General features: G+C 67.1%; 45 protein-coding genes and 1 pseudogene (2 of these 46 running past the window's edge). 27 read left to right on the top strand and 19 right to left on the bottom strand.

Annotated features, from left to right (window positions below; genetic code table 11):
- The 3 genes from C5O79_RS26245 to C5O79_RS26235 all read left to right on the top strand — a co-directional run.
- Positions 1-9,269: the 3' portion of a YadA-like family protein gene (locus C5O79_RS26245; protein ID WP_236862356.1), read on the top strand. The gene continues 259 nt to the left of window position 1, outside the view; only the last 9,269 of its 9,528 coding nucleotides appear in the window; the start codon falls outside the window, past its left edge; it ends in the stop codon at positions 9,267-9,269.
- Between the two features lie 95 nt (positions 9,270-9,364).
- On the top strand, positions 9,365-10,087 hold the full coding sequence (locus C5O79_RS26240) for an OmpA family protein (protein WP_122474683.1): 723 nt from the start codon (positions 9,365-9,367) through the stop codon (positions 10,085-10,087).
- A gap of 273 nt (positions 10,088-10,360) precedes the next feature.
- Positions 10,361-11,086: a response regulator transcription factor gene (locus tag C5O79_RS26235; protein ID WP_122474684.1), complete on the top strand. Its 726-nt coding sequence runs from the start codon at positions 10,361-10,363 to the stop codon at positions 11,084-11,086.
- Positions 11,087-11,201: 115 nt separating this feature from the next.
- Here the strand turns inward: C5O79_RS26235 and C5O79_RS26230 are convergent, their stop codons facing one another.
- The 5 genes from C5O79_RS26230 to C5O79_RS26210 form a co-directional block, all read right to left on the bottom strand.
- Positions 11,202-11,891, bottom strand: coding sequence for a response regulator transcription factor (locus C5O79_RS26230; protein ID WP_039369657.1), 690 nt, complete (start codon positions 11,889-11,891; stop codon positions 11,202-11,204).
- A 233-nt stretch (positions 11,892-12,124) separates the two neighbouring features.
- Positions 12,125-15,763, bottom strand: coding sequence for an ESPR-type extended signal peptide-containing protein (locus tag C5O79_RS26225; RefSeq protein WP_236862357.1), 3,639 nt, complete (start codon positions 15,761-15,763; stop codon positions 12,125-12,127).
- Positions 15,764-16,140: 377 nt separating this feature from the next.
- Positions 16,141-18,243 (bottom strand): ESPR-type extended signal peptide-containing protein, encoded by a 2,103-nt coding sequence (locus C5O79_RS26220; RefSeq protein ID WP_122474686.1) that lies wholly within the window; start codon positions 18,241-18,243, stop codon positions 16,141-16,143.
- Between the two features lie 206 nt (positions 18,244-18,449).
- Positions 18,450-21,449, bottom strand: a complete 3,000-nt coding sequence (locus tag C5O79_RS26215) for a sensor histidine kinase (protein ID WP_122474687.1) — start codon at positions 21,447-21,449, stop codon at positions 18,450-18,452.
- A 107-nt stretch (positions 21,450-21,556) separates the two neighbouring features.
- Positions 21,557-22,348, bottom strand: coding sequence for a winged helix-turn-helix domain-containing protein (locus C5O79_RS26210; RefSeq protein WP_077020652.1), 792 nt, complete (start codon positions 22,346-22,348; stop codon positions 21,557-21,559).
- Positions 22,349-22,818: 470 nt separating this feature from the next.
- Here C5O79_RS26210 and C5O79_RS26205 point away from each other — a divergent pair, with 470 nt between their 5' ends.
- The 8 genes from C5O79_RS26205 to C5O79_RS26170 all read left to right on the top strand — a co-directional run bounded on the left by C5O79_RS26205 (position 22,819) and on the right by C5O79_RS26170 (position 29,290).
- Positions 22,819-24,252, top strand: coding sequence for an ATP-binding protein (locus tag C5O79_RS26205; RefSeq protein WP_122474689.1), 1,434 nt, complete (start codon positions 22,819-22,821; stop codon positions 24,250-24,252).
- Entirely contained in the window at positions 24,249-24,896 is a 648-nt protein-coding gene (locus tag C5O79_RS26200; RefSeq protein WP_122474690.1) for a response regulator, read from the top strand. Before C5O79_RS26205 ends, C5O79_RS26200 begins: the two co-directional genes overlap by 4 nt.
- A gap of 130 nt (positions 24,897-25,026) precedes the next feature.
- Complete coding sequence (locus tag C5O79_RS26195; RefSeq protein WP_039369668.1) at positions 25,027-25,743, top strand: outer membrane beta-barrel protein; 717 nt, start codon at positions 25,027-25,029, stop codon at positions 25,741-25,743.
- Positions 25,744-25,780: 37 nt separating this feature from the next.
- Positions 25,781-26,296 carry a hydroxyisourate hydrolase gene (locus C5O79_RS26190; protein ID WP_122474691.1) on the top strand — a complete coding sequence of 172 codons (516 nt, stop codon included), beginning with the start codon at positions 25,781-25,783 and terminating at the stop codon, positions 26,294-26,296.
- 32 nt (positions 26,297-26,328) lie between these two features.
- The gene (gene uraH / locus C5O79_RS26185; protein ID WP_089497934.1) at positions 26,329-26,667 is read left to right on the top strand and encodes a hydroxyisourate hydrolase; all 339 of its coding nucleotides are present in this window, start codon (positions 26,329-26,331) and stop codon (positions 26,665-26,667) included.
- 303 nt (positions 26,668-26,970) lie between these two features.
- On the top strand, positions 26,971-27,984 hold the full coding sequence (locus tag C5O79_RS26180) for a serine protease (RefSeq protein ID WP_236862358.1): 1,014 nt from the start codon (positions 26,971-26,973) through the stop codon (positions 27,982-27,984).
- Between the two features lie 413 nt (positions 27,985-28,397).
- Positions 28,398-29,066, top strand: coding sequence for a MarC family protein (locus C5O79_RS26175; protein ID WP_122474693.1), 669 nt, complete (start codon positions 28,398-28,400; stop codon positions 29,064-29,066).
- Positions 29,067-29,086: 20 nt separating this feature from the next.
- On the top strand, positions 29,087-29,290 hold the full coding sequence (locus C5O79_RS26170) for a type II toxin-antitoxin system VapB family antitoxin (protein ID WP_122477275.1): 204 nt from the start codon (positions 29,087-29,089) through the stop codon (positions 29,288-29,290).
- Between the two features lie 43 nt (positions 29,291-29,333).
- Here the strand turns inward: C5O79_RS26170 and C5O79_RS26165 are convergent, their stop codons facing one another.
- The 5 genes from C5O79_RS26165 to C5O79_RS26145 form a co-directional block, all read right to left on the bottom strand.
- The gene (locus C5O79_RS26165; RefSeq protein WP_122474694.1) at positions 29,334-29,819 is read right to left on the bottom strand and encodes a heme-binding protein; all 486 of its coding nucleotides are present in this window, start codon (positions 29,817-29,819) and stop codon (positions 29,334-29,336) included.
- Between the two features lie 144 nt (positions 29,820-29,963).
- On the bottom strand, positions 29,964-30,800 hold the full coding sequence (locus C5O79_RS26160; protein ID WP_122474695.1) for an ion transporter: 837 nt from the start codon (positions 30,798-30,800) through the stop codon (positions 29,964-29,966).
- Between the two features lie 193 nt (positions 30,801-30,993).
- Positions 30,994-31,803, bottom strand: a complete 810-nt coding sequence (locus tag C5O79_RS26155) for a TlpA disulfide reductase family protein (RefSeq protein WP_039369680.1) — start codon at positions 31,801-31,803, stop codon at positions 30,994-30,996.
- Positions 31,804-32,375: 572 nt separating this feature from the next.
- Positions 32,376-32,966, bottom strand: a complete 591-nt coding sequence (locus tag C5O79_RS26150; RefSeq protein ID WP_122474696.1) for a DUF4410 domain-containing protein — start codon at positions 32,964-32,966, stop codon at positions 32,376-32,378.
- 223 nt (positions 32,967-33,189) lie between these two features.
- Complete coding sequence (locus C5O79_RS26145) at positions 33,190-34,197, bottom strand: hypothetical protein (RefSeq protein ID WP_122474697.1); 1,008 nt, start codon at positions 34,195-34,197, stop codon at positions 33,190-33,192.
- Between the two features lie 193 nt (positions 34,198-34,390).
- On the opposite strand from C5O79_RS26145, the gene C5O79_RS26140 reads away from it, so the two are divergent.
- A complete protein-coding gene (locus tag C5O79_RS26140) occupies positions 34,391-35,116 on the top strand; it encodes a class I SAM-dependent methyltransferase (protein WP_047851951.1) in 726 nt (241 codons plus the stop codon).
- Between the two features lie 158 nt (positions 35,117-35,274).
- Here the strand turns inward: C5O79_RS26140 and C5O79_RS26135 are convergent, their stop codons facing one another.
- The gene (locus C5O79_RS26135; protein ID WP_122474698.1) at positions 35,275-35,751 is read right to left on the bottom strand and encodes a GNAT family N-acetyltransferase; all 477 of its coding nucleotides are present in this window, start codon (positions 35,749-35,751) and stop codon (positions 35,275-35,277) included.
- A gap of 354 nt (positions 35,752-36,105) precedes the next feature.
- Between C5O79_RS26135 and C5O79_RS26130 the strand changes: the two genes are divergently transcribed.
- A complete protein-coding gene (locus tag C5O79_RS26130; protein ID WP_122474699.1) occupies positions 36,106-37,770 on the top strand; it encodes an ABC transporter ATP-binding protein in 1,665 nt (554 codons plus the stop codon).
- 33 nt (positions 37,771-37,803) lie between these two features.
- Here the strand turns inward: C5O79_RS26130 and C5O79_RS26125 are convergent, their stop codons facing one another.
- Positions 37,804-38,841 carry an aldo/keto reductase gene (locus C5O79_RS26125; RefSeq protein ID WP_122474700.1) on the bottom strand — a complete coding sequence of 346 codons (1,038 nt, stop codon included), beginning with the start codon at positions 38,839-38,841 and terminating at the stop codon, positions 37,804-37,806.
- Positions 38,842-38,971: 130 nt separating this feature from the next.
- On the opposite strand from C5O79_RS26125, the gene C5O79_RS26120 reads away from it, so the two are divergent.
- The 11 genes and pseudogenes from C5O79_RS26120 to C5O79_RS26070 all read left to right on the top strand — a co-directional run bounded on the left by C5O79_RS26120 (position 38,972) and on the right by C5O79_RS26070 (position 50,924).
- A complete protein-coding gene (locus tag C5O79_RS26120) occupies positions 38,972-39,856 on the top strand; it encodes a LysR family transcriptional regulator (protein WP_122474701.1) in 885 nt (294 codons plus the stop codon).
- Positions 39,857-40,191: 335 nt separating this feature from the next.
- Positions 40,192-40,443 (top strand): type II toxin-antitoxin system Phd/YefM family antitoxin, encoded by a 252-nt coding sequence (locus C5O79_RS26115; protein ID WP_046549518.1) that lies wholly within the window; start codon positions 40,192-40,194, stop codon positions 40,441-40,443.
- Positions 40,443-40,862, top strand: a complete 420-nt coding sequence (locus tag C5O79_RS26110; RefSeq protein WP_174242128.1) for a type II toxin-antitoxin system VapC family toxin — start codon at positions 40,443-40,445, stop codon at positions 40,860-40,862. Before C5O79_RS26115 ends, C5O79_RS26110 begins: the two co-directional genes overlap by 1 nt.
- Positions 40,863-40,992: 130 nt before the next feature.
- Positions 40,993-41,158: pseudogene (locus C5O79_RS38655) on the top strand (LysR family transcriptional regulator); the annotation flags it as partial.
- A 192-nt stretch (positions 41,159-41,350) separates the two neighbouring features.
- On the top strand, positions 41,351-41,650 hold the full coding sequence (locus C5O79_RS26100; RefSeq protein WP_034181860.1) for a metalloregulator ArsR/SmtB family transcription factor: 300 nt from the start codon (positions 41,351-41,353) through the stop codon (positions 41,648-41,650).
- A gap of 20 nt (positions 41,651-41,670) precedes the next feature.
- Entirely contained in the window at positions 41,671-43,023 is a 1,353-nt protein-coding gene (locus tag C5O79_RS26095) for a pyridoxal-dependent decarboxylase (RefSeq protein ID WP_122474702.1), read from the top strand.
- An 81-nt stretch (positions 43,024-43,104) separates the two neighbouring features.
- Positions 43,105-43,533 (top strand): hypothetical protein, encoded by a 429-nt coding sequence (locus C5O79_RS26090; RefSeq protein ID WP_122474703.1) that lies wholly within the window; start codon positions 43,105-43,107, stop codon positions 43,531-43,533.
- A 194-nt stretch (positions 43,534-43,727) separates the two neighbouring features.
- Positions 43,728-44,195: a cupin domain-containing protein gene (locus tag C5O79_RS26085; protein WP_122474704.1), complete on the top strand. Its 468-nt coding sequence runs from the start codon at positions 43,728-43,730 to the stop codon at positions 44,193-44,195.
- A gap of 327 nt (positions 44,196-44,522) precedes the next feature.
- A complete protein-coding gene (locus C5O79_RS26080) occupies positions 44,523-46,994 on the top strand; it encodes a GH92 family glycosyl hydrolase (protein WP_131931850.1) in 2,472 nt (823 codons plus the stop codon).
- A gap of 67 nt (positions 46,995-47,061) precedes the next feature.
- Complete coding sequence (locus tag C5O79_RS26075; RefSeq protein ID WP_122474706.1) at positions 47,062-49,728, top strand: GH92 family glycosyl hydrolase; 2,667 nt, start codon at positions 47,062-47,064, stop codon at positions 49,726-49,728.
- A gap of 374 nt (positions 49,729-50,102) precedes the next feature.
- On the top strand, positions 50,103-50,924 hold the full coding sequence (locus C5O79_RS26070; protein ID WP_071333336.1) for an SDR family oxidoreductase: 822 nt from the start codon (positions 50,103-50,105) through the stop codon (positions 50,922-50,924).
- 152 nt (positions 50,925-51,076) lie between these two features.
- Here C5O79_RS26070 and surE read toward each other — a convergent pair whose 3' ends face one another.
- The 3 genes from surE to C5O79_RS26055 form a co-directional block, all read right to left on the bottom strand.
- Positions 51,077-51,856, bottom strand: coding sequence for a 5'/3'-nucleotidase SurE (surE, locus tag C5O79_RS26065; RefSeq protein ID WP_071333335.1), 780 nt, complete (start codon positions 51,854-51,856; stop codon positions 51,077-51,079).
- Between the two features lie 180 nt (positions 51,857-52,036).
- Positions 52,037-52,345: an AzlD family protein gene (locus C5O79_RS26060; RefSeq protein ID WP_011356491.1), complete on the bottom strand. Its 309-nt coding sequence runs from the start codon at positions 52,343-52,345 to the stop codon at positions 52,037-52,039.
- Entirely contained in the window at positions 52,338-53,072 is a 735-nt protein-coding gene (locus C5O79_RS26055) for an AzlC family ABC transporter permease (RefSeq protein WP_011356490.1), read from the bottom strand. The genes C5O79_RS26060 and C5O79_RS26055 overlap by 8 nt, the downstream gene beginning before the upstream one ends.
- A 124-nt stretch (positions 53,073-53,196) precedes the next feature.
- On the opposite strand from C5O79_RS26055, the gene C5O79_RS26050 reads away from it, so the two are divergent.
- From C5O79_RS26050 to C5O79_RS26040, 3 genes are all read left to right on the top strand, one after another.
- Positions 53,197-53,655 carry an Lrp/AsnC family transcriptional regulator gene (locus tag C5O79_RS26050; RefSeq protein WP_006486309.1) on the top strand — a complete coding sequence of 153 codons (459 nt, stop codon included), beginning with the start codon at positions 53,197-53,199 and terminating at the stop codon, positions 53,653-53,655.
- Between the two features lie 231 nt (positions 53,656-53,886).
- Positions 53,887-54,456 (top strand): hypothetical protein, encoded by a 570-nt coding sequence (locus tag C5O79_RS26045; protein WP_089443768.1) that lies wholly within the window; start codon positions 53,887-53,889, stop codon positions 54,454-54,456.
- A gap of 136 nt (positions 54,457-54,592) precedes the next feature.
- Positions 54,593-55,294 (top strand): YebB family permuted papain-like enzyme, encoded by a 702-nt coding sequence (locus tag C5O79_RS26040; protein WP_122474707.1) that lies wholly within the window; start codon positions 54,593-54,595, stop codon positions 55,292-55,294.
- 103 nt (positions 55,295-55,397) lie between these two features.
- Here the strand turns inward: C5O79_RS26040 and C5O79_RS26035 are convergent, their stop codons facing one another.
- The 4 genes from C5O79_RS26035 to C5O79_RS26020 form a co-directional block, all read right to left on the bottom strand.
- Positions 55,398-55,595, bottom strand: coding sequence for a hypothetical protein (locus C5O79_RS26035; RefSeq protein WP_236862359.1), 198 nt, complete (start codon positions 55,593-55,595; stop codon positions 55,398-55,400).
- A gap of 41 nt (positions 55,596-55,636) precedes the next feature.
- A complete protein-coding gene (locus C5O79_RS26030) occupies positions 55,637-56,269 on the bottom strand; it encodes a LysE family translocator (RefSeq protein ID WP_039369732.1) in 633 nt (210 codons plus the stop codon).
- Between the two features lie 211 nt (positions 56,270-56,480).
- The gene (locus C5O79_RS26025) at positions 56,481-57,350 is read right to left on the bottom strand and encodes a hypothetical protein (RefSeq protein WP_122474708.1); all 870 of its coding nucleotides are present in this window, start codon (positions 57,348-57,350) and stop codon (positions 56,481-56,483) included.
- Positions 57,351-57,458: 108 nt separating this feature from the next.
- Positions 57,459-57,671 carry the 3' portion of a DUF2322 family protein gene (locus C5O79_RS26020; RefSeq protein WP_089463345.1) on the bottom strand. 120 nt of this gene lie beyond the right edge of the window, so 213 of the gene's 333 nt are visible here — the last part of the coding sequence; its start codon lies off the right edge, out of view; its stop codon occupies positions 57,459-57,461.

The following is a 57,671-nucleotide window of genomic DNA, read 5'->3' as shown; positions in this document are numbered from 1 at the left end:
ATACCGTCGGCACACGGACAACGGCGGCATGCGGCACCGCGATCCCGAACTTCAGGCTCAGTGAAGGTCACGAGAGGTCGTTCCAGCTGTACAACAACAGTAACGTCAACGGCAGCGGCATCGGTCAGGCAAGCGCTGCGACCGAGGCAGGCATCAGCGGCACCGTTGATGGGCACCTCTTCTTGCTGGGCGGATCCGGCGTGCACCTCCGTGGGCCGGTGGATTTCGACAGCAACGCGAGCATGACGAACCACCGCATCACGAACCTGGCAGCGGGTAGCGCCGGGACGGATGCGGTTAACGTGAATCAGTTGAATGCGGCGGTTGCGGCTAGCAACAACCCATATGTGGCGATCAGCACCGGGGCATATGCTTCGGCGACGCCCGCTGTTGCGACTGCTGCCAACAGCGCGACTGCGGTGGGCGGGAATGCGCGCGCGACCGGCATTTCGGCGGTGGCGCTCGGCGGCAACACGGTAGCGAGCAACCAGAATGCGACCGCTATCGGCACGCTGTCGCAAGCAACAGGGTCGGAAAGCGTTGCGGTCGGCACGAGCGCACGGGCAACAGGCGCCAATTCATCTGCATTCGGGCAAGGTACCGTCGCGCAGGCGGCCGGTGCGACGGCAATCGGTTCGGGGGCCAACTCAGGCACGGCCAACTCCATTGCGATGGGACGCAACGCCGTGGTCAATGCCGGTGGGGTGACTGGCGCCAACTCGTCGATCGCGATCGGCAATGGCGCCGTGGCGGGCGGTACGGACACGATCGTCATCGGGACGAGCGCGTCGCATTCGGGATCGGGCGCGACGGTGGTGGGTGCGAATGCCAGCGCGGCAGGCGGTGGCGCGGGCGTCGCAGTGGGGAACAGAAGCTCGGCGTCCGGGAACGCTGCAGTCGCGCTTGGGCAGAGCTCGACGGCAAGCGGCCAGAATTCCGTTGCGTTGGGTACCGGTAGTACCGCGAGCGCAGCAAACACCGTTTCCGTCGGTTCGGGAATGGTGCAGCGACGCATCACCAATATGGCAGCCGGTACGGCTGCGACCGACGCGGTCAATGTAAGCCAACTGACGGGTGCGACGAACGCACTCGGCGGTGGCGCAGGCGTGGGTGCTAACGGGACCGTCACGCAGCCGACCTACACCGTCGCCGGCAGGAACTACAACAACGTGGGCGACGCACTCGATGCGATTGCCGCGAACGGTGGCGATCCGGACTCGGTGAAGTACGACGACGCAACGCATCGCGCCGTCACGCTGGGTAACGCCGGCACGCCGGTGGCGATCCGCAACGTGGCGGCGGGTGCGCTGTCGGCGACCAGCACGGATGCCGTGAACGGCTCGCAGCTGTTCGCGACGAACACGCGTGTGGGCGACCTCGAAGATTCGCTGAAGGACGGCGGCGTGATCGACCCGATCACGGGTGAGTCGCTGGCGGTCGTGTACGACGGCACGACGAAGGACAAGGTCACGCTGCAAGGCGCGGACGGCACGACGCTGTCGAACGTGAAGGCCGGTGTGGCCGACATGGACGCGGTGAACGTGTCGCAGCTGAAGGATTCGGGCCTGATCGGCGACGACGGCAAGTCGATCGCCGCGGTGACGTACGACCGTAACGCGGACGGCACGCCGAACTACGGCACGGTCACGCTCGGCAACGGCGCGGGCCCGACGCAAATCAAGAATGTCGCGGATGCAACGGACGATCACGATGCACTGAACCTCGGTCAACTGAAGGGTACGGGCCTCGTCGGCGACGACGGCTCGGGCAACCTGACGTCGCTGGCCGTGACGTACGACAGCGCTGCGAAGGACACCGTCACGCTGGCCGGCGCAGACGGCACGACGCTGTCGAACGTGAAGGCCGGTGTGGCCGACATGGACGCAGTGAACGTGTCGCAGCTGAAGGATTCGGGCCTGATTGGCGACGACGGCAAGTCGATCGCCGCGGTGACGTACGACCGTAACGCTGACGGTACGCCGAACTACGGCACGGTCACGCTGGGCAACGGCGTAGGTCCGACTCAACTGAAGAACGTTGCGGATGCAACGGACGATCACGATGCACTGAATCTCGGTCAGCTGAAGGGCACGGGCCTGGTCGGTGACGACGGCTCGGGCAACCTGACGTCGCTGGCCGTGACGTACGACAGCGCAACGAAGGACAAGGTCACGCTGGCAGGCGGCGCGGATGGCACGACGCTGTCGAACGTGAAGGCCGGTGTGGCCGACATGGACGCGGTGAACGTATCGCAGCTGAAGGACTCGGGCCTGATCGGCGACGACGGCAAGTCGATTGCCGCGGTGACGTACGACGATGCGACGAAGACCTCGGTGACGTTGGGCAACGCCGGTACGCCGGTGGGAATCCACAACGTGGCGGATGGCGTGCTGTCGGCCACGAGCAAGGACGCAGTGAACGGCTCGCAGCTGTTCGCGACGAACACGCGTGTGGGCGACCTCGAAGATTCGCTGAAGGATGGCGGCGTGATCGACCCGATCACGGGTGAATCGCTGGCGGTCGTGTACGACGGGACGACGAAGGACAAGGTCACGCTGGCCGGTGGCGCAGACGGCACGACGCTGTCGAACGTGAAGGCCGGTGTGGCCGACATGGACGCGGTGAACGTGTCGCAGCTGAAGGGCTCTGGCCTGATCGGCGACGACGGCAAGTCGATCGCCGCGGTGACGTACGACCGTAACGCGGACGGCACGCCGAACTACGGCACGGTCACGCTCGGCAACGGCGCGGGCCCGACGCAAATCAAGAACGTCGCGGCAGGTGTCGACGGTACGGACGCAGTCAACCTCAATCAGATGAACACGGGCCTGTCGGATCTGGAGGATCGCCTCAAGGGCGCCGACCTGCGTTTCGTGAAGGTCAACGCCGACCCGGTGACGGGCACGCCCGCGCTTGCGACGGGTGCGCTGGCGGTCGCCATCGGTTCCGGTGCGCAGGCCGCGGGTGCGAACTCGCTGGCGCTGGGCAGCGGCGCGCGTGTCTCCGGCGCGGGGTCGGTCGCGATCGGCTACAACTCGGTCGCGAACCAGAACAACGTCGTGTCGGTCGGCAGCGTCGGCAACGAGCGCCGGATCGTCAACGTCGCGGATGGCGACGTGTCGTTCCAGAGCACGGACGCGGTCAACGGCGGCCAGCTGTATGCCGCGATGAACGACCTGTCGACGTCGGTGAGCTCGAAGACGCAGCAGGCGATCGACAGCTTCTCGTCGGCGATCGACGAAAAGACGAAGGCCGCGATCGACGAGATGAATGCGCAGTCGATCAAGCCGATGGACGTCACTGATCCGCTGGTCGCGATCGAAGGCGTGCGTGGCGACAACCTGGCTTCGTTGAACGGTGCGGATCCGAGCACGGCAACGGCCGCGGCGATTGGTTCGTCGACGGTCGCGAGCGGCGCGAACGCGGTGGCGGTCGGCCTGCAGAGCGGCGCGCTTTCCGACAACTCGGTGGCGATCGGCAGCTTCGCGCAAACGGGCGCGGGCCAGCCGTACTCGGTCGCGATGGGTTCGAACGTGCAGACGAACGGCACGCAGGCCGTGGCGATGGGGGCGAACGCGCAGGCCAACGCGGACTACGCGACGGCGATCGGTAACAACGACGTGCAGGCAATCGGCACGGGTTCGGTCGCGGTCGGTAGCGGTGCGAACGTGCGTGCGGGCGCAACGAACTCGATCGCGATGGGCACCGGTGCGAACGTTGCACGCAACGTCCAGGGCGCGATGGCGCTCGGCTCCGGTGCGACCGCCACGACGAACGGCGGTATCGCGCTGGGCGACAACGCGCTGGCAAACCGGGCGAACGCGCTGTCGATCGGCCGTGCGGGTGCGGAACGCCAGATCATCAACGTGGCGGCCGGTACGCAAAACACCGACGCGGTCAACGTGGGCCAGCTGAAGGGCGTGACCAGTGCGCTCGGCGGCGGTGCCGGCGTGGGCGCGGACGGCAGCGTCACGCAGCCGACGTACAGCGTGGGCGGCAAGGACTACAACAACGTGGGCGATGCGCTCGGCGCGATCGCGGCGAGCGGTGGCGATCCGGACGCGGTGAAGTACGACGACGGCACGCATCAGGCGATCACGCTGGGCAACGCCGGTACGCCGGTGGCGATCCACAACGTGGCGGAAGGCGCGCTGACGGCAACGAGCACGGATGCAGTGAACGGCGCACAGTTGTTCGCGACGAACCAGAGCATCGGCGATCTTCGTGACTCGCTGAAGGATGGCGGCGTGATCGACCCGGTGACGGGCGAATCGCTGGCGGTCGTGTACGACGGCACGGCGAAGGACAAGGTCACGCTGAAGGGCGCGGACGGCACGACGCTGGCGAACGTGAAGGCCGGCGTGGCCGACATGGACGCAGTGAACGTGTCGCAGCTGAAGGATTCCGGCTTGATCGGCGACGACGGCAAGGCGATTGCCGCAGTGACGTACGACGATGCGACGAAGGGCGCGGTAACGCTCGGCGGCGCGGGCGCGACGACGCCTGTCGCACTGAAGAACGTTGCTGACGCGAAGGACGATCACGACGCACTGAACCTTGGCCAGCTGAAGGACGCAGGCCTGGTCGGCGACGACGGTTCGGGCAACCTGACGTCGATGGCGGTGACGTACGACGGCGCGGCGCGCGACAAGGTCACGCTGCAAGGCGCGGACGGCACGACGCTGGCGAACGTGAAGGCCGGTGTGGCCGACATGGATGCAGTGAACGTATCGCAGCTGAAGGGCTCGGGCCTGATCGGCGACGACGGCAAGTCGATCGCCGCAGTGACGTACGACCGTCTCGCGGACGGCACACCGAACTACGCTTCGGTGACGTTCGGCCACGGCGCCGGCCCGACGCAACTGAAGAACGTGGCAGCGGCTACGGACAATACGGACGCGGTCAACTTCGGCCAGATGAAGGACTACGTGGGCGATCACTTGGGCGACCCGGGCCTTCCGGGCAATCCGCTTGCAGTCGCCTATGACGACGCAACCAAGGGCCAGGTCACGCTGGCAGGCGGCGCGGACGGCACGACGATCACGAACGTGAAGGCGGGCGAAGTGAGCGCGACCAGCACGGACGCGATCAACGGTGCGCAGCTGCATGGCACGGCACAGAGCGTGGCCGATGCGCTGGGCGGCGGCTCGACCGTGAGCGCGGACGGCAAGGTGACGAACCCGACGTACTCGCTGGCTGATCCGACGGACGGTTCGACGAAGACCGACTACCACAACGTGGGTGATGCGCTCGCGAACCTGGACGGCCGTACGTCGACGAACACGGAAAACATCACCGTGATCAACAAGCAGCTGGGCGATTCGGGTCTGGTCGATCCGGTGACCGGTCAGTCGATCGCTGCAGTGACGTACGACCGCAACGCGGACGGCACGCCGAACCTCGGTTCGGTGACGCTGGGCGGCGCGGACGCGACGACGCCGGTGGCGTTGAAGAACGTTGCCGACGGTACGGATCGCCACGACGCGATCAACCTCGGCCAGTTGCAGGATGCTGGTCTGGTGGCGCCGGTCGATCCGTCGAACCCGGGTGCGGGCCTGAAGTCGCTGGCGGTGACGTATGACGGCGTCGACCAGGACAAGGCCACGCTGAAGGGCGCGGACGGCACGACGCTGTCGAACGTGAAGGCCGGTGTGGCCGACATGGACGCGGTGAACGTGTCGCAGCTGAAGGGCTCGGGCCTGATCGGCGACGACGGCAAGGCAATTGCCGCGGTGACGTACGACCGTAACGCGGATGGCACGCCGAACTACGGCCAGGTGACGCTGGGTCATGGCGAAGGTCCGACGCAGCTGAAGAACGTCGCGAACGCGACGGACGACGGCGACGCGCTGAACCTCGGCCAGCTGAAGGAAGCGGGCCTGGTCGGCGACGATGGTTCGGGCAACCTGACCTCGCTCGCCGTGACGTACGACAACGCGGCGAAGGATGCCATTACGCTGGGCAACGCCGGTACGCCGGTGGCGATCCACAACGTGGCGGACGGCGTGCTGTCGGCCACGAGCAAGGACGCGGTGAACGGTTCGCAGCTGTACGCGACGAACACACGCGTGGGTGACATCGAGAACTCGCTGAAGGATGGCGGCGTGATCGATCCGGTCACGGGCAAGTCGCTGGCGGTGGTGTACGACGGCGCGGCGAAGGACACCGTGACGATGGCGGGCGCGGCCGGCACGACGATCGCGAACGTGAAGGCCGGCGTGGCCGACATGGACGCGGTAAACGTTTCGCAGCTGAAGGGCTCTGGCCTGATAGGCGACGACGGCAAGTCGATCGCCGCGGTGACGTACGACCGCAATGCGGACGGCACGCCGAACCTCGGTTCGGTGACGCTGGGCGGCGCGGGCGCGACGACGCCGGTGGCGTTGAAGAACGTCGCGGACGGCGTGGATCGTCACGACGCGATCAACCTGGGTCAGCTTCAGGACGCAGGGCTGGTTGCGCCGGTCGATCCGACGAATCCAGGTGCGGGCCTGACGTCGACGGCAGTCACGTACGACAAGCACGCGGACGGTTCGGTCAATTTCGACCAGATCACGCTGAAGGGCGGCGCGGACGGCACGAAGCTGTCGAACGTGGCGGCGGGCGAAGTAAGCGCGACCAGCAAGGACGCGATCAACGGCGCACAGCTGCACGGCACGGCGCAAAGCGTGTCCGATTCGCTGGGCGGCGGCTCGACGGTGGATGCAGACGGCACGGTGACGAACCCGACGTATTCGCTGGCCGACCCGACGGACGGCTCGACGAAGACCGAGTACCACAACGTCGGTGACGCACTGGCGAACCTGGACGGCCGTACGTCGACGAACACGGAGAACATCACCGTGATCAACAAGCAGCTGGGCGACTCGGGTCTGGTCGATCCGGTGACGGGCCAGACGCTTGCGGCGGTGACGTACGACCGTAACGCGGACGGCACGCCGAACCGCGGCTCGGTGACGCTGGGCGGTGCAGACGCGACGACGCCGGTGGCATTGAAGAACGTCGCCGACGGCGTGGACGCAAACGACGCAGTGAACGTGGGCCAGTTGCAGGCCGCGGGTATCGTTGCGCCGGTCGATCCGGAGAACCCGGGCAAGGGCCTGAAGTCGCTGGCCGTGACGTACGACGGTGTCGACCAGGACAAGGTCACGCTGAAGGGCGCGGACGGCACGACGCTCACGAACGTGAAGGCAGGCGCGGTAACGGCCACCAGCACGGACGCGATCAACGGTTCGCAGTTGCACGGCACGGCGCAGAGCGTGGCCGATTCGCTGGGCGGCGGCTCGACTGTCGATGCTGAAGGCAAGGTGACGAACCCGACGTATTCGCTGGCCGACCCGACGGACGGTTCGACGAAGACCGAGTACCACAACGTGGGCGATGCGCTTGCGAACCTGGACGGCCGCACGTCGACGAACACGGAGAACATCACCGTGATCAACAAGCAACTTGCCGACACGGGTCTGGTCGATCCGGTGACGGGCCAGTCGCTTGCAGCGGTGACGTACGACCGTAACGCGGACGGCACGCCGAACCGCGGCTCGGTGACGCTGGGCGGCGCGGACGCGACGGCTCCGGTGGCGTTGAAGAACGTCGCGGACGGTACCGATCGTCACGACGCGATCAACCTCGGCCAGTTGCAGGATGCTGGCCTGGTCGCACCGGTCGATCCGACGAACCCGGCTACGGGCCTGACGTCGCTCGCCGTGACGTACGACAAGCACGCGGACGGCTCGGCGAACTTCGACCAGATCTCGCTGAAGGGCGAGAACGGCACGACGATCACGAACGTGAAGGCCGGCGCGGTGAGCGCGACCAGCACGGACGCGGTCAACGGCTCGCAGCTGTACGGTGCATCGCAGAGCGTCGCGAAGGCACTGGGCGGCGGCGCGACGGTCGACGCGAACGGCAACGTCACGAACCCGACGTACACGGTCAACAACGAGAAGTTCGACAACGTCGGCGATGCACTCGACAACATTTCGAGCAGCCTCGTCCACGGTTCGATCGGCCTCGTGCAGCAGGACGAGACGACGCGCGACATCACGGTCGCGAAGGACACGGACGGCACGACCGTGAACTTCGCCGGCACGGCGGGCGACCGCGTGCTGACCGGCGTGGGCGCGGGCGTGGTGAGCGCGACGAGCAACGACGCGATCAACGGTTCGCAGCTGCACGGTACGGCGCAGAGCGTGGCCGACACGATCGGCGGCGGCACGACGGTCGATGCGGACGGCAAGCTTGCGGACACGTCGATCGAAGTGAACGGCAGCAAGTACAAGACCGTGGCTGAAGCAGTGCAGGCCGCGGCCGCGTACGGCGCGACCGATTCGCTCGCGGTGCGTTACGACCTGAACGGCGACGGCACGCCGAACTACGGTTCGGTGACCCTCGGCGGAACGGGCGCGGCGCCGGTGCGACTGACGAACGTCGCGAACGGCACGACGCAGTACGACGCCGTGAACTTCGGCCAGTTGAGCGAACTGAGCGACCGGATCGGCGGCGTCGACGATCGTGTCGGCCGGCTCGAGCAGAACCCGGGCGGCGGCGGTGGCGGCGGCGGCGGTTCGGGCGGCAGCGACTACTTCGCCGGCACGGACGTCGGCACGGGCACGACCCCGGCCAACGCCGGCAACGGCGTCGGCAACACGGCGGCCGGTTCGGGCGCCGTGGTCGGCACGGGCGTGAACAACGGCACGGTGGTCGGTTCGAACGCGAACGTGTCGGCGAGCAACGGCACCGCGATCGGTTCGGGTTCGAAGAGCTCCGCCGAAGGCGCCACGGCGATCGGCAACAACGCCAACGCGTCGGGCAGCAAGTCGGCGGCGATCGGCGACGGTGCGAGCGCATCCGGTTCGAACTCGGTCGCGCTGGGTGCCGGTTCGATGGCCACGAGCGACAACACCGTGTCCGTCGGTTCGGCAACGCAGCAGCGCACGATCTCGAACCTCGCGGACGGTGTGAACGCATCGGACGCAGCGACGAAGGGGCAGATGGACCGCGCAATCGGCGGCGTGCAGGGGCAGGTCAACGAGCTGTCGCGTAACGCTTACTCGGGTATCGCCGCAGCCACCGCGCTGACGATGATTCCGGGCGTCGATCCGGGCAAGACGTTGTCGTTCGGTATCGGCGGCGCGACGTTCCAGGGCTACCAGGCCGTGGCGTTCGGCGGCGAGGCACGCATCACGCAGAACCTGAAGATGAAGGCCGGCGTGGGCCTGTCGAGCGGTGGCAACACCGTCGGCGTGGGCGCTTCGTATCAGTGGTAACGCGCAGGGCGGGGCGCAAGCCCTGCCCGTGCCGGCTCCGTTCCCTTTTCACTCATCCTATTTTTTGTCGTCCGCCTTCGGGCGGACGTTTTCCCATGAAAATTTCCACCTTGTTGTTGCGCGCCGCATCGATCGGCGCAATCGCGATGGCGCTCGGTGCGTGCACGACGCAATCGGGCCTCACCTACGACATTCGCGCGGTATCGATCCCGGGCAAGCCGGACAACGTGTTCCGCGTGAGCTGCGACGGCCTGCTGGGCAGCGCGAACGCCTGTGCCCGTGCAGCCGAAGAGTTCTGCCAGGGCAAGGGCTTCACGCCGCTCGAGATGATCGACCGCGTGTACAGCCGCGCGCCGATGAAGGACCCGCGCGAGATCACGTTCATGTGCGGCAAGCCGCAGCCGGCGCCCGTCGCGGCACCGGTCGCGCAGCCGCAACCGCAGCCGGCCCCCGCGCCGCAGCCGGTGCCGCAGCGCCAGGTGCTGCTGCAGGGCGACGCGAACTTCGCGCTCGACAGCGCCGTGCTGTCGCCGCAGGCACGCGGCCAGCTCGACCGCTTCATCGACATCAACCGCGGCATCGAATTCCGCCGCGTGACGGTGACCGGCTTCACCGATTCGACGGGCAGCAAGACGCACAACCTCGCGCTGTCGGCTTCGCGGGCGCGCAACGTGATGAACTACCTGAACAGCAACGGCCTGAAGGCACAGTCGTTCGTGTCGGAAGGCGCCGGCGCCGCCGATCCGGTTGCGACCAACGCAACGGCCGAAGGCCGCGCGCAGAACCGTCGCGTCGAGATCCGGATCGATGCGCGCTGATACCGTACGCTGATACGCCGAACGGCGGGCATCGCTGATGCACCCGCTTCCTCGGCACGGTAGAAGGACAAAGCCGCCCGCTCGCTACGAGCCGGCGGCTTTTTTGTGCGTTCGCACATCTCGGCTCAGAGCCGATGGCCCGATTCATGGATACCACCCCGGTTTCATGCGAAGATAGCGCCCAATTACGATCCACGACGCGCGCGAGCGCCGTCGCCGGCCGGTGCATGGCGGTTTCCGTCACGACGCCAGGCTGCGCAAATCTGGACGACTATGGGAAGCTATCTGATACGCGTGGTACTGGCCGACGACCATCCGGCGATGCTCGCCGGTGTCGAGCACGGGCTGTCGTCGGTGCCGACGATCCAGCTGACCGGCAAGGCCGGCAGCTCGACCGAACTGATCCGGCTGCTCGATGCCGGCGCGTGCGACGTCGTGGTGTCCGATTACGCGATGCCGGGCGGCGCGCACGGCGACGGCATCACGCTGTTCTCCTACCTGCAACGCAACTACCCGGCGGCCAAGCTGGTCGTGCTGACCATGCTCGACAACCCGGCGGTGATCGGCGCGCTCACGCGGCTCGGCATCACCTGCATCGTCAGCAAATCCGATACGGTCGATCACCTGATTCCGGCGATTCATGCGGCCGCGACGGGCGGCACGTACTACTCGCCGTCGGTCGAGAAGGTCGTGCGCACGCTTACGTCGCATTCGAGCGCACGGGCCGTCGATCAGAAGCGCGAGTTGAGCGCGCGCGAGATCGAGGTCGTGCGCCTGTATGCGTCGGGCATGACGGTGAACGAGATTGCGGAGAAGTTGAGCCGCAGCAAGAAGACCATCAGCACGCAGAAGGCGCGCGCGATGGAAAAGATCGGTGTGGAGAAGGACATCGACCTGCTGCGCTATGCGATCGAGAATGGGATCGTCGCCGCTGCCGGCAGCGAAGGGCGGGGTGGGGAAGGGGAAGCCGAGGGCGCACCGGGCGTCGACCCGGCCTGACCGGAGCGCATGGGCACGCCCCGCTGCCCGTCCGTGCGGCGAAGCGCCGCCGGCGCGGATCAACACATCGGCGTCACGCGGGTGCCGATGCTTTCATCTCAACGTTTCAGGTAGATCAGTCCGCTTCGCCGGCCGCCTGCGCCGACGCATACCCGTAATCGGTCACGAGCCCGCACGAGATCGCATAGCGAACCAGATCGACGTCGCGCTCGATGCCGAGCTTTTGCATCGCCGAACTCTTCTGCGTGCTGATCGTTTTTTTGCTGCGATTCAGTTTCTCGGCGATGTCGTTCACCGACAGTCCCGACGCAAAGAGCCGGATCACCTCGACCTCGCGCACCGACAGCGCCGGCGCCTTGCCGGTCACGCTGCCCGCATTGCGGAGGATCTTGTCCATCGACGGCGACAGATACCGGCCGCTCGTATAGGCCGCGTGGATCGCCATCGTCAGGTGGTTCGGCAAGTCCGACTTGCTGACGATGCACGCGATGCCGAGATTGATCAGCGCGCGCAGCGCGACCGCGTTTTCCATCATCGTCATCACGACGACCTTCAGGCCGGGATGGCGCTTCAGGGCGGCCGTGAACAGCGCGAGCCCGTCGCCGTATTCGCTGCCGGGCATTGCATAGTCGGACACGAGCACGTCGCACGGGTGGCTCGCGAGTGCGTCCATCAGTTCCGTCGAGTTGTGCGCGGTCGCGACGACCGTAATGGTGTTCGTCGCCGACAGTTCGTAGCGCGCGCCGATGACGATCGCCGGATGGTCGTCGGCGATCACGATGCGGATGGGGAAGGTTTTGTTCATGATGTTCTCACGCGTTGCGCGGTGCCAGGCGGCGCGCGTTCGGCGTCGTTGAGGCGGGTTGGAGTCGGCGCGGTTGGCGCCGTCGCGAGCGGTGAAACGGCTGGCCGGACGCGACGCCGTCGCGCCGACGGCCGGTGGCAACTCGCAGGAATCGCCACTGGCCGTCGGCCGAAAAGCGAGGGAATCGCTCCCCTCGCTTCGGGTCGATGCTCCGCTTGCGCGGAGCCGTCCGGTCAGAACTCGTAGCCGACTTGTGCACGGATGCCAGCATCGCCGACCGACGTCATCGACATCGCGCCGTTCACCAGCCAGTTGCCGTTGCGCGACCGGTAGGTGGCGCCGGCCGCGACGGCCGAGCCGCTTTTGAAGTTCGCGGCGCCAAGTGCGACCACCGTCTTGCCCGGGGCCGACGGCGTCATGTTCGGCATCGCCATCGCGGCCGCGATACCGGCGTATGCGTTCTTCGCGACGTCGTTGATCGCGCGGTTCGTGTCGTTGAGCCGTTGGTCGAACGCGTCCATCGCACGGTCGAGCTGGCCCTTCGTCGCCGCGTCGGACGCGTTCATGCCATCCGCGATGTTGACGAGCCGGCGGTTGCCCGCCTCGGTGCCGTCGCCGAACGAGACAGTGTTCGCCTCGGTAGCCACCGAGCCATGGCCGACCGCGACCGCGTTGCTGGCCGTGGCCGATGCGCCCTGGCCGAGTGCGGTGCTGTCTGCGCCCGACGCAACCGAGCCCTGGCCGACGGCCGAGCTGTTGTTGCCGGAGGCGACCGAACCCTGGCCGATGGCCGAACCGTTGTTGCCCGAAGCGACGGCACCCTGGCCGACGGCCGAGCTGTTCTCGCCCGATGCGACGGCACCGTCGCCGATGGCCGAGCTGTTCTTGCCCGATGCCACCGCGCCCTCGCCGACGACGGTCGAGCCTTCGCCCGTGCCGACGCCGCCGGTGCCGATGTTTTCCCGGACTGCACCGAGATTGCCGGACAGGTTGTCGACACGATCCGACAGGTTGCCGACCTGGCCGCTCAGTTCACCGAACCGCTGCGCGAACTGCTCCTGCAGATCGAAGAGCTGGCCGCCGTTCACGGCTTCCATGCCGCCACGTTCGATCGTGCCCGCCGCGACCTGCTTCAGCACCGTGCCGTTCGAGCCGGCAAAGGTGACGGAATCGAACGAGAGGCCGCTGTCGTACGTGACCGCGCCGACTTCCTTGCCGGCGTAGTCGATCAGGCCGGTTGCGCGGAGCTGCGAGACGGTGACGACATCGTCGTCGTCCACGCCGTTGGCGACACCGGACAGCGTGCGCAGGCTGCCGCCGGCGCCGGCGAAGTTCACCGTCGAGCCGCCGGTACCCGCGCCGACCGTGATCGCGCCGGTCGTCGGGTTCTGCTGGACGAGGCCGACGGCGCCGCTGCCGATCTGCTCGCTGAGCTTCTGGATGCCGCCTTCGTTGCCCGTGACGCGATCGTTGAGGTTGGTGACCACATCGCCGACCGAGTTGACGATCTTCGTACCGCCGCTGCCGTCGCCGACCGTGAAGGACGGTGCGGAGATCGAGCCGTCCGGGTTCACCGTCGAGCCGCCGCCGATCGCCGATGCGACGCTGTCCGCGACGCCGTGCAATTGCGCGCCATTCACGGCGTCAGTGCTGGCTGCCGACACGTCGCCTGCCGTGATGCCAGTGAGCTTGCGCGTGCCTGCCGTGCCGGTGAAGTTCACCGCGGCGCCGTCGGTGTTCGCGCCGACCGTGAGGTCGTCGCCCGCGTTGGCTTGCTGGACGAGGCCGACGGTACCGCTGCCGATCTGGTCGGCGAGCTTCGAGAGGGAGCCTTCGTTGGCGGTCGTGCGGCCGTCGAGATCCGTAATCGCACCTTCATTCGCGACCATGCGACCGTCGAGATTCGACACTGCACTGGCCACCGTGTGGGCCGTGGTCGTGCCGCCGCTGCCGTCGCCGACCGTGAAGCTCGGCGCCGAGATCGAGCCGTCGGGGTTGACCTTCGAATCACCACCGATGGCTGCCGCGACGCTGTCGGCGGCGCCGTGCAACTGCGCGCCGTTGATGGCGTCGGTGCTGGCCGTCGAGACGTCGCCGGCGGCGATACCCGTCAGCTTGCGTTCGCCTGCGGTGCCCTTGAAGTTCACGGCGGCACCGTCGGTGTTTGCACCGACCGTCAGGTCCGCGCCCGCGGCCGACTGCTGGACGAGGCCGACCGTGCCGCTGCCGACCTGATCGGCGAGCTTTGCGAGGGAGCCTTCGTTGGCGGTCGTGCGATCGTCGAGATTCGACACCGCGCCGGCCACCGTACCGACCGTGGTCGTGCCGCCGTTGCCGTCACCGACCGTGAAGGACGGCGCCGAGATCGAGCCGTCGGGGTTGACCTTCGAGTCGCCGCCGATGGCTGCCGCGACGCTTTCCGAGACGCCGTGCAACTGCGCGCCGTTGACGGCGTCGGTACTGGCCGTCGAGACGTCGCCAGCGGCGATGCCCGTCAGCTTGCGCTCGCCCGTCGTGCCCTTGAAGTTCACGGCGGCGCCGTCGGTGTTTGCACCGACGGTGAGATCCATACCCGCCGCCGCTTGCTGGACGAGGCCGATCGTGCCGCTCGACAGTCCGTTCAACTGATCGTTGATGTCGGCGATGTCGTCCGTGTGGGTCGCGATGGTGTCCTGCGCGGTCGACAGTGCGGTGTTCGTCGCGGCGAGCGTCGTGTTGGTCGTCGACAGACCGGCCTGGGTTGCATCGATCGCGGCGTTTGTCGTCGAGAGGCGGGCATTCAGTTGGCCGACGTTCACGGCGTCCGAATCCAGCGTGCCGGCGGCGATGCCCGACAACTGGCGATCGCCGGCCGTGCCCTTGAAGTTCACGGCGGCGCCGTCGGTGTTTGCGCCGACCGTGAGATCCGCGCCCGCAGCCGATTGCTTGACAAGGCCGATCGAGCCGCTCGACAGTTCGCCCAACTGCTTGTTGATGTCGGCGATCTCGCTCGTATGGCCCGCGATGGTGTTCTGCGCGGTCGACAAGGTCGTGCTGGCGGCCGACAGTGCGGTGTTCGTCGCGGCGAGCGTCGCGTTGGTGGTTGACAGTGCGGTGTTAGTCGCGGTCAGCGTAGCCGTGGTCGTCGAAAGATTTCTGTTCGTCGTGGACAGCGTGGAATTGGTGGTCGACAGGGTGGCATTCGTCGCCGCGATCGACGCATTCGTCGTCGAGAGGCCGGCATTCATCTGGCCGAAGTTCACGGCGTCGTTGGCTTGCGTGCCGTCCGCGACGTTGATGATCTGGCGCCGTGCGGCGGTCGTGCCAACCGATACGGCGTTGTTGCGGTCCGCCAGCGTGTTGGTGCCCAAAGCAATGCTGTTCGAGCCGGTAGCCGAGGCACCCGTGCCCAGCGCAACGCTACTGTCGGTGACGGCATTCGCACCGCGACCCAGGGCAGTGGACCACTGGCCTTGCGCATAGGCGCCCGTACCGACGGCCGTGCCGCTGTACACCGCGTAGCTGTAGGCGCCGAGCGCGGTGGCGAGCCCGCCGGTCGACATTGCGTGATCGCCGAACGCCACGCCGGCGTTTGCAGACGAGTTGTCGCCGACGGCGGTTCCGTACGTGGTGAGGTTGCCGGTGCATCCTGTCGGGAAGAACGGAGCAGGGGCAATATTGCAGCCGAACGCGGTGGCGCCGACAGTTGCATTGGTGCCAGCCGCATAGTTGGCCGCTTCCGCAGCAGGCGCGGTTAACGCAATGACCGCGGCCATGATCGTGGTCAATGCCGTGGCGTGCTTGCCGCCCTTCGTGCCGCCCTTGGCCAGTTCGGATGCGGCAGTCCAGGTGCCGGTGGCCACGTTGAAAATGCTGCGATAGGTCTTGTTCATATCCCTACTCCTAAGGTTTGTCAGGCTATGAATCCATGGTAGGGATTGGTCACGTCCGAATCCGTCGTCCATGGCTGATTCGAGATAGGGCTGTTGTAGGCCCAGTCCTACATGCGCACGGCGGCGCGTGTGAACGGGAAGAAGGGACGAGAGAGGGGGAGAAGAGAAGGCGCGGATGGCGGCTCTGCCATCCGCGTTCAGGCGATCGACGCAGTGCCTGCTGGATGAGGCGCTGCGTGCGTTCATTGAAGCGTGAATGCTCCGGAAAACCGAAGCGCTCCTTTGGAAAATCGAAAAGCCCGCTTCCGGCTCGGTAAAACGAAACCCCAAGCAACCGGAAAGCGGGCATGGCTAACGTGCCGTGAACGACCGACGGCTTACCAGTAAAAGCCGCCGCCGATCACGCCGCCCACCTCGCCACGGCTACTCGTGTTGACGGCAGCCTTCACCGTCCACTTGCCGTCGCGGGTCATGTACGACAGGCCCATGGCCGTACCGTACTCGCCGCCGTAGGTGCTGGCGCCCATCGCCATGAACGTGCGACCCGGCTGCGTCGACTGCGGCAGGCCGGCCACCGCCATCGCGGCCGCGACACCGCCCATCGCATCCTGACGTGCGCTGCTGACCGCGTTGTTCATCTGCTGCAGGTTGACCGCATCGGTCGGCGCGGTACCGGCCGCGACATTGGTGATCTGGCGTTCGTTGCCGGCCGAGCCGACCGACACCGCGTTGTCGCGATCGGCGACGGAACCCGCACCGAGCGCAACCGCGTTGTTGCCCGATGCGACCGAGCCCTGACCGACGGCCGAGCTGTTGTTGCCCGATGCGACCGAGCCGTTGCCGATGGCCGAGCTGTTGCTGCCCGATGCGACCGAACCCTGGCCGACGGCCGAGCTGTTGCTGCCCGATGCGACCGAACCCTGGCCGATGGCCGAACTGTTGTCGCCCGACGCGACCGAGCCCTGGCCGATAGCCGAACTGTTTTTGCCCGATGCGGACGAGCCCTGGCCGATGGCCGAGCTGTTGTCGCCCGATGCGACCGAGCCGTTGCCGACGGCCGAGCTGTTGTCGCCCGACGCAACCGAGCCGTTGCCGATGGCCGAGCTGTTACGGCCCGACGCATCCGCGCCTTCGCCGACGACGGTCGACCCTTCGCCCGTGCCGGGGCGGCCAGCGCTGGGATTTTCCTCGACGTCGCCGAGGCGGTCGGACAGATCGTCGAAGCGACCCGACAGATCGTCGACGCGGCCGCTCAAATCGCCGAATTTTTCCTGCAGCGCATAGAGCTGGCTACCGTTGACAGCGTCCTGACTTTTCTCGCTGATTTCGCCTGCCGCAACCCGGTGCAACACAGTGCCGTTGGAGCCAGCGAAGGTGACGGAATCGAAGGAGAGGCCGGTGTCGTAGGTGACGGCGCCGACTTCCTTGCCGGTGTAGTCGATCAGGCCGGTCGCGCGAAGCTGCGACATGGTCACGACATCGTCGTCGGCTACGCCGTTGGCGACGCCGGTCAGCTTGCGAAGGCCTCCAGAGCCGGAGAAATCCACCGTCGAGCCGCCGAGGCTGGCACCGACCGTGATCGCTCCGCTCGCGGGATTCTGCTGGACGATACCGAGCGTGCCGCTCGACAGTTCACCCAATTGCTTGTTGATGTCGGCGATGTTGATCGTGTGGGTCGCGATGTTGGCCTGTGCGGTCGACAGCCCCGCATTCGTCGCGGCGAGCGTCGTGTTGGTGGTCGACAGTTCGGCGTTCGTGGCGGCGATCGCGGTATTGGCCGAGTCGATCCTCGCGTTGGTCGTCGACAGGCCGGTATTCAACTGACCGTAGTTCACGGCATCGTTGGCTTGCGTGCCGTCCGCGACGTTGGTGATCTGGCGACGTGCGGAGGTGCTGCCCACCGACACGGCGTTGTCGCGGTCCGCCACGCTGTTGGCACCCACGGCTACGCTGTTTGCACCAGAGGCCGATGCACCACCGCCCAACGCAACCGCGGTGTTACTGGCAGCATGCGCACTGCGGCCCAGGGCAGTAGACCATTGACCTTCCCCGTATGCGCCGGTACCCACGGCTGTGGCGCTGTACGAGGCAAAGCTGTAGTTACCGACGGCAACGCCGAGCCCACCGGTCGCCGTGGCGTGATCACCGTATGCCACGCCGGCGGTTGCGCTCGAGCTTTCGCCGACGGCGGTCCCGTACTGGGTGAGATTGAAATTGTTGGATGGGCTGCATCCCGCCGGGAGAAGTGGGGCTGCGGCGATAGTGCATCCGAAGGCGGCGCTGCTGCCTGCGCTCGAGTTGTCGCCCGCGTTGTAGTTCGCAGCGTTGGCGCTCGGCGCAGCCAACACGACGACCGCGGCCGAGACTGCCGTCAATACGGCCGCGCGCTTGCTGCTCTTCGAAGAACCTTTTGCCAGTTCGGATGCGACAGCCAGCTTGCCGGTGGCTGCGTTGAAAATGGTGCGGTACGTCTTGTTCATTGCCCTACTCCTTACAGTTTGTCAGGTAACAAACGCATGGTAGGGATCGGCTTCGTCCGATTCCGTCGGCCTCGGCTGATTCGAGATAGCGATTTCGTAGGCTGGGTCCTACACGCATGCAGGCGCGTTTCGGGCCGGGTCCGAACGGAAAGGCAGGGGCTGATAAAAGGAAAAACCGGCGGGCCATGCCGCCGGCCGCAAGGTCTTCAGACCGATGGCGCCCGCGTCGCACGCCGCCGCAGCGCGTCCCTCGCGAGGCTTTCCGCCTCCGCGAGCCGTGCATCGAACGACGTCAAATCACCTTCATGCACGAGCGCTTGCAATGCACCGACCGCATCGGCTACCGCATGCTCATGAATCGTCGCGAACGCGCCGCGCAGCGAATGCAGTTCGTGGCGCAGCGCGTTGATGTCATTGCGGGCAACTGCATCGCGCGCGCCCGCCAGCGACTGCGTCAGGCTCGTTTCGAGCAGCGCATGCACGTCCGGCGGCAGCGGGCCTTCGGCCAGGTCGACGAGCGCGCGCGCGGCCGCCGCCCGTGCAGGCACCGCATGCGCATGCCGCCGTACGGTGCGATCGATCGTCTCCAGCAGCACCGGCTTCACCAGCACCGCGACGATCCCCGCTTCCGCACAGCGCGCATGCTCGGCTACACTCGCATGCGCGGTGACGGCCACCACCGGCAACTCCGGATACTGCGCACGCAGCACGCGGGCGAGCGTATAGCCGTCCATCCCCGGCATGTTGAGATCGGTCATCACGAGGTCGTAGCGCGTATCGGTACAGCGCCGCAGCGCCGACGCCCCTTCCTCGGCCGCATCCGCCGCATAGCCGAGCGTGACGAGCTGCCCCTGCAGCAGCTTGCGGTTCACCGGATGATCGTCCACCACCAGCACGCGCGCGGCGACCGCCGGCAGCGCCGCGGCATCGTCGGCATGCTGCGCGTCCTGCGCGGCGATCTGCTCGCCCGTCGCCGGCTTCAACGGCAACGTGACGACGAACGTGCTGCCGTGGCCGGCTTCGCTCTTCACGTCGATCGTGCCGTGCATCATCTGCGTGAGCTGCTTCGTCAGCGCGAGCCCGAGGCCCGTGCCGCCGTAGCGCCGCGTGATCGACGTGTCGGCCTGCGTGAACGGGCGGAACAGCGTCGCACGCTGTTCGTCGGTCATCCCGATGCCCGTGTCGCTCACACCGATCGCGATCGGCGAATCCGGATCGGTGTCGTCGCGCAGGTACACCTCGAGCGTGACCTCTCCGTGGTTCGTGAACTTGATCGCGTTGCCGAGCAGGTTGGCCGCGATCTGCCGGATCCGCGTCGGGTCGCCGAGGTAGCGCGCGGGCAGCGCATCGTCGACGAACACGTCGAACTGCAGCCCCTTCGCGGCGGCGAGCGGCTCGAACATCGCGCCGGTCTGCCGGATCGTGTCCGCAAGATCGAACGGGATCGCCTCGATCGTCATCTGGCCGGCTTCGATCTTCGACAGGTCGAGGATGTCGTTGATCAGGTCGAGCAGCACCGATGAAGCGCCTTCGACCGTGTGCAACCGTTCACGCTGCGTATCGGCCAGAGGCTCGCGGCCGATCAGTTCGAGATTGCCGAGGATCGCGTTCAGCGGCGTGCGGATCTCGTGGCTCATCGTCGCGAGGAAGGCCGACTTCGCATTGTTCGCCGCGTCGGCCGCCTGCCGCGCGTTGTCGAGTTCGCGTTCGACGTTCTTCTGCGACGTGATGTCGGAGAAGTTGGCGAGCACGACGTCCGCGTCGCGGTAGCGCGTGCGCACCAGGCTGACGAGCAGGTCGATCGGGTCGCCGCCTGCGGTGGGCAGCGCGACGTGCAGGCCGGACTGCCACGTATCGGGATCGGCCGTGCGGTCAAAGCGCTCGAGCAGCCTCGCCGGCAGCGACGGCTCACCGGCGCGGCGCGCGTCGTAGTCACGCATGGTGTCGTTCTGCAGCAGCACCGTGCCGTCGGCGAGCGACAGCAGTGCAATACCGGACGGCGCGGCCTCGACGATCGTGCGGTTCAGGTTCTCGCTTTCGATCGTGCGTCGGCGGCGCGCTTCGTCGGGCTTCAGCACGCGGCGGTCGAAGCGCACGAGCAGCCACCACACCAGTGCGATTACGGCCAGCATCAGCGCGGTGTACCCACCCGCGCGCAGGCCGAGCGTCGCGAGCAGCGAGCGCAGCGTGAAGGCTTGCACGAGCGTCCACCCGGTTTCGGGGATCGGCTGGCTCAGCGCGAACAGGCCGTCGCCGTACGCGGTGCGCGTGCCGTTGCCGTTCGTCGGGCGCGTACGTGCGCCGAGGCGCTGCAGCGCCGCGACCGTCGCGGCGTCGTGTACGGCGGCGCCCACGCGCAGCAGCGTGGCGCCGTGCGCATCCGCGATGATTGCCGCGCTGGACGGATCGTCGGTGGTGAGCCGCGTGCGCAGCACGTCGACGGGCAGTGTCGAGACGAGCACTTCGAGCGGCACGCCGTTGTCGTATGCGGCGCCGACGATCCGGAATACGTCGCGGCGCTGCACCGGGTCATACGCGGGTGCATGCCACACGAACCGACGCGGCGCAGGTGTATCGAGATCGGTGGCGACCTGTGCGAGCAGCGCCGACGCGGGCGCGGGTGCAGAATCGGCCGGGGCCGTGCCGGGTTCGGGGCTGGGAATCACCATTGCGAAGCGGCGGTCGGGGCTGTACGCGTAGCCGGCCACGGGCCGGCCCGCGTCCTGCTTTGCGACGTATGCGCCGACCCGGTAGCTCATGTCGCTCGCCATCGCGAGGTAGCGTGCATAGGACGCGGCCGGCCGCTCTGCCGACAGGTCGGCGAGCACGAGCATCGACGGGAATGTCGGGTTGTCGCGCAGCTCGAGCCGCCCGTTTCCGGCGGCCAGCGCGGCGACGGCGGCAGGATCGGTCGCACGCGCGTGCCACACGCTTTCGTCGTGGGCGGTGAGCATGTCCATGCCGGTCGTGCGCACCTTGAATTCGAACTGAACGAGGAAATGCCGCACGCCGAACCCCGTATAGCGTGCCTGGATCGCCTCGCGCGCCATCGTGTAGAGCATCAATCCGCTCGCGAGCAGGATCGCGACGGTCACGGCGACGCCGCCGCCATACAGCAGCGCGCGCTGGCGGCGTCCGGCCGGCGTGGAGTCGGTGGCCGGCCCGACAGCGGGGCGGGAACGATCGGGTGCGGCGCGGTGGTCCATCGGAGGCGGGGCGGTCGGCCAAGGTGCCCCCATGATAATGGAGTCCGATCAGCGCGCAATGGGGCCTGTCAGGCTTGCGAGGGCGTGCAACGCGCGCGGTGGCGCGACTATCGTTCCGCGGCGGGTGCGTCCGGGGAAGGTGTCACGGGCTCGCATGTCACGAGCCGGTACCCGAAGCCGTACATCGTCATCATCTTCACGCCGTGCCGGCCGTCGAGTTCGAGCCGGTCGCGCAGGTAGGCGACGTGCGTATCGAGCCGCCGGCTCTGCGATGCGACGAGCGAGCCCCACACGAGCTGGCTCACGTGCGCACGGTCGAGCGCGCGGCCCAGGTTCAGGAAGAATGCGGTGGCGATCTGGAAGTGCTTCTCGGTCAGCACGTGCTCGCGCCCGGCGACGCACACGCTGCGCGTGGCCGCGTCGAATTCGAAGCAGCCGACCCGCCAGTGGCGATGGTGCGTCGCGCGGTGATGCGACCACCTGAGCCACGTCGCGATGCTCGCGATCAGCGTGTCGGCGGGCGACACGTAGGGCAGGTGCTCGTTCGAGCCGGCCATGAAACACGCGCTGCGCGACGCGTCGGCATCGCGCTGGCTGATCGACACGATCGCGACCGTGCCGGCAAAGCGCGCGCGCAGCGTGCGGATCGCGTCGAGCGTGCGGCGGCAGGCCGTTTCGCACTGCACGATGAACAGGTCGAACGACTGCGTGTCGCAGGTCGCGAGCAGGTCGGACAGATACTCGAAGCGCGCAGGACGGTAGCCCGACTTGCGCAGGATGTCGTCGATGCGCAGCCGGTCGTAGCCGTAGCCCGCGCGGCGCAGGCGATCGTCGAACGCGCCGCGGCTCGGGTGGTCGATCGTCAGGATCGCGATGGAAGTGGAGGGCGTGTCGATCACGATGCGGAAGGGCGAAGCCGGCGCGGTGCGGTCGCGGTGTGCGTTCGCGATCGGATGAACGTAAGCGGGATCATGGCCGGACGGGTTCCGGGCGGTAGCGGCGCGATGCCGTTAAAAAAAAGTCCCGCCGGTGAGGGCGGGAAAATATCGACTATGGAGCCTGTACTCCCGGAGGCCACGGAGAACAAGCAAGCCGATTGTGGTCGGTTCGGAGTGTGAAGAGAATCAGACCGGTCTGAAATTGCAGGCGGCATTGCCGGTGAGCGCCATGTTTGGGACGGGGCTGACAGGAAACATAACGGAGTTCGGACCACAGGCTGTGCGGACTTGCCGACAATGGAGACCGTCGCGCGTGGCGGCGGGAGGCCCGTGCCGAGCGCCGTGTCTGCGCGTGTTCGCCGTATCGCGTCGGCCGTTCACCGCACCGCGCCGCTCGAGATGCGTCATCCATTGCCGAACCGTTCCTGCTCATGAAACCTTCCGTCCGACTCGTCGCGCTGCTTGCCTGGCTCGCACTCAGCCTCGCCGGCACGGCGTTCGTCATCTCGCGCGCCGTCTCCGACGCATACGGCCGCTTCTTCCAGGATTCCAGCATCACGATCCGCCTGCTCGCGCAGAAGGCCGCGCAGCACGAGGCGATTCTCGCGACGCTCGGCGCCTCGTCGCTTGCGGCGCCGCCCGCGCACATGCTCGACAACCTGCGCGAACGCATGCCGCAGCTCGACGGGCTCGCGTACTGGCGGCACGGCGCCGGCTGGCAGGCCGACGGTGGGCCCGCGCCCGCCATGACGCCGCAGCCGAGGCCCGGCAAGCCGTTCGCGTTGATGTTCGACGGCCCCGCCGCGTACTGGCTGGTGGCCAATTCCGGCTGGGCCGTGCGGGTCGACCCACGCCAGATGATCCCGCCGGGTGACTGGTCGTCGGCGATCTCATCGGCGGTGCTGGAGTTGCGTGATCGTCGTATCGACTTGCTGTCGCATGCGGTCGATGGCGCGCTGCCCGGCTGGACGATGCATCTGGAGAAGCACCTGCCCGCGCAGCCGCAGGCGTTCGTGCTGCGCACGACGCGCACGCTGACGGTCGCGGATCTGCCGTGGCTGCCGATCGCGTTGTGGAACGCGGTGGCCGTGCTGCTCGTCGCGGGGGCGCTCGGCGCATGGCGGCTGCGCGAGGCGCGCCGCCGCGAAGATGCCCGCGCCCGGCTCGACCGCTTCGGCCGGCTCGACACCTTCGGCGAAATGGCGGCCGGCCTCGCGCACGAGCTGAACCAGCCGCTCACGGCGATCGTCACGCACACGCGTGCGGCCGAGCGCCTGCTCGATCGGCCGGCCGAACACGACAGCGTGCGCCGCGCGCTGCAGACGAGCGTCGCGCAGGCGAAGCGCGCGGCCGCGATCCTGGAGCGGCTGCGCGCGGCGGTGACGTCCGCGTGCGCCGGCCAGCGCGATCCGATCGATCCGGATGCGGTGATGAACATGCTGCTGTTCCTGTACCGCGACGATTGCGCGCGCGAGCACGTCGCGCTCGGCTGGCACAACGCGGCGCCGCGCGAGCGCCCGTTCGCCGAACAGGTCGCGGTTGAACAGATCCTGCACAACCTGATCCAGAACGCGCGCGATGCGCTCGCCGGCACACCGCGCGGCGAGATTCGCGTGAGCGGTGCGCGGGTCGGCCGGCATTACCGCTTCAGCGTCGTCGACAACGGCCCCGGCGTGCCGGACGATGCGCTGCCGCGCCTGTTCGAGCCGTTTTTCACGACGCGTACGCACGGGCTCGGCCTCGGGCTGCCGCTGTGCGACACGCTCGCACAGCGGCAGGACGGCACGCTGACGGTGCGCAATTTACCGGCGGGCGGCGTCGAAGCCACGCTGCTGTTGCCGCTGACAGAAAAGGAGGTCGCGTGAGCGAACCGTTGAATGGGCTACCCGACGCGTCGGTCGTCGCGATCGTCGACGATGACGAAGCCGTGCGCGACGGCCTCGCGTTGCTGTTGCGCTCCGTCGGCCTGCCTACGCGTTGCTACTCGGATGCGCAGGCATTCCTCGTCGATGCCGACGATGCAGCGCTCGGCTGCGTGCTGCTCGATATCCGGATGCCGGGGATGAGCGGCCTCGACGCACTCGACGAGCTGCGCGCGCGCCGCGACCTGCCCGCGATCGTGATGACGGGCCACGGCAACATCGACGCGTGCCGGCGCGCGTTCAAGCGCGGCGCGCTCGACTTCCTGCGCAAGCCGGCGGACGACGACGAACTGATCGACGCGGTCCAGCAGGCGATCCGCCGGCACGCGGCGGAGCGCGAACAAGTTGCGCACGCCGGCACGGACCCGGCGCGCGCGGCGCGCATCGCGACGCTGAGCGTGCGCGAACGGGAAGTGCTCGACGGCATCGTGCGCGGCTGGAGCAACAAGGAGATCGCGCGCGAGCTCGGGCTGTCGCCGCGCACCGTCGAGACCTATCGCGCGAACGTGTTCGACAAGCTGCAGGCCGCGTCGCTCGTCGAGCTCGTGCGCGATTACGCGGCGTTCGCGGGCGCCTCGTCGCCCTAGCGCGGGCGTTGCGCCTCCGTAGCGCTACGGAGGCGCAACCCGTAGCCGAACGGGTTCAACGATCGCGGCGCGATTCCTACGATGACGGCTTCTCCGACAAGTCACTCATCGTCAAGGAATCGAAACCATCATGATCAAGCGCTTTGCCCTGCCGTCCACGCTCGCCCTGCTGTTCTCGGGTGCCGCTTTCGCCGACACCGTCGCCGCGCCGGAAACGAAGAAGGCCGCCGAACTCGGCGACGCCGGCTACTACGCGACGGGCCGCATCATCGGCGCGTTCGACAACGCGGTGAACATGGAGCTGACGAGCCCGCGCGTGGCAAGCCGCGTCGGCGGCCCGGACACGGGCTCGAACCTCACCGGCTCGCTCGGCCTCGGCTACCAGTTCGGCAACGGCTGGCGCGCGGAAGGCGAGTACGTGTTCAAGCGCACCAACAACTTCACGAGCTACTGGGCGCCGTTCGACGCGAACGCGAACGAATTCCACGTATCGGCGCAGCGCCTGATGCTGAACGGCTACAAGGATTTCGATCTCGGCCGCGGCTTCTCCGTGTACGGCACGCTCGGCATCGGTGTCGCGATCGTGTCGGCCGACGGCTGGCAGACCAACGATTCGCGCCGCTTCGCGTCGAAGACGCAGACGAACCTCGCATACTCGGCCGGCGCCGGCGTCAGCTATGCGATCAACAAGCGTTTCTCGATCGATCTCGGCTACCGCTACGTCGACATGGGCAACGTCGAGACGGGTTTCAACACGTTCGCGAACCGCATCAACGCGCGTGACGAACAGCTGAAGTCCAAGCTGTCGTCGAACGAAGTGTTCATCGGGTTGCGCGGCCGGTTCTGAGCGCGGGATCGAACCGATCCGCGAGGAGGCAGGGGAGATGAAGGACGTCATCGATACGGGGCGCCGCAGGCTCGTGCTGGCGACGGCGGCGCTCGCGGGCGGCGGTGCGCTGGTTTCGACGCCCGCTGGTGCTGCTGACGCCTCGCCGGCCGGCGCGGCGTGGGGCGGAATGCGCGGCAAGTGGCGCGATGCGCATCCCGACCTGACGGTGCGCATCGTCGACATGCTGCATGGCGTGCCGGCCGAAGGGCTGCGCGTCGAGCTGTCGCGCTTCGACGGCGAACGCGAGGTGCTGCTGCGCACCGCGACCGTCGACGCGCGAGGCGGGACGGGCGGTGCGTTGCTTGCAGGTGATGCGTATCGCGTCGGGTCGTACGCGCTGCTGCTGCACGTCGACGCGTATTACCGCGATCGCGCGATCGGCGCGCAAGAGGCGAAGCCGTCGTTCCTGACGACGGTGCCGATCCGGTTCCGGATCGCAAGCGCCGATGAGCGGCTGCACGTGCCGGTGCAGTTCGGCCCGTGGCACTACACGTATTACCGCGGTACGTGAGCCCGCCGCGACAACGAGAAATGGAGGGCGACATGGCGGCTGGCATCAGCACGCACTTGCTGGACGTGACCAGCGGCAAGCCGATCACCGGCGTGCGGATCGAACTGTTCGACCTGGGTGAACGGCCGCCGGCGCTCGTCGCGCGGGCCGTCAGCAACGCGGACGGGCGCAATGACGCGCCGATGCTCGACGGCGATCTGGCGCGCAGCGGGACGTTCGAGTTGCGGTTTCATCTCGGCGAGCATTTCAACGTACCGGACGCGCTGCTGGACATCGTGCCCGTGCGTTTCACCGTGACCGATCCGGCGCAGCACTATCACGTGCCGCTGCTGTGCACGCCGTGGTACGCGTCGGTGTATCGCGGGAGTTGAGTCGGCGGGCAGCGCGAGGCAGGCCGTCACCCCGCAGGGATTCGACCGTCCGGTTCTCAGCGACGCCGACAGGATGGGGGGCCATCGCAACGAACCGGACGCTGCAGGACACCGTGCCGATGCGCTTGACGATGATTGACACGGCTGTAGGACTGGGCCGATCCGCATGCCGCGTCCGATACGGCCTGGTCCGATTGTCCGGCGGCGGCCCGACGGCGATACTCGAAGCCGACCATTCAACTACAGGAGCACGTACGGATTGCCGCGGCGGAAGCTGCGCGATACGTCGCCGACACCATGAGCATGCAGGACATCACCGGGCATTACGCGATTCCGCTGGCGCTTCCGTTCTCGGATGTGCCGCCGCCGTATGGCCGGCGACGTCGGCCGTTCGTGGCGAGCCGGCGTGCGCGGCAGTACGTTTTCGATATTCATGGCCAGCGGCGCGTGCCGGCCGCCGCGCCGGCACGCGGCACGAAGGCGGCCAGGGCCGCCAGGCCGGTTCGTGCCGAGGATTTCGGTTCGGACAACCGCGCATGGGTCAGGCCGCATCCGTTGCGCCGCCGCTGGAAGATGACGTTGCTGGCCACCGCGATGTTCGGCGTGGTGTGCGTGGTGGCGACACACGTGTTCGACGAGCACCAGCATGTGGCGACGCCCGGCAGCGCGTACGCGGCGGCGATTTCGGTCGCGCCGACGGCGGCTGTCGCGGCAGCCGAGGTGGCGCACGCGACGGGTCGGCCGGCGGAAGTGGCGATCGTGTCGGCGGATCGCCCGGTACCGACGGATGTGCGGGTGACGACGGCGGCGCAAGCCGTCTCCGCGGAATCCAGAGCGTTGCAGGCCGGCGCGGATGCGTCGGCGAGCGCACCGGTGGCCGTTGCGATAGTTGTCGCGTCGGATGCCGTCGTGGCGGAAGTGGCGGCAGCCGAGCCGGTACCGCTTGCGGGCCGTGCATCGTCGGCGGGCAAGCCGGTTGCCGTGAAGTCGCGCGCGGCGGCGCAGCCTGCGGTCGCATTGCGGGGCAAGACGGCGCGTGGCACGCCACCGAGCGCGCGTGCCGGGCAGAACGGAGCGGTTGCGGCTCACGGTGCAGTGGCGCATGAGCAGCATGCGGCAACGGCGGCCGATGCGCTACCGGCTGCACCGGCATCGAGCGCCGCACAGGCGGTCGGCATGACCGCAGCCGAATTCACGCACTGGCTCGCGGCGACGCGCGACACGGCACGGCCGGCCGCATCGTCGACGAAGACGGACGCGGGCGGCACCGATCTCACGGTCGATCTGCCGAGCCACACGCGACTGGTCGGGTACTGAGTCGCCTGGACCGGACGGCAGCGTCGCTGCGCCGGAGTACGTCGGTGCAGCGACGTTGCGGCTGATATGCGGTGCGTCCACATCACGCGCCGCGACGATTCGTGGAAGTTTCTCCCCTCTTGGGCGGCCGCTCGTAACGACTGGCCGCCATTTTTTTGATTTGTGTTCTTCAGCGTGCGCCCGAAATGCAGCGCGACCCTTCGCGCCATTCATGTGAGGGAATCACGTCGACCATCGTCCCGCAAAATCAGACTCGACTGATTTCCCGTACACCGCGCTTCCTCGACAATCGGTGTTCTGCGGATCGGCGCGCCCCGCGCGCGCCGGACTTTGAGGTGTGTCCTCCTGGCGGCCGGTCATCTCGACCGGTCGCTTTTTTTTATTCCTGTCCGTTCCCGAGGAGCACGATCGCGATGCCGGTCGACCGCCTGATCTCTGAAATTCTGTTCGGCTTCACCGGCCTGATCGGCATCATCAATCCGTTCGGCATGGCGTTCGTGTTTCTCGAACGCACGCAATCGCTGACGGAGGCCGAGCGCGCGACGCTGTCGAAAAAGCTCGCGACGAACGTGTTCTTCACGCTGCTCGTGATCTTCTTCATCGGTGCGCCGGTGCTGAATTTCTTCGGGATTTCGATGGAAGCGCTGCGGATCGGCGGCGGCTTCGCGGTGGCCGTGGCCGGCTGGTCGATGCTCAACGCGCCCGACGTGCCGGGCGGCGACAGCGGTGCGCCCGGCGACGATCTGCCGAAACTGATGTCGCGCGCCTTCTTCCCGCTCACGGTGCCGCTGACGATCGGCCCCGGCTCGATCGCGGCCGGCATCGCGCTCCATGCGAACCGTGCGCGGAAGGCTGCGGATTACCTGGTGTCGGGCGTAGTGTCGGTTGCGGTCGCGGCACTCGTCGCGTTCGCGATCTGGCAGATCTACAGCCGCGCGACGACGCTCGCGCGCTATCTCGGCAGCGAAGGGACGAAAGTGGCGATGCGGGTGTCGGCGTTCCTGCTGTTGTGCGTGGGCGTGCAGATCATGTTGACGGGGCTGGCGGCGTTCGCGCAGACGCTCGGCGGGCAGGCGGGATGAGGCGGGATGAGGGGCAGGCCATGCGGCTCACCGTGACGATCGACGGCGATCTCTTTGCGAAGGCCGTGCAAACGGCCGGACCAGGGGTGAACGAAGCGGAGTTGTTGCGGGAGGTCATCAACACGCTGGTGCGTGTCCAGGCCGCCAGACGTCTGGCCGCGCTGGGCGGGACACGGTCCGGCATGGCAGACATTCGACGGCGGCGCCCGGAACCGGCGTCGTAACGTTGCGTTGCCGGTTCGACTTGCCGGAATCCGGGCGTAGCCGTTACAGCAACTTCGCCTGAACGCGCGTGATCCCCTGCTGCGCACAGGCTTCATCGAGATGCCCGCCCGGCGCGCCGCCCACACCGACCGCGCCGATCACTTCGTCGCCGGCCTTGATCGGCACGCCGCCGCCCAGCACGAGGAACCCGTCGATGGCCGTCATCTGCGCGGCGGCGGGGTTCTTCTGCAGGTTCGTGGCGAGCGTACCGGTCGGTGTTTTCGTCGACAGCGCCGTGTAAGCCTTGCGTTGCGACGCATCCACCGTATGCAGGCCGGCATGGTCGGCACGCAGCATCGCGCGTGGGATGCCGCTGCGGTCGACGACGGTGACGGCCACGTTGTAGCCGCTGGCCGAGCAGGCCTGAATGGTCTGCTGCGCGATTTCGGTCGCGAGGGTCAGCGACAGGTTCTTCTCCTGAAGGACTTGCGCGGAAGCGGCGGTGGTCAGCGTGGCGGCGAGCGTCACCAGGGTCGATCGAATGATCATGGGAACTCCTTATCGAAATGGCTGGAAGGCGAGCGGCGAATCCGCGGCGCGCATCGCGTGTCGTGATGGCCGGCGCTGCAGCGACCGAACCGCTCGATGAACCCAGTTTCGAACAAGGGGAGGTGAAGCTGAATAGGACGGGGCCTATTTTGAATGCGGCGTGTCGCTCGCGCCGCGCTCCGGCAGCGCGACACCGCAATGCGGGCAGCACGATTCATTGCCCGCGGTCGGCCGCGCGTTGCCGCGCGTGCGCTCCAGCGCCGACGCCACCAGCTCCGCGCCCATGATCCCGGTGGGAAACGCGATGATCCCGTAGCCGAGCAGGATCGCGCACGACGTGATGAGCCGGCCGAGCGGCGTATGCGGCGTCAGGTCGCCGTAGCCGGTCGTGCTCATCGTCACGGCTGCCCAGTACACGCCCACCGGAATGCTCGTGATGCCGTTCTCCGGCCCTTCGACGAGAAAGATCACGGTGCCGAGAATCACCGTCAGCACGAACATCCCGCCGATGAACACGAAGATCTTGCGCCGCGCGCGGGCCAGTGCCCGCATCAGCATCTGCCCTTCCTCGAGATAGATCGACAGCCCGAGGATGCGGAACACGCGTAGCAGCCGGAGCAGCCGTACGTCGATCAGCGCATGCAGGCCGGGGAAGAAGAACGCGAGATAGGTCGGCAGGACCGACACGAGATCGACGATCCCGAAAAAGCTGCGCGCGTACTGAAGCGGCTTCGGTGCGGACAGCAGTCGCACCACGTATTCGACCGTGAAGAGCAGCGTGAACGCCCATTCGGCTGCATAGAGTGCGTGGCCGTATCGTTCGTGCAGGTCATGCACGCTGTCGGCCATCACGACGAGCACGCTCGCGACGATCAGCGCAAGCACCGCGACGTCGAGGTTGCGGAGGAACGCGGGGCGGTGGGTGTAGCGCGCGACGGTGCCGCGCAGCGCGTCGAAGGTGGACTGGATCGGGGTCATCATGCGCCCGAGTTTACGGACGACGTCCGGACCGGCCAATCGGACATGTCTGATTTCGGCGCCATGCTGGTCGCAGCGTCGATCCGGTCGTGCACGTGCAGCGTGCCCATGCGCCGACACATCGCCGGACCGGGCCGGCCGCGGTCGACGCGCGGAGATGGCGACGCGGGGCCCGACGTTTCTCGGCCGACGCGCGTTACTGGCCGAAACGGTCCGCCACGGCATCCTTCAGCCGCGCGGCGGAGATCTCGCCCATGTGCGATTCGACGAGATTGCCCTTCGCGTCGAAGAAGAGCGTCGTCGGCAGCCCGCGCGATCCGTAGGTTTTCATCGCGCGCAGCGTGCGATCGAGCAGCACGTGGTCGAACCGCAGCCCTTTCTGCTCGAGGAATGCGCGCACCGCTTGCGCGTCTTCGCCCTGGTTGACCATCAGCACCGTCATCCCCGGATGATCCTGCTGCGCTTGCGCGAGGATCGGCATTTCGCGCTGGCACGGCGGGCACCACGTGGCCCACAGGTTCACGACGACGGGCTTGCCCGCGAAGCGCTGCACCGGCACCGGCGTGGCGTCGAGTGCTTCGAGCTGCAACGCGGCGAGCGGCGGCGCGCCGTGCTGCAACGTGGCGAGCGTGCCCTGCGCGATCCCCCATGCGGCCACACCGGCGAGCATGCCGGCCATCACCGGGCGACGCAGCGCGGGCAGGCGGCGCAGGCGCCAGCCCGCGAACACGATTCCCGCCGCGAGGCCGATGCGCCAGTCGAAACCGCCGTCGCCGAGCGCGATGATCGAGCGCGGCGCGGCGGCGTATTCGTGCCACCACTGCGCGACATAGCCGATACGCGCGGCGAGCAGGCCGAACAGCAACGCATCGAGGATCAGGCTCGGTGCGGTCTTGTGATGTCCGTCCGGCGGGCGGCGCTGGATGAAGCGTGCGACGAGCCACGCCAACAGCGCGGCGACGGCTACCGCGACGACTCGGATCGAGAAGGGACCAATGCTCAGCATGAAAGGGGGAACGTGATCGAGCGGGGCTGGAGAGGGGATTGTCCGCCACGGCGATGAAGCCGTCGACGGTCGTGCGGCGATTCGACAGGTTGCCGCGGATGGGGGTTCCCGTCGAGAACGTAACGGCGCGTTGCGGATTCGATGGAGGAGGCAGGCTCAGGACGCCGCGATTTTCAGGCGGGCAGGCCGTCTGAAAATCAGACCGGTCTGATGGTCAGCGGAATGGCGTTCATCAACAATATTCAGGCCGGTGTGGTGTGGTGTGGTGTCCTCCGGTATCCCGAACAGGGATCTCTCCTTGACGGCCGCTCTGCTCCCCCGGAGCGGCCGATTTTTTATCGTCGCGCGTGCGGGCGTGAATGCCCGGTGGCGGCCGGTGGGCGCGGCCGTGATCCGATCATATCGGCTGATTCAACGGAATAGGACCGCTGCCAGATGCGAGCACCGGGCATTCACTCGCGCATTGCATGACGCTTGGTTCGCGACCGACGAGACCATTCGCTGGCGGTGGCATGTGATTCACGGCCGTTGCCCGACGGACCGCGGATCCGCGATCCGTCGGGCGGCGGGTCTTACAGCTTCTTCGACGCTGCCGGTGCCGCGTCGGCCTGTGTGGCCGCGGCCGCCGGATCGAGCGTCGCGAGCGTCTTCTCGGTGAATTTCTCGTACAGCCAGTCCAGGCGCAGGCTGTCGATGCCGGCGATGCCGCCGAGCGCATACGACGCCGACACCTTGAAGCGGTCGACCGGGTGATTGTCGGCGTCGGTGAGCGTCACGGTGCCGTTAACGTGATCGTTGCCCGCCATGAAGCCGAACATTACCGCCGTGAAGCTCGAGCGCACGCGAATGTCGTTGACTTCGACGTTCAGGTGCATCGCATCGGTCGAACCGGCCGTTGCCAGCAGCTTGCGTGCCGCCAGTGCGCTTTCGATTTTCCCTTTCAGATTCTCGGGGCTGAATTTCAGATTGTCTTTCAGCGCTTCCTGGGCGGCATGGTCGAGCATGACTTGCACGATCACGGGTTTCGAGCCGAATTTGGGCATCGATGCCGTCGCGATGGCCCCTGCCTGATCGCCGGCGTCGCGTGTCACGCTGCTCGCGCAGCCCGAGAGGAAGCCGATCGTCACCAATGCCAGAGCGGCATGACGGAATACAGATTTCATGATTTGGTCTTTTTTAGTTCGGGTTATTGGAGATGGCTCTGTGGCCGGGCGGAAATCTAACACCGGGCGAATCAATTCAAAACGTCGAATAAATCGGCGATCGAGTCGGCATGGCTTCATCGCCGCGTTTGGCGTGCATGAAAGTAGCCGGCGACTGCGTGGCGAAAGATTTCTCACACCCGCGAGCGGGGCTTGCCGTCGCGGCGCGGGCCGCCGCGTCCACTCATTGCCCGGTACCGGACACCGCCCCGCCGAGCCGATAGGCAGTGAAGAACTCGTACCACGGCGAGCCTTGTGCAACCGGCACGCCGAGCGCCGCTGTCCGCCGCTTCAACGCCCCGAACACGTCGTTGATCCGCGCCGTCTGCCCCGCATCGTTGAACGGATAAGGCCGCGCCCGGCCGGCCGCGAATGCGCCATACGCGATCGCGAGCAGGCGCGTGGTGTCGTCGGTCGACGCAATCGAGCCGTTGATCATTTCCGTGAAGCGCGGCCGGTCTTCGGCGCGTGATCCGGCGAGGCACAGGAACACGATCGCCGACAGCTCGTGCAGATCTTTCACCCGCAGCAGCCCCGGCAGCCTCGCGACGATTCGCTCCACCGGTTCATCGCGCAGTGCATCGCTGAAGTCGAGCACGGCGGTCATCGGATTCGCGTCCGCTTTCAGTCGATCGAGTGCCGACGATACGGCCGACGCGCTCGCCCCGCCCGGCGACGCTGCCGAAGCGGCCCGCAGCGCATCGGCCACCTGCTGCGTCCATTCCGGAAAGATCATCCGCACGTTGCCGAACTGCTCGCCGCCTTCCGCGGCCGGGTTCCATCGATACACGATCGTGCCGCCTCGAATGAACGGCGAATACAGGTGCTCGGGCGTTTGCGGCAGCGGCCGCCGGTTGATCGGCAGCCACGCGAGCGTCAGCCAGTCGTAGCGGCCGGTGGCGGGCACGGAAGGGCTCGAACTCGCGACGACCTGCCACGTGCCGCGATTCACATAGCGGCGTCGCGCGTCGGGCACCGGTACGGCCTGGCCTTTCGCGGTGTCGAAGTAGGTCGTGCCGGTCACGTTCGTGCCGCTGTCCGCGGCCGGCGTGACGGTGGAGATGACCCACGACACGCCGTTCGCCGCACGGTAGTCGGACGGCTTCAGCGTCGCGACGTCATGCACCATGCGCGTTTCGGCCGCGACGGGGCTCGGGGGGAGGTTGGCGGGCGCGGCCAGGATGCTCGGCATGGGATGTCCTCGGAATCGGGTGCGCATCGTCGAGCGGCAGCGACGCGCGGCGGCGCGGATTGTTTTATGTCACTGTAGAACGTCGCCGCCGTAAACGGAAACCGGCCGCGCGGCGCACCCCGCTCACGCGTTTGGCCGCTTCGGCTTACCATGCGCATCCTGAGCCAACGACGCACACCGGGCGGGACCGCACATGACCGACACGAAAGCCATCACGGAGCACTGGACACAGGTCGCCGACCAATGGATCGGCTGGGCCGGCAAGCCGGGGCACGACGCGTTCTGGAAATACCGCGCGGGGCTCGCCGCCTATATCGGCCGCGACACCGGCCGCGCGCTGGAAATCGGCTGCGGCGAAGGCCGCGTGAGCCGCGAGCTGAAGGCGCTCGGCTACGACGTGACCGCGACCGACGTGGTGCCCGCGATGCTCGACGCCGCGCGTCACGCGGATTCCGCGCATCGCTACGAGCTGGCCGATGCGGCGTCCCTGCCGTTCGACGCGGCCAGCTTCGATCTCGTGATGGCGTACAACGTGCTGATGGATCTCGACGACATGCAGCGCGCGTTGAATGAAGCGCGCCGCGTGCTGAAGCCGGGCGGGACGCTGTTCATCTCGCTCGTCCATCCGTTCCGCGATCGCGGCGGCTTCGCGGGGCCGCAACCCGATGCGCCGTTCGTGCTGAAGGGCAGCTATTTCGGGCGCGAGCATTTCGATGGCGTGGAAACGCGCGACGGGCTGTCGATGCACTTCGCGGGCTGGTCGCTGCCGCTGCAGGCATACATGGAGGCGCTGGAAGCGGCCGGGTTCGCGATCGTGTCGCTGCGCGAGCCCCCGCCTGACCAGGCCGATACGGACCAGTTGAAGCAGTGGGCGCGCGTGCCGCTGTTTCTTTGGATCAAGGCGCGGCCGGTAGCGTGAATGGGTCGCCCCGAGGACACACAAATCGACCGAAAGGATGAACTTGTATCCCCGGGGCTATCGGATTTGCCGAAACGGCTGTTCCCGAACGGGATCACGGCCTTCAATCGGGTAGCGCAATCCACGAGATGGCACTTGCTCGCCTCTCGCCGTTCCGCTCAGCGCGACAACTCCTTCCGATAAAGCACAGCCCCCGGCTTTGCCGCGACGGTGTCGTAGAGCCGCATCGCCGTGTGGTTCGTCTCGTGAGTCTGCCAATACACGCGTTCGGCGCGATGCGCGCGCGCGGCGCCGTACACGGCTTCGATCAGCGCGCGTCCGACGCCTTTGCCGCGCTCGCTGTCGAGCGTGAACAGGTCCTGCAGGTAGCAGGTCGGCCCGATATGTGTCGTGCTGCGGTGATACAGGAAATGCACGAGTCCGACGAGCCGGCCGGCGCGCTCCGCGACGAGCGCGTGCACGGGTTCGTAACCGTCGAAGAAGCGCGACCACGTGAGCTGCGTGACCCGCAGCGGCAGGGCCGTGTCGTCGAAGCGGCCGTAGAAGCGGTTGTAGCCGTCCCACAGCGGCAGCCACTGGTCGTAGTCGTTTTCCGTGACCGCGCGTACGGTCAGTCCGGTGTCGTTGGCATTCATGTTGGCGGACCTGTCGAGGAGAGGAGGGCGCGCCGCCGTTTCGGCCGGCGCGTCGCAGGTCTCCACGATAGGAAGTTCACGGCCCCATGGGTAGGCCCAAGAGGACGGCGTTTCATGGTGCCACGATCCGCGTAATTCTCACGATGTCGGCTGTCCGTCAGAACCTGCGGTGATCACGTCGGTTGCGCTTGGGGCTGATGAGTTCAGCCACCGCGCATCCCCGAGCAGTGGGCTTTCTTCCGTGCGATACCGCCGCCATGCCGCCCCGAACGCCTCCACGCCACGCCTTCCACTCTGTTAGACTTTTTCGCCCATCGCCGCCATCCGGGCTGCGCCGTGCCCGGTTCATTCGCCATGAACGAAACCCGTGCGTCGCATCCGCTTACCGAGGTCCTGCGGGCCTACTGGCAGGCCGATCGCCTGATGTTGCTGACGGTCGTGGCGGTCGTCATCCTTTCGAGCGCGAGCGCGGTTGCCGCGCCCTACCTGTTCTCGCGCCTGATCGATGCGCTGTCGCATCGCGGCGTGCTCCACGCGCTGATCGCGGGCTTCGTGGTCTATGCGATGCTGCTCGGCCTTTCCAGCACGCTGCAACGCGCGGTTCAGTACCTGGCATTCATGAGCGCGCAGAATCTGGGATTCATCACGAGCACGCGCTTCTTCGAGCGCATCCTGAAGAAGACCACGGCGTTCTTCGTCGAGCACAATCCCGCGGAAATCCAGAGCGCGAACGAGCGTGGCAGCCGGGCGCTGTCGGTGCTCGTGCAGTTGGGGCTGATGGACCTGATCCCCGGCACGCTGCAGATCGTGCTGACGCTCGTCACGCTCGGCGCATTGATCAATGTCGAGGTCGTGGCCATCACCGCCGCTTACGGCGCGGTCGCGGTGACGATCGCGATCGTTGCCGCGCGGCGTTCGCGCGCGTTCCTCGATCGTGCGATCGAGGCCGGGCAGGAGAATGCCCGTTTCGTCGGCGGCGCGATCAATGCGATGGAGACGCTTCGGCACTTCGGCAGCCATCGCTGGATGAGCGAACGTTTCTCGGAGAAAGCGCGCGTCGTGCGCGACAACTGGCGCGCGTATGTGCTGCAGCACGTCGTCTATCTCGCGCTGCTGGGTCTCGGTCTTGCGATCCAGTTCTCGGTGACGTTCTGGCTGCTGCTGCCGCGCCATGAGGCGGGGGCGCTGTCGATCGGCGACATCGTGCTGTTCAACACGTTGCTGCTGCAGCTGAACCATCCGTTCGAAATGATCGCGCGTGCGGTCGACGAGTGCGCACGCTCCCGCGCGGCGCTCGTGCCGTTCGCGGCGCTGTGGACGGCGCCCGAGGAGCGGCAGGTGTCGCACGCGGCGGCGTTCGTGCCGCAGGACGGGCGCATCGTGTTCGACCGCGTCGCCTATGCGTACGACAACGGTCGCGGCGTGACCGACGTCGACTTCGTTGCTGAACGTGGTGCGATTACGTTTCTCGTCGGCGAAACCGGCGCGGGGAAATCCACCGTCTTCAAGCTCGCGCTGAAGTCGATCGAGCCGACCGGCGGGCGCATTCTCGTCGACGGCGTCGATCTCGCGGAGATCGATCGCGCCGACTGGTACGGCGCGGTGGCCGTCGTGCCGCAGGATGTCGTGCTGCTGAACGAGAGTCTGGAAGACAACATCCTGCTTGGCCGGCCGCGCGACGCACGGCGTCTGCAGGAAGCGGCCGCGAAGGCGACGATCCTGACGTTCATCGAAAGCCTGCCGGACGGCTTCCGCACGACGGTGGGCGAGCGCGGGCTGAAGCTGTCCGGCGGCGAGCGCCAGCGCATCGCGATTGCCCGTGCGTTGTACGGCGAGCCGACCGTGCTGTTCCTCGACGAAGCGAGTTCCGCGCTCGACGAAGCCACCGAGCGCGACATCATGGAACACGTGCGGCTGCTGGCCCGCGACGTCACGGTCGTCGCAATCACGCATCGGCGCTCGGTCATCGGGCCGGCCGACAAGGTCGTGCGGCTCGGCGACGCGCGTGTGCCTGCGTAGCGCCGCACGGCCGCGCGCGCCGGCCGTCGGCGCTTACCCGAGCAGCGGCGGATTGAGTTGCGCGAACGCCTGCTGGCGGCGATACGGGAAGTACGGATAAGGCGCTTCCGCCGCGCTCGCCGCATCGAGCTTCGCGACCTGCGCATCGGTCAGTGCCCAGCCGACCGCGCCGAGGTTCTGCCGCAGCTGTTCCTCGTTGCGCGCGCCGATGATCACCGACGACACCGTCGGGCGCTGCAGCAGCCAGTTCAGCGCGATCTGCGGCACGGTCTTGCCGGTTTCCTCCGCGATCGCGTCGAGCGCATCGACCACGTCGTACAGGCGCGCGTCGTCGACCGGCGGCCCGAAGCTGGCCGTTTCATGCAGGCGGCTGCGTTCGGGCAGCGGCGCGTTGCGCCGGATCTTGCCGGTGAGCCGGCCCCAGCCGAGCGGGCTCCACACGAGTGCGCCGAGCCCCTGATCGGCGCCGAGCGGCATCAGGTCCCACTCGTAGTCGCGGCCGACGAGCGAGTAGTAGACCTGGTTCGCCACGTAACGCGACCAGCCGTGCCGATCGGCCGCCGCCAGCGACTTCATGATCTGCCACCCCGCGAAGTTCGACACGCCGATGTAGCGCAGCTTGCCCGAGCGCACGAGATCGTCGAGCGTCGACATCACTTCCTCGACCGGCGTGCTCGCATCGAATGCGTGGAGTTGCAGCAGGTCGATGTAGTCGGTGTCGAGGCGGCGCAGCGCGTCGTCGACGGCGCGGACCAGCCGCGCGCGCGACGTGCCCGCGTCGTTCGGGCCGCTGCCGGTCGGCAGGCCCGTCTTCGTCGAGATCAGCACCTGGTCGCGACGTCCGTTGATCGCGGCGCCGAGCACGCGCTCGGATTCGCCGTCCGAATACACGTCGGCCGTGTCGAACAGGTTCACGCCGGCTTCGAGGCAGATGTCGATCAGGCGCCGCGCTTCGTCGACATCCGTGTTGCCCCACGCACTGAACAGCGGGCCGGTGCCGCCGAACGTGCCGGCGCCGAAGCTCAGGACGGGAACCTTGAGGCCGGAGCGGCCGAGGGTGCGGTATTCCATGGCGGGTTTCCTTTGGGTGATCGACGTGTCGACGAGCGGCTGCGTGGCCAAGTGTTGCCACACTGTATCGCTTGCGGATATTTCGGATAATTGGGCAGACTTCGAAAATATCGTTCGGAAGGAGCGAATAATGCTGCTCGACAATCTCGCGCTGTTCCTGCGCATCGTGGAGAAGGGCGGACTGGCCGCGGCGGGCCGCGAGTTCGGGCTGTCGCCGGCCACCGTGTCCGAGCGGCTGACCGCGCTCGAGCGCCACTACGGCGCGGCGCTGCTCACGCGCACCACGCGCGCGATCAGCCTGACCGACGAAGGCCGCACGCTCGTCGACGGCGCGCGGCGCTTGCTGGCCGAGGCCGATGAACTCGAAAGCCGCGTGCGGCTCGGCGTGCAGACACTGTCGGGCCCCGTGCGCCTGAGCGCGCCGGCCGATCTCGGACGCGAGCGCGTGGTACCCGTCGTCGACGCGTTCCTCGCCGAGCATCCGGGCGTCACGGTCGATCTGCATCTGGGTGACGGCTACGTGGATGTCGTCGGGCAGGGGCTCGATTTCGCGATCCGTCGCGGGGTGCTCGCCGACAGCTCGCTGCGCAGCCGTTCGCTCGGCCGCGCGCGGCGCGTGGTGTGCGCGTCGCCCGCGTACCTCGCGGCGCATGGCACCCCGCGGCACCCGGACGATCTCGCCGCGCACGACTGCATCGTGATGCGCTTCGGGCCGAACCTGTATGCCGAATGGCCGTTCAGCATCGATGGCGAACCCCGGCGCGTGACGGTGCGCGGCCGGCGGATGGCCAATGATGGCGCCCTCGTGCGCGCGTGGTGCGTCGCGGGGTACGGCGTCGCGCTGAAGTCACTGGTCGACGTCGAGCAGGATCTGGCGTCCGGCGCGCTCGTGGAAATCCTGCGCGCGTTCTCGCCGGGCGACGTCGATTTGCAGATCGTCTATCCGGGCAACGCGGTGCAGCCGCGGCGCGTGCGGGCGTTGATCGACAGGTTGGCGGAGGTGCTCGCGGCGTGAACGCATGTGGATGCAGCCGCGTCGAATTCGATGCAGCGACGCCAACTCCATGCCCATCGGGTGGCCATTGTGGCGTGTTCGCTTCGGCAGCGACGAAGCTCGGCATGGGTTGGCCTCGGAATCGGGGGCGCATGATCGAACGAGACGATTCGTTGGGGTGCATATTGACGCTTCCTGCCAGACGACTTTGCCGCCGGAAATGGCGTTCGTGCGCAGGCGCACGAGGTATCGATGAAGACGCCGCGCACGGGGCCCGATCAACCGGGGCAGGCAGAGCCGCGCAATCTCAATTATTGTAGTAACATACCTACATTGATTGGTTTGAGGAGTCCATGATGACCATCACCACGCTCTCGAGTCGCGAGCTCAACCAGGACGTGACCAAAGCGAAGAAAGCAGCAAAGGATGGCCCGGTATTCATTACGGACCGTGGCAAGACTGCCCATGTGCTGCTGAGTTTCGAGGAATACCAGCGTCTCACGCAGCAACGGCGCAACATCGCCGACTCGTTGGCCATGCCCGGGGTCGAGGACATCGAGTTTGACCCTCCGCGCGTGGAGATCGGTATCAAAAAGGTTGATTTTTGATGATGTTCGTTCTCGATACCAACGTCGTTTCGGAACTCCGGAAGGTGCGAACGGGCAAGGCGGACAAAAACCTGGCGGCCTGGAGTTCAACCGTCGACGCGCCAACGCTTTTTGTTTCGGCAATCACGATCATGGAACTGGAGACCGGCGTCTTGCAGATCGAACGCCGGGACACGGCTCAAGGCGCGCTTCTACGGGCATGGCTTGACGGGCATGTCCTGCCGGAGTTCGCGGGTCGCGTACTGCCGGTTGATACGGCGGTCGCGCAACGATGCGCACGACTCCATGTACCGGATCGGCGGTCCGAGCGTGACGCACTCATTGCCGCGACGGCGCTCGTGCATGGCATGACCGTCGTGACGCGCAATGTCGCCGATTTTGTCGAAACCGGCGTGGCTATCGTGAACCCGTGGGATTGAGCGAGCGAACCCTCCCTCTCGAACAAGGAGGCGGGCCGCTTTCGTTGACAGACCGCGCCTTCATTTCACGGTAACGCTTACGCGCGCCCCTGGCATCCCCAGCATTGGCGGATGAGCCGCGCCAACCGGCAGTTCGTTGCGTAGCCGCTCGCTCGACCGTACGCGGCGCGTGGTGCGCGCGTCACCCGCGTATCCCGCCGCACACGGCACGCATCCGCATCCGGACAATCCCGCCGCGCAATGACAGCATCGCAATGCGTTTCGGGCCAGACGTCTACGCGGAATGGCCGTTCAGCTCGACGGCGAGCCGGAGCGCGTTCCCGGCGCTGCGTGCAAAGCGTTGCAGCAGCGCGCTTGCCGCGATCGAATCCGGTGCCGAAAGGGCGACCGGCCACACCACCGCGTCGGCTCAAGTCGCCCTTCGACGCGATTGCACACATTTCGTCATTTAGCTAATATTCGAAACGTTAATCGAGCTCCGCACTCTCATGGACGACGTCACTCGCATCAGCGCACTGGCCAACGAAAGCCGCCTGGCCGTGATGCGCTGGCTCAAGCAGCCGCGCAAGCATTTCCCGCCGCAGCCGCACGGCGATTTCGACGAACTCGGCGTGTGCTGCACGTACATCACCGAGAAGCTCGGCATCGCGCCGGCCACGACCACGCGCCACATGCGCATTCTCGCGGATGCCGGGCTCGTGCAGGCAACCCGCGTCGGCAAGTTCACGTACTACAAGCGGATCGACGGCGCGCTGCAGCAGCTCGGCCGCGATCTCTCGCAACTCTGACTTCCACCGAGGCAACCGACATGGACGAACTTGCATTGCTGGCCGACGCCGACCGGCGCGCGCACGCGTATCTGGCCGCGACGAACGAGCGGCGCGCGTTTCCCGACGCGGCCGCATTGGCCGGCCTGGCGGCGTTCGACGAGCCGCTGCCCGATACGGGCCGCCCGGCCGACGACGTGCTGCGCCTGCTCGACGAGCGCGGCACGCCCGCGACCGTCGCGTCGAACGGCCCGAACTACTTCGGCTTCGTGATCGGCGCCACGCTGCCGGCCGCGGCTGCGGCCGAGCGGTTGATGCTCGCGTGGGACCAGTGCGCGTCGTCATATGCGAATTCACCGGTGGCCGCGACGATCGAGCGCCAGGCCGCGCGCTGGGTCGTCGACGTGCTCGGGTTGCCCGAAGGCAGCGCGGTCGGTTTCGGTACGAGCGCGACGGCTTGCACGCTCGTCGCGCTGGTGGCCGCGCGGCGCGCGTTGCTCGCGCGCAAGGGCTGGGACATCGACGCCGATGGCCTGATCGGCGCGCCCGAAGTGAAGGTCGTGATCTCGGAGCTGGCGCACATCACGGTGAAGAAGGCGCTGCGCGTGCTCGGTTTCGGGATGAAGCGCCTCATCGTCGCGCCGGTCGACGTGCACGGCCGGATCGACCCGACGCAGTTGCCGCCGCTCGACGACATGACGATCCTCTGCGTGCAGGCCGGCGAAGTGAACACCGGCGAGTTCGATCCGTTCGCGGCGCTGATTCCGCCCGCGAAGGCGGCCGGTGCGTGGGTGCACGTCGACGGCGCGTTCGGCCTGTGGGCCCGCGCATCGTCGAAGCGCGCGCTGACGGACGGCATCGACGATGCGGACAGCTGGACCACCGACGGCCACAAGTGGCTCAACACGCCGTACGACGGCGCGATGGTGATCTGCCGCGACGCGGCCGCGCTCGCGACCGCGATGAACAGCGACGCCGTGTACCTGAGCGGCGCGCAGGACGCGCAGAAGAACCTGAACCTCGAGTTCTCGCGGCGCGCGCGCGGTATTCCCGTGTGGGCCGCGCTGCGCTCGCTCGGCCGCGCCGGCGTGGCCACGATGGTCGAGCGGCATTGCGCGCAGGCGGCGCGGGTTGCGGACGGCCTGCGTGCCGCCGGCTACGACGTGCTGAACCGCGTCGTGCTGAACCAGGTGCTCACGCGCGCCGGCACCGACGACGATACGGCGGCGATCCTCGCGGCCGCGCAGGCGTCGGGTGACGTGTGGTTCGGCGCGACGGTGTGGCAGGGGCGGCCGGCGTTCCGGATCAGCGTGTCGTCGTGGCGCACCGAGGATGCGCACATCGATCGTCTCGTGGCCTTGCTGACGGAGCTACGCGGCGTGCACGTGCGCTGAGCGGAAACGGCAGCGGCAGCGGCGCGCGGAGGCTCACTCACACGCGCCGCGTTCATCGGGAAGCCTCAGCCGGCGCGGCTGATGCGGCTCGCGGCCGCGACCGGCGTGCTCGCTGCCGCAAACGGCGTCGTGTTGCTGTACTGGGGGCGGTTGCTGGGCGGCCCGACGGCGATCACGTCGTCCGGCGGGACGCCGTTCCAGATGAACGGCGCGTTCGAACTGTTCTTCGCGGTGCTGCTGCTCTGGGGTGTGATGCGCGAGCGCCATGCGCTCGTCAAGGAATGGAGCCTGTTCGCCGTGCTCTGCGTGCTGGCGCTGCCGAGTTTCTATGCGCTCGTGCCGCTGGTCGGGTGGATATATCTTCAGATCGGCGTGCCGGATCTGCAGCACTATGTCGAGATCACCAGCGTCTATCGCGTCGCGATCAGCGTCGGCCTGATTCTCGCGATGCTGGCAGGCTTGCTTTATGCCGTATACGGCAGCGCGACGCAGGAGAAATTCGCGCGCTAGCCGCGCGCGTTCGAAGCAGAGGTGGAGAGCGGGCAACTTGGCGGTGCGTCCTGACCACGACGTACCGCCTGTCGTTGTTCCGTCGAACCGCGCCCTTGCGCGCAGGAAAATATCGGACAATGGCGGGCACGCGCGCCATGCCGGCCTGGGTGGCTCGCTCGATCGAAGCATGACGCCAACGAGAGAACCCCCACATGTCGACCCATTCCCCCCGGGAACTGCTGAAGGCCGCCGATATTGCGACGATGGAACCGACCCGCGCGGTGCATTCGCTGAATCCCAATGCCGTTCGTCTCAAGCGACAACTCAGCGACCTGACCGGCCTGACGCAATTCGGTGTCCACCTGCTCACGCTGATGCCCGGCCACGAATCGGCCGAGTATCACCGTCACCTGTACGAAGAAGAGTTCGTGTACGTGCTGTCCGGCACGGGCGCGGTCACGATCGGCGAGTGCACCGAGGCAATCGGCCCCGGCGATTTCCTGGGCTTTCCGCGCGGCGGTGAAGCGCACACGGTGCAGAACACCGGCGATGCGCCGCTGGAGCTGCTCGTGGGCGGGCAGCGGCTCGAACACGACGTCTGCGAGTATCCGCGACTCGGCAAGCGGCTCTATGTCGCCGGTGAGCTCGAAGACTATGTCGATCTGCCGAAGCAGCCTTGATGGCCAATCGTGCATTCAATACCTCATTCCACATAAAAACCGAATCAATTGCATTTTGTTTAGATAAACAAAATAAAAATTCGTAAAAACACGGGGTAGAGAAAACACGTTTATTTGGGCACGCTTGTGCCCATTATCGGGTCCTGGGCGCCGGTATTTCGACATGCCGGCGCGTCTTTTTCCAGGTGCGCGAATACGGAAATAAGTACACGCACCCGGGATTTTCGACCGATCGGCCGGGCACGCGGAATTCATCAGAAGCATCCTGACTAGAAGATCAGTAGTTCGAATCAACATCCTGATTCAAGAACGATACGGAGACAGGTGATGTCGAGGAACTGGGGGTGGAGAACGGCGCTGCTGGTGCTGTGCGTTGTCTTGTCTGCCTGCGGCGGGGATGGCGATTCGCCGTCGATGGCCGCGGCGAACATGTCGGCTGCCGCGCAATCGCAGGGCAATCAGAGCGGCAATGGCGGCAACGACAATAGCAACGAAAACGACAACAGCAACGGCAACGAAGCGGCAAGGAAAAACGCCGACATTCGCGTCGCGCAATACGTCAATCCGCTGATCGGCACCGACTACGCGATCGACCAGCCGGCCGACCCGGTCGGCTCGGGTCTCGGTGGCGGCACGTTCCCGGGGCCGACGGTGCCGTTCGGGATGATGCAGTGGAGCCCGATGACACCGACCGCCCAGTACGACAGCAGCAAGGGCGACGGCTCGGGCTTCTCCGGCGGCTACTGGTACGGCGACACGTCGATCAACGCATTCAGCATCCTGCACCTGAGCGGCACCGGCTGCTGGGCGAACGGTGGCTACCTGAACGTGATGCCGCAGCTCGCGCCTGGCGACGCCGGCGCGCCGGCCAGCTTCAGCCACGCGAACGAAACCGCGCAAGCCGGCTATTACGGCGTCACGCTCGGCAACGGCATCAAGGCCGAGCTGACGACGACGGTGCGCACCGGCTTCGCGCGCTTCACGTATCCGTCACTCGCGCAGGGCCAGCAGGCGACGATCGCGATCGATCCGACCGTGCTGAACAACCGTGCGCAGGGCACGACGAGCGACACGATCAGCCAGGTCGGCGACCGCGCGTTGTCGGGCACGATCGCGGGCGGCGGATTCTGTTGGGCCGGGCATGCGGTGCCCGTCTACTACTACGCGGAATTCAGCCAGCCGTTCGCGGCGAAGCCGGCGCTGTCGAACAACAGCCCGGTGACCGTCACGTTCAATGTCGACCGCAAGCATCCCGACGTGATGATGAAGCTCGGCATCTCGTTCGTCAGCGAAGCGAATGCGAAGGCGAACCTGCGCGCGGAGAATTCGGAAACGGATGCGCAAGGCAGCCGGAACTGGCGTTTCGACAAGGTGCGCGGCGCCGCGAGCGCCGCGTGGAATGCGCGCCTGAACGCGATCCAGGTCACGGGCGGCAGCGACGCCGACAAGACGAAGTTCTACACCGCGCTGTATCACGCGTCGCTGCACCCGAACGTGTTCAACGACGTGAACGGCCAGTACCCGGATTTCTATGCGTCGAACGGCGCAGCGGCCGCGCCGACACGCCAGGTCGAGAAAGGCCGCACGATGTACGCGAATTTCTCCGGCTGGGACATCGACCGTTCGTTCATCCAGTTGCAGGCGCTGCTCGACCCGGTGCGGACCAGCGACATCGTGCAGTCGCTCGTGCTCGATGCGAAGGCGTGCGGCGCGTTCCCGCGCTGGGCGTACTTCAATACCGAGACGGCCGTGATGCCGGGCGACGCGGGCTCGATCATCGTCGCGAACGCGCATGCGTTCGGCGCGACGAACTTCGATACGCAGGCCGCGCTGTCGATCATGAAGAACAGCACCGCGCCGGGCGCTGCGTGCGCCGGCACGCCGGTGATGAGCAGTCGCGCGGACTACGACCGGCTCGGCTACGTGCCGTCGTCTGGCTCGGGCGACAACCAGACCGCCTCGAACACGCTCGAATACGCGGTGCGCGATTTCGCGGTGTCGCGCTTCGCGACGGCGCTCGGCGATACGGCGACGGCCGGCACGCTGCTGAAGTCGAGCGGCAACTGGCAAAACCTGTTCGACCAGGGCGCGATCCAGCCGAAGACGTCGGCCGGCGCATGGGTCACCGACGGCACGGGCTTCATGGAAGGCAACTCCGAGCAATACACGTGGTACGTGCCGCACGATCTCGCCGGCGTGGTCGCGCAGGCCGGCGGCGCCGCGCCGGTCGTCAAGCGGCTCGACACGTTCTTCACGCACCTGAACATCGGTACCGTGCAGCCGTACTTCTACGTCGGCAACGAAGTGACGATGGCCGTGCCGTGGGTCTATGCGTGGGCCGGTGCGCCGTCGCATACGCAGCGCGTGCTGCATGCGTCGCTCGCGAACGAGTTCGGCACCGGCGCGGCCGGGCTGCCGGGCAACGACGATCTCGGCGCGATCTCGGGCTGGTACGTGTGGGCCGCGCTCGGTCTCTATCCGGTCGTGCCGGGCGTGAGCGGCGTCGCGCTGTCCAGCCCGCAGTTCGAGAAGATCACGGTGCGCGTCGGGCAGAAGGACGGCAGCTACCGGCTGCTGCACATCGTCGCGCCGGGTGCCGGCACGGGCGACAGCGCGTCGTTCTACGTGAAGTCGCTGAAGCTGAACGGCTCACCGTACGCGGCCGCCTGGCTGCCGTTCGAGCAGATCGCGAAGGGCGGGAAGCTGTCGTACGCGATGACGTCCGATGCGAGCGCCACGACTTGGGGCACCGACGCATCGGCCATGCCGTCGTTCCCGCAGGCGGCCAGCGCGCCGTAACAGAACAGAAGATCAACGAGCGGTTCTTGCCAACAGGATCGACGCAGAGAGAGGGAGGGACGAACGGATGAAGCTACGTCACGTGGTGGGTATCGGGTGCCTTGCCGTGCTGTCGGGGTGCGGGGGCGATCAGGGCTCGACGGATGCGAGCGTGCTCGCACAGATGTCGAACGCGCAGGGCAACCAGAACGATCAAGGCAACCAGAACGACCAGGGTGATCGGAACGATCAAGGCGAAAACGGCGGTGCAAGCAAACGGTCGGTGCTGCACAGCGTCGACCCGATGATCGGCACCGCGAATCTCGACATCAACGCGGACTGGAGCAGCGGCGTGCGCGGCCACGGCCACGTGTACCCGGGCGCGACCGTGCCGTTCGGGATGGTGCAGCTCGGGCCGGACACGACCGGCGGTGCGCACACGCTGCCGTGGAACTGGGATCGCACGTCGGGCTACCAGTACGACGATCCGTTCATCACCGGTTTTACGCATACGCACCTGTCGGGCACCGGCATCGGCTCGGGCGGCGAAGTGCGGTTCCTGCCGACGCTGGCGCCGGTCGACACCGCGACGCTGGCGAAGGTCGCCGCCGATGCATCGATCACCTACAACGCGTCGTTCAGCCACGACGACGAAACCGCGAGCCCCGGTTATTACCGCGTGAAGATGGCGCCGGTCGGAACGGGCAACACGCCGTGGAACGTGCAGGGCGCGAAGATCCTCGCGGAGATGACGGCCACCACGCACGCGGGCGTGCATCGCTACACGTATTTCCCGAGCGCGGCCGCGCAGAAGCGCAGCATGATCGTCAGCATCGACAACCCGATCGGCGGCTCGACCGCGAGCGGCAAGATCCAGGTCATCGATGCGCAGACGATCGCCGGCTGGGAGATCACGAACAACTGGGCGAACAACAAGCCGACGTATTTCGTCGCGCGTTTTTCGAAGCCGTTCGATACGAAGCGCGTCGCGTTCAGTGCGGACGGCTTCAAGGCCTACCTGACGTTCGCCGACGGCAACGACAGCGGCGGCGCGGTCACGGTGAAGGTCGGCATCTCGCCGTCGAGCATTGCGGATGCGCAGGCCAATCTCGCATCGGAAGTGGGCGCGAAGTCGTTCGAACAGGTGCGCGGTGCGGCCGAGCGCGTGTGGAGCGCCGCGCTCGACCGGATCCGGATCAAGGGTGGCAGCGCCGACCAGCGGACGATGTTCTACACGTCGCTGTATCGCACGATGCTCGCGCCGACCGTCTACAACAATGCGGACGGCAGCTACGTCGGCACCGATTCGACCAACGACGGCACGACGTCGCCGCCGGCCACGAGCAAGCATGCGAATCCGGGCTTCGACTATTCGTCGACGTTCTCGCTGTGGGACACCTTCCGCGCCGAGTCACCGTTGATGACGCTGGTGCAGCCCGAGCGCGTCGACGGCTGGGTGAAGTCGCTGCTCACGCAGTTCAGGCAGAACGGCAAGGGCGAGCTGCCGGTGTGGCCGCTCGCGCAGACGGAAACCTTCACGATGGCCGGCCATCCGTCGATCCCGCTGATCGCCGATGCGTACCTGAAGCACCTGACGAGCGCGGGCATCGACGACATCTGGACCGCGCTGACGACCACGCAGAGCGCGAGCGCGCACGGCTTCGACCAGTACCGTCAGAGCGGCTACGTGTACGCCGGCGACAACGCGTCGGTGTCGACGACGCAGGATTACGCGTTCGACGACTGGGCGACGGCGGCAGTCGGCAAGGCGGCGGGCAAGAGCACGGCCGACTACGGGCCCTACCTGCAGCGCAGCCGGAACTACCGCAACGTATTCAACCCGGTGCCGAACAACGGCTGGAAGTTTGCGCAGCCGAAGGATTCGCAGGGCAACTGGGTGGCGGGCTTCGACCCGACGGCGGCGGAGAAGACGGACTTCTCCGAATCGAATTCGTGGGTCGATACGTGGAACATCTTCCACGACTTCCCGGGCCTCGTCGCTTTGCTCGGCGGAAAGAGCCAGTTCATCGCGCAGCTCGATCGCACGTTCGATCCGGCGAACCCGCTGACTTTCCTCTACAACCAGGGCTTTCCGGACCTGACCGGCCGCAGCGGCCAGTTCTTCGCGGGCAACGAGCCGGCGAACCACCTGCCGTACCTGTACGACGTCGCGGGCATGCCGTCGAAGACGCAGGATCGCGTGCGCACGGTGATGGACGACATGTACTCGCTGACGCTGACGGCCGGCGATCGCGCGCTGTTGAGCGGCGACAGCCTGAAGGCCGCGCTGGTCGACCCGCGCCGCGTGCGCGATTCGGCGATTCCCGGCAACGACGATTGCGGGCAGTTGTCCGCGTGGTACGTGCTGTCCGCGCTCGGCATCTATTCGCTGAACCCGGTGGGCGGCGTGTTCTACCTCGGCACGCCGCTGTTCGAGGAAGCGACGATCGACATTCCGGTTGCGTCGGGAGGCGGGGACGGAAAGGACCTGAAGTTCGGCGCGACGCGGCGCTTCAAGGTGACCGCGCATACGGCCGGCGGCGGCGCGCCGTCATCGGTGAATCGTTACGTCCAGTCGGTCAGCCTGAACGGCACGCCGCTGCATCGGCCGTACATCACGTACGACGAGATGAAGGCCGGCGGCACGCTCGACTTCGTGATGGGCGCGACGCCGAACGACGCATGGGTCAGCACCTGGAACGGGCAGGATCCGAACAGTGCGCTCGCGCCGTCGCTGGCGCTGGCCGGCAAGTAGCGGCCGCAAGCGGCCCGTGTGACGCGGGCCGCTTCTCTTTCCCTTCATTTGACGGTGCGGGCCGAGGCCGCGAGGCAGGAAGCGGCCTGCCCGGGGAATCTGTCTTCGGGCCGCGCGGCGGGGATGCCATGCGCCGACGCGGTGACCGCTTCGGCGGCCAGCACGCAATACGCGTACGCGACAGCGGGCGACGGCTTCCGTTCCGGCCGGCAAGGCGCTCATGCTGCTCCGGTTCGGCATCGAACGGATCTGGCTTCGGACGGCTGACTGCTTCTGCCTGACCGATCAATCCCGATGGTGGTCGCCGCCACGTTCGTGTCATGGGGCGTCGTCGCGCTTATGATGCGGGAACGCCACTGACAGGGTTCCCCGATATGGATGCGCCGCTCCCGCCGATATCTGCCCCGATTTCCGAAACGGAACCTGAAACCGAAACCGTCGCCGAGCCGCGCGCGTCGCGGCTGCATCGGCCGGTCGCGCTCGTCACCGGTTCGACGTCCGGGATCGGCGCGGCGATCGCGCGCCGTCTCGCCGCGGACGGCTACGCAGTGATCCTGCATTCGCGCCGCTCGGCCGACGTGGGGCGCGCGATGGCGCGCGAACTCGGCGCGGCCTATGTGCAGGCCGACCTCGCCGACGACGCCGAACGCGTGCGGCTGATCCGCGAAGCGGTTGCCGTGCACGGGCGGCTCGACGTGCTCGTCAACAACGCGGGCGTCAGCCGCGTGATTCCGCATGACGACCTCGCTGCGGCGACGCCCGACGTGTGGCGCGAGATGCACGAGATCAACGTGATCGCGCCGTTCCGGCTCGTCGCCGAGGCGGAGGCTGCGTTGCGCGAGGCGGCGTCGCACGGGCGGGCCGGGTGCGTGGTGAACGTCAGTTCGCATGCGGGCGTGCGGCCGAAGGGCGCGTCGATTCCGTATGCGGCGGCGAAGGCGGCGCTCAATCACACGACGCGGCTGCTCGCGAAAACGCTCGCGCCGGCGATTCGCGTCAATGCGGTTGCGCCGGGGCTCGTCGATACGCCGCTCACGGCCGACTGGACGGACGCGCAGCAGCTCTGGCGCGAGCGCGCGCCGATGCGCCGTGCGGCGACGCCGGACGACATCGCGCAGACGGTCGCGATGCTCGTCGCGTCCGACTATGTGACGGGCGAGATCGTGATGCTCGACGGCGGAATGAACCTGACGTGAAGCGGAGTCTCGTTGAAGCGTTGAAGCGTTGAAGCGTTGAAGCGTAGAAGCAGTGAAGCAGTGAAGCAGTGAAGCAGTGAAGCAGCCGCGCATGCGCGCACAGGCATCACGCGCGTAATCGCCACGACCGCTTCCTCGCTCGCGTGCGCGGATCAGCCGAGGCTCGACCGCAACCGTGCGAGCGCCTGATCGTGCGTGCGCTCGAACTTCAGCGGCGTGACGGCGACATACCCGTCACCGAGCGCGACCGTTTCCGAATCCGCATCGTCGTCGCGCGGCGCGCGGGCGAGCTTCAGCCAGTGATACTCGAAGTCGCGCGGATCGCGCCCCGACACGATCTCGACACCCTGCAGCGTACCGGCGCCCTGGTTCGTCACCTTGAGGCCGCGCACGTCCTGCGCCGGCCGCGGCGGGAAATTCACGTTCAGGCACGCGTCGCTGTCCCAGCCGGCGGCCACGAGCCGGCGAATCACGTCCGGCGCAAGCGCGCGCGCCGTGTCCCACGGCACCGCGTTGCGATCGGTGAAGGCCTGGCTCAGCGCGATGGCCGGCACGCCGACCAGCATGCTCGTCATCGCGGCGCCCACCGTGCCGGAAAACACCGTTTCGGTACCGAGGTTCCCGCCGCGATTCACGCCGGACAGCACGATGTCGGGCCGTGCGTCCTTCATCAGGTGGCTGATCGCGATCGCGACGCAATCGCCGGGCGTGCCGCGCACCGCGAAGCGGCGCTCGCCCTTGCGATGCACGCGCAGCGGTTCGTGCAGGCTCAGCGAGTGCGACGTGCCGCTCTGGTCTTCCGCCGGTGCGACGATCCACACTTCGCGTGCCAGTTGCGTGGCGACCTGTTCGAGCACGTCGAGGCCGGGGGCATCGAATCCGTCGTCGTTGGTGAGCAGGACACGGTCGAACAGCGGGCGGTTTTCTTGCATCGGGACGATCCTCGCGGAGTTGGGCAATGAGAGGGGAATGCAGCGTGGCGCAAGCCTCAAGGCTAGCATTCCCGCGTGAGGATCGTCGTGTCGCGCGGTGGGCGGGGATGTGAAAACGGGCGCATCGCGCGCCCGTTCGTCGGTGGCTGTGCCGCGGCGTGCGCGGTGGGGCGGAGCCGTTCAGCCGAGCAGGTGCCGCAGCAGGCCGGCGGACACGACGCCGACGATGACGGTCGGCAGGATCGACAGGCGCGTCGCCGCGATCAGCGTGATGGCCAGTGCGAGCAGGTCGGCCGGGCGCGTCGACACGAAGGCCGGCGCGATCACCGAGATCAGCACGCAGCCGGGCACGTTTTCCATCACCGACGCCATCCGCGGGCTCAGCGTGCGGTTGCGCAGCAGCACGTAGCCGAGGATGCGCGACAGATAGGTGGTCGACGCCATCAGCACGATCGTCGCGACCGTGCTGAAATCCGGGAAATCAGGCATCGCGCGGCTCCCACAGCAGCGCGGCGATCAGCCCCGCGCAGGCGCCGGCCGCGACGTACCACGCGCCGGGCACGGCCAGGTGCGTGGCCGCCGCGACGACGAGGCTCACGAACCACGGGCGGCTCGCGCGCATCCCTTTCCACATCCCGCGCAGCAGCACCAGAAACACGGCCGTGAACGCCATGTCGAAGCCGTACTGCTCGACGTTGCCGATCGTCGGGCCGACCGCCGCGCCGAGCGTGGTCATCGAGATCCACGTCAGGTAGAGGCCCACGCAGATGCCCGCGTAATAGGGCACGCTGATGTGCGTGGCCGAGCGGGCCCGGGCGTCGGCGAGCGACATCGCCCAGCTTTCGTCGCACATGAAGAACAGCGCGAAGAACGCGCGGCGGCGCGGCAGGCGGCGGATATACGGCTCGAATGCGGCGCCCATCAGGATGTGGCGCGAATTCACGAGGAACGACATCGCGACGATCAGCGCGATGTGCGGCGGCGATGACCACAGATGGATCGCCGCGAATTCGGAGCCGCCGCCGAAGTTCATGCCGGTCATCATCGGCACTTCGAACAGGCTCAGCCCTTTCTGCGCGGCCTGCGCGCCAAGCACGAGCGCGAACGGCACGAAACCCAGCATGACGGGCAGCGCCGCGCGCAATCCGCGGCCCATCTCGGCGACATAGGCGGGCTTGTCGCGAAGCCCTGACGACGTTGAAACGCTACTGCTCATTACTCCTCCTTCGGGGGAGGAATTGTCTGCTTTTTTGACTCGAATCGGGTTGCGTTGTGGCCAGATTTTTCTCAAAATTTGGCATTGAACGTGTGATTTGAGAATTTTTTGGAATCGAATGCCAATGAAACTTGACGCCATCGACCGCCGGATCCTGAGCGCGCTCCAGCGCGACGGCCGCATGCAGAACGTGGAACTCGCGCACGAGGTCGGGCTGTCGCCGTCGCCGTGCCTGCGGCGTGTGCGCCTCCTCGAGGAAGCCGGCGTGATCGAGAAATACGTAGCCGTGCTGAATCCCGCGAAAGTCGGCAAGGGGCTGACGATCTTCACGCGCGTGTGGCTGAAGGGGCAGGACGCGGAATCGGTGAACCGTTTCGCGGAGGCCGTCCAGCAGATGCCGGAAGTCGTCGAGTGCCACCTGATGGCGGGCGATTGCGATTTCCTGCTGCGCGTCGTCGCGGCCGACATCGACGATTACCGGCGCTTCCAGATGGAATACCTCACGCGTATTCCGGGTGTGCTGAGCGTGAAGACCGACATCCCGATGCAGAAGGTCAAGCTCACGTCGGCGCTGCCGACCTAGTGCGACGCGGATGCACGGCCTTGCGACGACGACGGGTCGACGAGCGGTCACGGCTCGGTGACAATCGCACGATAGACTGACGAATCACGCCGCTTCGAACATGTCGCCCGTGATGTCGCGCGACGTTCGATGCGCAAGCAACTAACGGTCAATGTCGGCGCAATCGGGCAGGCGGCACTGCGCGCCGGGTCGTGCGCTGATGCGGATGCGTTTCTTCTTGTCGGGCCACTCATGCAGCCAATCAACACGCCGTGGAATTCGCTGGAAATCGTCAAGCTCGTGCTCGGCGTGCTGACGCCGTTGTCGGTCGCGTGTCTCGGCTGGCTCGTCGCGCGCCGGCTGAAGCGGCTCGAACTCGTGCAGTGGACCAACCAGCGCTTGATCGAGAAGCGGCTCGCGCTGTACGACGCGGTCGCGCCGCAGCTCAATGCGCTGCTGTGCTTCTACACGTGGATCGGCTACTGGAAGGACATCTCGCCGGACGACGTGATCCGCGCGAAGCGCGACCTCGACCGCACGTTCCACATCTACCGCTACCTGTTCGACGACGACGTGTACGACGCGTATCACACGTACATCCACGCGCTGTTCGACGTGCATACGGGCCCGGGCCGCGATGCGCGGATCCGCTCGCTGATCCAGGCGCCCGACGGCGATCGCAGCGTGCACGGCGCGTATGAATGGAAACCGGCGTGGTCGGACCGTTTCGCGACTGCGAATGTCGTGCCGAAGGACGACGTGCTGCGGTACTACACACAGTTGATGGAGCGGCTGCGCGTGGCGCTGGGCGCGACACGCTGAAGGCAGCGCGGCGTCTGCGCGCCGGTATCGAAATTCGCCACCCGGCGGCGCGGATATCCGCCCTTGCGCAAGAAGCGGGTGCGGCGCGCGGCGGCGGCTGACATGCTCGCGCCATCTCCATTCGCGCGAGGTCCATATGGTTGTCGATACCGGCTGCCGGCCGCTCATGATCCGTTCGCCCGCGGCGGGCCGGCGGCGTCTCTTCTCCAGGGGTGTTCACGATCCGCATGACATGCCGTTGCCGGTCGAGCCTGAGATCGGCGACATCGTCTTCATCCGCGTGACCGTGCGGCCGTTTCTCGAAGTGGCGAGCGCGACGCGCTCGTGGACGAATCATGTCGGGATCGTCATCGGCGAGCGCGGCGGCGAGCCGTTGATTGCGGAGAGCACGTTTCCGTTATCGCGCGTCACGACGATGTCGCGGTTTCTCGTGCGCTCCGATCGCGGCGCGTGCGTGATCGCGCGGCTGAAGCAGCCGCTCGATGCCGCGCAGCGGCGCCGGCTCGTGGAGGCTGCAATGTGCCGGATCGGCGTGGTGTACGACACGGGGTTCAATCTCGCGTCGCACCGGCAGTTCTGCTCGCGCTTCGTGCGCGAAGTCGTGCGCGATGCGACGCGGATCGTGCTCGGCGACGTCGAGACCTTCGACATGCTGCTGCGCCGGAACCCCGATCATCCGCTCGGCTTCTGGAAGATCTGGTACTTCGGCCGGATTCCGTGGCGCCGCCGCACGGTGACGCCGGCGAGCTTGCTGGGTAGCGGGGCGTTACGGGTGGTGGCGGATACGCGCGAGGGCGTTGAAAACGTGTCCGAAGGTGACGATCCAGATAGCGTATGACTCGAGCGAGCGAGATCACTCACCTTTTGTCACCGGACGACGCCCGCTTGAGCGGCGTATCGAGTGATGGCGCACGCCGGCTTGCCACCCACGCGAGCCGGTGTTACTCCACAGTTGGCGCGCTCGGCTCCGTGCCTTCCACGATATCGGTCGACGCTACGCCGGCCGCTCGCCGCGCGGCAAGCGTTGCATCGAGTGCTGCAAATTCCTCGCGGTTCAGTCGTTCGTATTCAGCGCGCAACTCGGGGTCGGACAATGCGCGCATGCGCAGATCTTCATGCGTTCCCGCATCAAACCTCATTCATTCGATTGCACCAGCGTGATTCCCCGACAGGTTCACGACTACTGCCGCCCCGCCACCGCCAACCGCGCCGCCAGCCCCACGAACACCGACCCGAGCAGATATTGCGGCAGCTTCGACGGGCGGCGGCGCGCGCCGATCCGCTGGCTCAGCCGGCTCGCGGACAATATGACCGCGCCGTTCACGACGATCCCGATCAGGTTCAGCACCGTCGCGAGCACGAGAATCTGCACGGCGATCGAACCATACTCGGGCCGCACGAACTGCGGAAACAGCGCGAGCACGAACAGCGCCATCTTCGGATTCAGCAGGTTCGTCGTCAGCCCCTGGCGGAAGATCGTCGCGGTCGAGTGGCGACGCTGCGACGCGACGGGCGACAGTGCGGTTGCATCCGAACGGAACGTCTTCCACGCGAGATACAGCAGATAGGCGGCGCCCGCGAAGCGCACGGCGTCATAGGCGAGCGGCACCGCGACGAAGAGCTGCGACAGCCCGAGCGCAGCCGCGAGCGCGTGACAGTAGGTGCCGGCCTGGATGCCCGCGAGCGTCGCGAAACCTGCGCGCCGGCCCTGGCTCACGCTGCGGGACGCGATCAGCAGCATGTCGGGGCCCGGCGTGGCGGTCAGTGCGAGACACGCGCCGGAGAACAGCGCGAGCGTGGAGAGGTCGATCATGGGCGTCCCTTTCGTGGATGAAGCGTAAAAGGGAGGTCAGTTTAGGAGGGCGCGCGAGGCCGGTCAATCGAACGAACGGACGATGATTCGGCTGGCCGTCGAGGCCGATCGCCAATGCACCGTGCGCTGCCCTTGGCACGTCGGCAATACTCGATATCGCATCGACGGCGCACACCGATGCAACGACTTGCGCGGTCGGTCGCCGCCCCGCTCAAGGTTTGCGGCAGGCCACCTGATAATCGATCACGGTGTTCGCCGACGGCTTGTCCGGCTCGCCACCGACCGTCGTCACGCCGAGCACGCCGGCTGCGTTTCGGTAGCGCAGCGCGCAATAGCCCACGCCGGTGCCCGAACACGCTTCGGCTTCGATGATGCCGTGCTTCGCGAGTGTCGCCGCGCCGTCCGTCGCATCCGGTTTCTCGCGCGGGCGCAACGGTTGCCAGCCTTTCGCGATCAGGATCCGGCGCGCGACGTCGAGCGGTTTGCCGTACACGTTCGGCACGACCTCGCGGCCCTGGCAGTGAGTGCTTTCAGGCGCGACACGGGTCAGGCGCAGGCCGCCGTGCTCTTCGTGCAGTTCGCCGACGGGCGGCGCGGGGCCGTCGCCGCCCCAGATCAGCAGCGCGCCGCTTTCCAGCCGGTCGGCCGTGCCGAGCTGCCAGCCGGCCTTGCGCGCGGTGTAGCCGAGCGCGACGAGCGTCGTGCCGTCGAACACGCCGACGTTGCCGTTGCGCGCGAAACAGATCGCGCTCGTGCCGGCGCTGAATCCGCTCGCGAACGTGACGACCGTGTAGCGGCCGAGCGGTGCTTCGGACGTCACGATCCAGTCGCGCTTCGCGACTTCACGGCCGGCCGCGGTGGTCGTCTTCGCGCGATAGTGCGTGCAGAACGGGGCGAGCGAGCCGTTCTCGGGCGAGTGCGGCAGCGCGCCGAGCGGCACCAGCGACGCACCGGCGATATCGGAGGCCGTCCGCAGCGGATCGGCCGACGCGGTGCCGCCGAGCGCGGCACACGCAACGGCTGCGATCGACACGATCGAAGCCGGACGGCGGGCAAAGGGCAACGCAACGAAACGGGCCACGCAGGCTGTCTCCGGGGAAAGGGATACGGGCGCGACGACCGCGGGCTTTCGCCCGCGTGTCGCGGTCGCGCGCACTGTCCGGCAGCGTACCGGCGTGCCGCCGGCGATTCAGCCCTTCGCGACGACGTCGATCCGCAGCGCTTCGCCGCCGTCGACGATTGCCAGCAGGCGATCGACGTTCGGATGCGCGCCCGGGCGGTTGCGTGCGTCGGCCGTATGTTCGGCGAACACCGCGAGGCCGTGCTCGGCGGCTTTCGCGTCGAGTGTGCCGAATGCCTGCTTCAGGTAGTGGTACACCGCGAGCGAGCCTTGCTTGCCCGG

This window comes from Burkholderia sp. SRS-25 (assembly GCF_004343765.1).
Lineage (GTDB): Bacteria > Pseudomonadota > Gammaproteobacteria > Burkholderiales > Burkholderiaceae > Burkholderia > Burkholderia contaminans.
This window is presented reverse-complemented; position numbering and strand designations above follow the sequence as displayed.

Coding starts and splice junctions, on each gene's coding strand:
- C5O79_RS26035 (WP_236862359.1), bottom strand. CDS start 55,595: ATGAGGTTTGATGCGGGAACGCATGAAGATCTGCGCATGCGCGCATTG.
- C5O79_RS26125 (WP_122474700.1), bottom strand. CDS start 38,841: ATGGAATACCGCACCCTCGGCCGCTCCGGCCTCAAGGTTCCCGTCCTG.
- C5O79_RS26145 (WP_122474697.1), bottom strand. CDS start 34,197: ATGCCGAGCATCCTGGCCGCGCCCGCCAACCTCCCCCCGAGCCCCGTC.
- C5O79_RS26155 (WP_039369680.1), bottom strand. CDS start 31,803: ATGCTGAGCATTGGTCCCTTCTCGATCCGAGTCGTCGCGGTAGCCGTC.
- C5O79_RS26085 (WP_122474704.1), top strand. CDS start 43,728: ATGTCGACCCATTCCCCCCGGGAACTGCTGAAGGCCGCCGATATTGCG.
- C5O79_RS26235 (WP_122474684.1), top strand. CDS start 10,361: ATGGGAAGCTATCTGATACGCGTGGTACTGGCCGACGACCATCCGGCG.
- C5O79_RS26095 (WP_122474702.1), top strand. CDS start 41,671: ATGGACGAACTTGCATTGCTGGCCGACGCCGACCGGCGCGCGCACGCG.
- surE (WP_071333335.1), bottom strand. CDS start 51,856: ATGCAAGAAAACCGCCCGCTGTTCGACCGTGTCCTGCTCACCAACGAC.
- C5O79_RS26115 (WP_046549518.1), top strand. CDS start 40,192: ATGACCATCACCACGCTCTCGAGTCGCGAGCTCAACCAGGACGTGACC.
- C5O79_RS26170 (WP_122477275.1), top strand. CDS start 29,087: ATGCGGCTCACCGTGACGATCGACGGCGATCTCTTTGCGAAGGCCGTG.
- uraH (WP_089497934.1), top strand. CDS start 26,329: ATGGCGGCTGGCATCAGCACGCACTTGCTGGACGTGACCAGCGGCAAG.
- C5O79_RS26150 (WP_122474696.1), bottom strand. CDS start 32,966: ATGAAATCTGTATTCCGTCATGCCGCTCTGGCATTGGTGACGATCGGC.
- C5O79_RS26050 (WP_006486309.1), top strand. CDS start 53,197: ATGAAACTTGACGCCATCGACCGCCGGATCCTGAGCGCGCTCCAGCGC.
- C5O79_RS26055 (WP_011356490.1), bottom strand. CDS start 53,072: ATGAGCAGTAGCGTTTCAACGTCGTCAGGGCTTCGCGACAAGCCCGCC.
- C5O79_RS26080 (WP_131931850.1), top strand. CDS start 44,523: ATGTCGAGGAACTGGGGGTGGAGAACGGCGCTGCTGGTGCTGTGCGTT.
- C5O79_RS26160 (WP_122474695.1), bottom strand. CDS start 30,800: ATGATGACCCCGATCCAGTCCACCTTCGACGCGCTGCGCGGCACCGTC.
- C5O79_RS26060 (WP_011356491.1), bottom strand. CDS start 52,345: ATGCCTGATTTCCCGGATTTCAGCACGGTCGCGACGATCGTGCTGATG.
- C5O79_RS26030 (WP_039369732.1), bottom strand. CDS start 56,269: ATGATCGACCTCTCCACGCTCGCGCTGTTCTCCGGCGCGTGTCTCGCA.
- C5O79_RS26075 (WP_122474706.1), top strand. CDS start 47,062: ATGAAGCTACGTCACGTGGTGGGTATCGGGTGCCTTGCCGTGCTGTCG.
- C5O79_RS26230 (WP_039369657.1), bottom strand. CDS start 11,891: ATGAACAAAACCTTCCCCATCCGCATCGTGATCGCCGACGACCATCCG.
- C5O79_RS26180 (WP_236862358.1), top strand. CDS start 26,971: ATGCAGGACATCACCGGGCATTACGCGATTCCGCTGGCGCTTCCGTTC.
- C5O79_RS26195 (WP_039369668.1), top strand. CDS start 25,027: ATGATCAAGCGCTTTGCCCTGCCGTCCACGCTCGCCCTGCTGTTCTCG.
- C5O79_RS26090 (WP_122474703.1), top strand. CDS start 43,105: ATGCGGCTCGCGGCCGCGACCGGCGTGCTCGCTGCCGCAAACGGCGTC.
- C5O79_RS26215 (WP_122474687.1), bottom strand. CDS start 21,449: ATGGACCACCGCGCCGCACCCGATCGTTCCCGCCCCGCTGTCGGGCCG.
- C5O79_RS26070 (WP_071333336.1), top strand. CDS start 50,103: ATGGATGCGCCGCTCCCGCCGATATCTGCCCCGATTTCCGAAACGGAA.
- C5O79_RS26240 (WP_122474683.1), top strand. CDS start 9,365: ATGAAAATTTCCACCTTGTTGTTGCGCGCCGCATCGATCGGCGCAATC.
- C5O79_RS26135 (WP_122474698.1), bottom strand. CDS start 35,751: ATGAATGCCAACGACACCGGACTGACCGTACGCGCGGTCACGGAAAAC.
- C5O79_RS26100 (WP_034181860.1), top strand. CDS start 41,351: ATGGACGACGTCACTCGCATCAGCGCACTGGCCAACGAAAGCCGCCTG.
- C5O79_RS26225 (WP_236862357.1), bottom strand. CDS start 15,763: ATGAACAAGACCTATCGCAGCATTTTCAACGTGGCCACCGGCACCTGG.
- C5O79_RS26040 (WP_122474707.1), top strand. CDS start 54,593: ATGGTTGTCGATACCGGCTGCCGGCCGCTCATGATCCGTTCGCCCGCG.
- C5O79_RS26045 (WP_089443768.1), top strand. CDS start 53,887: ATGCAGCCAATCAACACGCCGTGGAATTCGCTGGAAATCGTCAAGCTC.
- C5O79_RS26205 (WP_122474689.1), top strand. CDS start 22,819: ATGAAACCTTCCGTCCGACTCGTCGCGCTGCTTGCCTGGCTCGCACTC.
- C5O79_RS26190 (WP_122474691.1), top strand. CDS start 25,781: ATGAAGGACGTCATCGATACGGGGCGCCGCAGGCTCGTGCTGGCGACG.
- C5O79_RS26120 (WP_122474701.1), top strand. CDS start 38,972: ATGCTGCTCGACAATCTCGCGCTGTTCCTGCGCATCGTGGAGAAGGGC.
- C5O79_RS26140 (WP_047851951.1), top strand. CDS start 34,391: ATGACCGACACGAAAGCCATCACGGAGCACTGGACACAGGTCGCCGAC.
- C5O79_RS26175 (WP_122474693.1), top strand. CDS start 28,398: ATGCCGGTCGACCGCCTGATCTCTGAAATTCTGTTCGGCTTCACCGGC.
- C5O79_RS26220 (WP_122474686.1), bottom strand. CDS start 18,243: ATGAACAAGACGTACCGCACCATTTTCAACGCAGCCACCGGCAAGCTG.
- C5O79_RS26165 (WP_122474694.1), bottom strand. CDS start 29,819: ATGATCATTCGATCGACCCTGGTGACGCTCGCCGCCACGCTGACCACC.
- C5O79_RS26130 (WP_122474699.1), top strand. CDS start 36,106: ATGAACGAAACCCGTGCGTCGCATCCGCTTACCGAGGTCCTGCGGGCC.
- C5O79_RS26110 (WP_174242128.1), top strand. CDS start 40,443: ATGATGTTCGTTCTCGATACCAACGTCGTTTCGGAACTCCGGAAGGTG.